46 protein-coding genes and 1 pseudogene (2 of these 47 cut by a window edge) are annotated in these 57671 nt (G+C 61.9%); 9 read left to right on the top strand and 38 right to left on the bottom strand.

The genetic code is table 11. The features are described 5' to 3' along the window. From C4Q26_RS24725 to C4Q26_RS24715, 3 genes are all read right to left on the bottom strand, one after another. A protein-coding gene (locus C4Q26_RS24725; RefSeq protein WP_023380867.1) for an MFS transporter crosses the window boundary here: on the bottom strand, positions 1-1228 show its 5' portion. 452 nt of this gene lie to the left of the window's left edge; only the first 1228 of its 1680 coding nucleotides appear in the window; the start codon lies at positions 1226-1228; the stop codon falls past the left edge of the window. Between the two features lie 218 nt (positions 1229-1446). Then, positions 1447-1860: a VOC family protein gene (locus C4Q26_RS24720; RefSeq protein ID WP_104881679.1), complete on the bottom strand. Its 414-nt coding sequence runs from the start codon at positions 1858-1860 to the stop codon at positions 1447-1449. A gap of 76 nt (positions 1861-1936) precedes the next feature. Then, complete coding sequence (locus C4Q26_RS24715) at positions 1937-2863, bottom strand: alpha/beta fold hydrolase (RefSeq protein WP_023380869.1); 927 nt, start codon at positions 2861-2863, stop codon at positions 1937-1939. A gap of 231 nt (positions 2864-3094) precedes the next feature. Between C4Q26_RS24715 and C4Q26_RS24710 the strand changes: the two genes are divergently transcribed. Further along, positions 3095-7972 carry an NEL-type E3 ubiquitin ligase domain-containing protein gene (locus C4Q26_RS24710; protein ID WP_371919560.1) on the top strand — a complete coding sequence of 1626 codons (4878 nt, stop codon included), beginning with the start codon at positions 3095-3097 and terminating at the stop codon, positions 7970-7972. Positions 7973-7979: 7 nt separating this feature from the next. On the opposite strand, the gene C4Q26_RS24705 is transcribed toward C4Q26_RS24710, so the two are convergent. Next, positions 7980-10484 carry a UvrD-helicase domain-containing protein gene (locus C4Q26_RS24705; RefSeq protein WP_104883820.1) on the bottom strand — a complete coding sequence of 835 codons (2505 nt, stop codon included), beginning with the start codon at positions 10482-10484 and terminating at the stop codon, positions 7980-7982. A 175-nt stretch (positions 10485-10659) separates the two neighbouring features. Between C4Q26_RS24705 and C4Q26_RS24700 the strand changes: the two genes are divergently transcribed. Next, entirely contained in the window at positions 10660-11358 is a 699-nt protein-coding gene (locus C4Q26_RS24700) for a pirin family protein (RefSeq protein ID WP_023380872.1), read from the top strand. Positions 11359-11464: 106 nt separating this feature from the next. Here the strand turns inward: C4Q26_RS24700 and pgm are convergent, their stop codons facing one another. From pgm to C4Q26_RS24670, 6 genes are all read right to left on the bottom strand, one after another. Continuing rightward, on the bottom strand, positions 11465-13102 hold the full coding sequence (pgm, locus tag C4Q26_RS24695; RefSeq protein ID WP_104883819.1) for a phosphoglucomutase (alpha-D-glucose-1,6-bisphosphate-dependent): 1638 nt from the start codon (positions 13100-13102) through the stop codon (positions 11465-11467). A gap of 86 nt (positions 13103-13188) precedes the next feature. Next, entirely contained in the window at positions 13189-15450 is a 2262-nt protein-coding gene (locus C4Q26_RS24690) for an ATP-dependent DNA helicase (RefSeq protein WP_104883818.1), read from the bottom strand. Next, positions 15447-17096 carry a VRR-NUC domain-containing protein gene (locus C4Q26_RS24685; RefSeq protein WP_104883817.1) on the bottom strand — a complete coding sequence of 550 codons (1650 nt, stop codon included), beginning with the start codon at positions 17094-17096 and terminating at the stop codon, positions 15447-15449. Before C4Q26_RS24685 ends, C4Q26_RS24690 begins: the two co-directional genes overlap by 4 nt. Before the next feature lie 79 nt (positions 17097-17175). Continuing rightward, a complete protein-coding gene (locus C4Q26_RS24680; RefSeq protein WP_104881675.1) occupies positions 17176-18531 on the bottom strand; it encodes an aminotransferase class I/II-fold pyridoxal phosphate-dependent enzyme in 1356 nt (451 codons plus the stop codon). After that, positions 18531-19913: a hypothetical protein gene (locus C4Q26_RS24675; RefSeq protein ID WP_104883816.1), complete on the bottom strand. Its 1383-nt coding sequence runs from the start codon at positions 19911-19913 to the stop codon at positions 18531-18533. The genes C4Q26_RS24680 and C4Q26_RS24675 overlap by 1 nt, the downstream gene beginning before the upstream one ends. Positions 19914-20381: 468 nt before the next feature. Then, the gene (locus tag C4Q26_RS24670) at positions 20382-21404 is read right to left on the bottom strand and encodes a zinc-dependent alcohol dehydrogenase family protein (RefSeq protein WP_027906701.1); all 1023 of its coding nucleotides are present in this window, start codon (positions 21402-21404) and stop codon (positions 20382-20384) included. Positions 21405-21609: 205 nt separating this feature from the next. On the opposite strand from C4Q26_RS24670, the gene C4Q26_RS24665 reads away from it, so the two are divergent. The 3 genes from C4Q26_RS24665 (at position 21610) to C4Q26_RS24655 (ending at position 25526) form a co-directional block, all read left to right on the top strand. Next, complete coding sequence (locus C4Q26_RS24665; protein WP_023380879.1) at positions 21610-22524, top strand: LysR family transcriptional regulator; 915 nt, start codon at positions 21610-21612, stop codon at positions 22522-22524. Positions 22525-22676: 152 nt separating this feature from the next. Continuing rightward, positions 22677-23945: an integrase arm-type DNA-binding domain-containing protein gene (locus C4Q26_RS24660; protein WP_104883815.1), complete on the top strand. Its 1269-nt coding sequence runs from the start codon at positions 22677-22679 to the stop codon at positions 23943-23945. A gap of 369 nt (positions 23946-24314) precedes the next feature. After that, entirely contained in the window at positions 24315-25526 is a 1212-nt protein-coding gene (locus C4Q26_RS24655; RefSeq protein ID WP_104883814.1) for an integrase arm-type DNA-binding domain-containing protein, read from the top strand. 204 nt (positions 25527-25730) lie between these two features. On the opposite strand, the pseudogene aroE reads toward C4Q26_RS24655, so the two are convergent. The 5 genes and pseudogenes from aroE to C4Q26_RS24630 form a co-directional block, all read right to left on the bottom strand. Further along, positions 25731-26547 (bottom strand): annotated as a pseudogene (gene aroE, locus C4Q26_RS24650) (shikimate dehydrogenase). Continuing rightward, positions 26544-27776, bottom strand: coding sequence for a CaiB/BaiF CoA-transferase family protein (locus tag C4Q26_RS24645; protein WP_104883813.1), 1233 nt, complete (start codon positions 27774-27776; stop codon positions 26544-26546). Before C4Q26_RS24645 ends, aroE begins: the two are co-directional and overlap by 4 nt. Next, a complete protein-coding gene (locus tag C4Q26_RS24640) occupies positions 27773-28228 on the bottom strand; it encodes a MaoC family dehydratase (RefSeq protein ID WP_104883812.1) in 456 nt (151 codons plus the stop codon). The genes C4Q26_RS24645 and C4Q26_RS24640 overlap by 4 nt, the downstream gene beginning before the upstream one ends. A gap of 10 nt (positions 28229-28238) precedes the next feature. Next, a complete protein-coding gene (locus C4Q26_RS24635) occupies positions 28239-28625 on the bottom strand; it encodes a VOC family protein (RefSeq protein WP_104883811.1) in 387 nt (128 codons plus the stop codon). Next, entirely contained in the window at positions 28622-29572 is a 951-nt protein-coding gene (locus tag C4Q26_RS24630; protein WP_104883810.1) for a ketopantoate reductase family protein, read from the bottom strand. Before C4Q26_RS24630 ends, C4Q26_RS24635 begins: the two co-directional genes overlap by 4 nt. 89 nt (positions 29573-29661) lie before the next feature. Between C4Q26_RS24630 and C4Q26_RS24625 the strand changes: the two genes are divergently transcribed. Next, complete coding sequence (locus C4Q26_RS24625; RefSeq protein WP_104883809.1) at positions 29662-30570, top strand: LysR family transcriptional regulator; 909 nt, start codon at positions 29662-29664, stop codon at positions 30568-30570. On the opposite strand, the gene C4Q26_RS24620 is transcribed toward C4Q26_RS24625, so the two are convergent. Both C4Q26_RS24620 and C4Q26_RS24615 read right to left on the bottom strand, forming a co-directional pair. Next, positions 30559-31425: a sugar phosphate isomerase/epimerase gene (locus tag C4Q26_RS24620; RefSeq protein WP_104883808.1), complete on the bottom strand. Its 867-nt coding sequence runs from the start codon at positions 31423-31425 to the stop codon at positions 30559-30561. The two genes, C4Q26_RS24625 and C4Q26_RS24620, sit on opposite strands and share 12 nt — an antisense overlap. Before the next feature lie 66 nt (positions 31426-31491). After that, complete coding sequence (locus C4Q26_RS24615; protein WP_104883807.1) at positions 31492-32856, bottom strand: aromatic acid/H+ symport family MFS transporter; 1365 nt, start codon at positions 32854-32856, stop codon at positions 31492-31494. A 216-nt stretch (positions 32857-33072) separates the two neighbouring features. On the opposite strand from C4Q26_RS24615, the gene C4Q26_RS24610 reads away from it, so the two are divergent. Next, complete coding sequence (locus tag C4Q26_RS24610; protein ID WP_104883806.1) at positions 33073-33858, top strand: IclR family transcriptional regulator; 786 nt, start codon at positions 33073-33075, stop codon at positions 33856-33858. Positions 33859-33932: 74 nt separating this feature from the next. Further along, positions 33933-35318 (top strand): MFS transporter, encoded by a 1386-nt coding sequence (locus tag C4Q26_RS24605; RefSeq protein WP_104884072.1) that lies wholly within the window; start codon positions 33933-33935, stop codon positions 35316-35318. Between the two features lie 23 nt (positions 35319-35341). Here C4Q26_RS24605 and C4Q26_RS24600 read toward each other — a convergent pair whose 3' ends face one another. The 10 genes from C4Q26_RS24600 to C4Q26_RS24555 form a co-directional block, all read right to left on the bottom strand. Further along, positions 35342-36286 carry an alpha/beta hydrolase gene (locus tag C4Q26_RS24600; protein WP_104883805.1) on the bottom strand — a complete coding sequence of 315 codons (945 nt, stop codon included), beginning with the start codon at positions 36284-36286 and terminating at the stop codon, positions 35342-35344. Positions 36287-36356: 70 nt separating this feature from the next. Further along, entirely contained in the window at positions 36357-37637 is a 1281-nt protein-coding gene (locus tag C4Q26_RS24595) for an OprD family porin (RefSeq protein WP_104883804.1), read from the bottom strand. A 48-nt stretch (positions 37638-37685) separates the two neighbouring features. Then, positions 37686-38555, bottom strand: a complete 870-nt coding sequence (locus C4Q26_RS24590) for a hypothetical protein (RefSeq protein ID WP_104883803.1) — start codon at positions 38553-38555, stop codon at positions 37686-37688. A 93-nt stretch (positions 38556-38648) separates the two neighbouring features. Beyond that, positions 38649-39740: a mandelate racemase/muconate lactonizing enzyme family protein gene (locus tag C4Q26_RS24585; protein ID WP_104883802.1), complete on the bottom strand. Its 1092-nt coding sequence runs from the start codon at positions 39738-39740 to the stop codon at positions 38649-38651. Next, on the bottom strand, positions 39737-40546 hold the full coding sequence (locus C4Q26_RS24580; RefSeq protein ID WP_104883801.1) for an NAD(P)-dependent oxidoreductase: 810 nt from the start codon (positions 40544-40546) through the stop codon (positions 39737-39739). Before C4Q26_RS24580 ends, C4Q26_RS24585 begins: the two co-directional genes overlap by 4 nt. A gap of 116 nt (positions 40547-40662) precedes the next feature. Beyond that, a complete protein-coding gene (locus C4Q26_RS24575) occupies positions 40663-41952 on the bottom strand; it encodes an MFS transporter (protein ID WP_104883800.1) in 1290 nt (429 codons plus the stop codon). Positions 41953-42035: 83 nt separating this feature from the next. Further along, positions 42036-42329 carry a Dabb family protein gene (locus tag C4Q26_RS24570; protein WP_104883799.1) on the bottom strand — a complete coding sequence of 98 codons (294 nt, stop codon included), beginning with the start codon at positions 42327-42329 and terminating at the stop codon, positions 42036-42038. A 15-nt stretch (positions 42330-42344) separates the two neighbouring features. Beyond that, positions 42345-43751 carry an aldehyde dehydrogenase (NADP(+)) gene (locus tag C4Q26_RS24565; protein ID WP_218274783.1) on the bottom strand — a complete coding sequence of 469 codons (1407 nt, stop codon included), beginning with the start codon at positions 43749-43751 and terminating at the stop codon, positions 42345-42347. Between the two features lie 11 nt (positions 43752-43762). Beyond that, positions 43763-44209 (bottom strand): nuclear transport factor 2 family protein, encoded by a 447-nt coding sequence (locus tag C4Q26_RS24560; protein WP_104883797.1) that lies wholly within the window; start codon positions 44207-44209, stop codon positions 43763-43765. A gap of 2 nt (positions 44210-44211) precedes the next feature. Continuing rightward, positions 44212-45021: a ribonuclease activity regulator RraA gene (locus tag C4Q26_RS24555; RefSeq protein WP_104883796.1), complete on the bottom strand. Its 810-nt coding sequence runs from the start codon at positions 45019-45021 to the stop codon at positions 44212-44214. Between the two features lie 176 nt (positions 45022-45197). On the opposite strand from C4Q26_RS24555, the gene C4Q26_RS24550 reads away from it, so the two are divergent. Next, a complete protein-coding gene (locus C4Q26_RS24550) occupies positions 45198-46796 on the top strand; it encodes an IclR family transcriptional regulator C-terminal domain-containing protein (RefSeq protein ID WP_104883795.1) in 1599 nt (532 codons plus the stop codon). A gap of 230 nt (positions 46797-47026) precedes the next feature. On the opposite strand, the gene C4Q26_RS24545 is transcribed toward C4Q26_RS24550, so the two are convergent. The 11 genes from C4Q26_RS24545 to C4Q26_RS24495 form a co-directional block, all read right to left on the bottom strand. Further along, complete coding sequence (locus C4Q26_RS24545) at positions 47027-47629, bottom strand: TetR/AcrR family transcriptional regulator (protein ID WP_158664917.1); 603 nt, start codon at positions 47627-47629, stop codon at positions 47027-47029. A gap of 111 nt (positions 47630-47740) precedes the next feature. Beyond that, positions 47741-48610, bottom strand: a complete 870-nt coding sequence (gene panC / locus C4Q26_RS24540) for a pantoate--beta-alanine ligase (RefSeq protein ID WP_371919558.1) — start codon at positions 48608-48610, stop codon at positions 47741-47743. Between the two features lie 4 nt (positions 48611-48614). After that, positions 48615-49166, bottom strand: a complete 552-nt coding sequence (locus C4Q26_RS24535) for a glutathione peroxidase (protein WP_104883792.1) — start codon at positions 49164-49166, stop codon at positions 48615-48617. A gap of 24 nt (positions 49167-49190) precedes the next feature. After that, positions 49191-50393 (bottom strand): MFS transporter, encoded by a 1203-nt coding sequence (locus C4Q26_RS24530; RefSeq protein WP_104883791.1) that lies wholly within the window; start codon positions 50391-50393, stop codon positions 49191-49193. After that, entirely contained in the window at positions 50359-51216 is an 858-nt protein-coding gene (locus C4Q26_RS24525) for a cache domain-containing protein (protein ID WP_104883790.1), read from the bottom strand. The genes C4Q26_RS24530 and C4Q26_RS24525 overlap by 35 nt, the downstream gene beginning before the upstream one ends. A gap of 58 nt (positions 51217-51274) precedes the next feature. Then, positions 51275-52399: an acyl-CoA dehydrogenase family protein gene (locus tag C4Q26_RS24520; protein WP_104883789.1), complete on the bottom strand. Its 1125-nt coding sequence runs from the start codon at positions 52397-52399 to the stop codon at positions 51275-51277. Positions 52400-52440: 41 nt separating this feature from the next. Continuing rightward, complete coding sequence (locus tag C4Q26_RS24515; protein WP_104883788.1) at positions 52441-53241, bottom strand: crotonase/enoyl-CoA hydratase family protein; 801 nt, start codon at positions 53239-53241, stop codon at positions 52441-52443. A gap of 2 nt (positions 53242-53243) precedes the next feature. Then, complete coding sequence (locus C4Q26_RS24510) at positions 53244-54311, bottom strand: acyl-CoA dehydrogenase family protein (protein WP_104883787.1); 1068 nt, start codon at positions 54309-54311, stop codon at positions 53244-53246. After that, entirely contained in the window at positions 54311-55459 is a 1149-nt protein-coding gene (locus tag C4Q26_RS24505) for an acyl-CoA dehydrogenase family protein (protein WP_104883786.1), read from the bottom strand. The genes C4Q26_RS24510 and C4Q26_RS24505 overlap by 1 nt, the downstream gene beginning before the upstream one ends. A 110-nt stretch (positions 55460-55569) precedes the next feature. Then, complete coding sequence (locus tag C4Q26_RS24500) at positions 55570-56877, bottom strand: amidohydrolase family protein (protein ID WP_104883785.1); 1308 nt, start codon at positions 56875-56877, stop codon at positions 55570-55572. A 133-nt stretch (positions 56878-57010) separates the two neighbouring features. Further along, positions 57011-57671 carry the 3' portion of a cytochrome P450 gene (locus tag C4Q26_RS24495; RefSeq protein WP_104883784.1) on the bottom strand. 617 nt of this gene lie beyond the right edge of the window, so only the last 661 of its 1278 coding nucleotides appear in the window; its start codon lies beyond the right edge, outside the window; the stop codon is at positions 57011-57013.

Genomic DNA, 57671 nt, shown 5'->3' with positions numbered 1-57671 from the left:
TACGGATCTGCGCGACGCTACCCGGCTCGGCCTTTTCGTTCCCATAGGGGATCGCACGCTTGGCCAGCAGGCTTTTGGCGATGTCGCAGGAACTGGTGAATTTGGCCTTGCCGACCGGGTCGAACTGGAAGGCGCATTGGTCAGGATCGGCCACCACCACAACAGGGTTCTGCTCCTGGGCGACGAACACGTCCGGGTTGCCGTACTCGGTAAGTGCCTTGAAGATCGGGAAGTAAGTCAACGCCGCGATGATGCACCCCGCCATGATGATCTTCTTGCGTCCGATGCGGTCGGAGAGGCTGCCGAAGACGATGAAAAACGGCGTGCCGATCAGCAACGAACCCGCAATCAACAGGTTGGCGGTCTGCGGGTCGATTTTGAGCGTCTGCAGCAGGAAGAACAGCGCATAGAACTGCCCGGTGTACCACACCACGGCCTGGCCGGCGGTCCCGCCAAGCAGCGACATGATCACCACCTTCAGGTTGTCCCAACGGGCGAAGGACTCGGTCAGTGGCGCCTTGGACGCTTTGCCTTCGGCCTTCATCTTCATGAACACCGGCGATTCGTTGAGCTGCATGCGGATGTACACCGATATCGCCAGCAGCAGGATCGACAGCAGGAACGGAATGCGCCAGCCCCAGGCTTCGAATGCCTCGGTCCCCATCGCGGTGCGGCATGCCAGTATCACCAGCAGCGACAGGAACAGCCCCAAGGTAGCGGTGGTCTGGATCCAGGCGGTGAAGAAACCTCGCCGCCCTTTGGGCGCATGTTCGGCCACGTAGGTCGCCGCGCCGCCGTACTCGCCTCCCAGAGCCAGGCCTTGCAACAGGCGCAGGCTAATCAGAATGATCGGCGCCGCAACCCCGATGGTCGCATAGCTGGGCAGGATACCCACCACCGCGGTGGACAAGCCCATGATGACAATGGTGATGAGGAAGGTGTACTTGCGCCCGATCATGTCGCCCAGGCGACCGAACACGATGGCGCCGAACGGCCGCACGGCAAAGCCTGCGGCGAAGGCCAGCAAGGCGAAGATGAACGCGGTGGTTTCATTGACGCCTGCGAAGAAGTGCTTGGCGATGATGGCCGCCAATGAGCCATAGAGGTAGAAGTCGTACCATTCGAACACCGTACCCAGGGATGACGCGAAAATGACTTTTCGCTCCTCTCGGGTGATGCCGCGTTGGGGTGCGCTATTGCCCGTGGTTGCGCTATCGAGTACCGCCATGGGTTGCCTCCGTCTTGTTGTTCTAAGGCCGGAGTACCTCACACCCATTTCAGCGTCGCACCCAGGCCCTGGGGCTTGCATTGGTTGCGCGAAGCACGACGAGGCAAGCCGCCTCGGATCGCAGCAAGGACAGTAGAAGCATAATCGGCTTTTCCAGGATATCCACTGGCCAGCATCGCCAGTGAGCGCCGAGGGCCCCGCGTTCCTCGCCCTGGGGTTCAGTCCTGCACTGGCCCCTTCAACTCGACCTGATTGCCGTCGGGGTCATAACAGTACAGCGACAACCCTTCCCCTTCGGCACCGTAGCGTCGTTCGGCAGGTTCGACACGGATTCCCTGCTCCAGCAGGTAGGCGGTCAGCGCCTGCTCATCGAAAGGCTCGATGCGCAGGCAGAAGTGATGCAGGTTGCGCCCTTGCGGCCCGGGACCCGCACCGCCCGGTTTACCCAGTGGACCATCGAGGGTGACCAGATCGATCATCGCCGAACCGGTCGCCAAGTGGACCATGCCCAGATCCTCCCGCTCGCGACTGACCCGACAGCCCAATACATCGCGGTAGAACGCAACGCTGCGCGCAAGGTCCGTGACCCTCAAGACCAGATGGTCGATATGGGCGATGGCGAAAGGTCGCATGCCGAGCCTCCCTATGGCATCCAGGCAATCATTGCCTGTCACCATAGCTCAGGACCTGACACCGTCGCCATAACCGTCACTCATTGACCCGTCGTTGCAGCAAGCTCCCCTCGTGGCGGGCCAGGATGCGCAGTATCTGGTCGACCAGCGCGCGATCAGGTGCTTCCAGGTGAAAATGGTGGCCACCCGGATGCCAGGAAACGCGGGCATGTTCAGGCAAGGCCGCCTTGCGTTGCTCGAACCCTTCACCGGTGAACGCCCCCTGGCGACCGAACATCAGATACAGCGGACAACGGATTTGCCGAAGCAGGTCGCAGGCTTCGCCCTCGGTCAGCGGCATGGGTTCGGGCAGCACCAGCCGTGGGTCGTGACGCCAGCAGTAGCCATCGCCCAGTTGCAGCAAGTCGCGCAGGGCCAACAGTCGCGTGGCCTCTTCGGACAATTCACCGTCCAGGCGCTTGCGCCGTTGCGCCAAGGCCATCTCGATGGTGTCGAAACGCTGTGTGTCAGGCTCGCCGAAGCCTTGCAACTGGCTGCGCTGGACCATGCGCTTGAGCCGATAGGCGCGCGCCAGGTGCTGCACGCGGTCATGCTCGGCAACCGTGAACGGGGCTCCCATGCCGTCGAGGAAGATCATGCTGGCGATGCCACTGGTCATAGCACCAAGCAGCGATGCGACCCCGGTGCCCATGCCATGGGCCAACACATGAAACTGCGACAGGCCCAGGCTGTCGGTCACCGCCAGCATGTCCTCGGCATGCTCCCAGAGGTAGTAGCCGCTGTCATGGCGTCGATGGTCGGAGCGCCCGTGGCCAACCATGTCCGGCGCCACCACGAAACAACCGTCGAGCAACGGCCCGAGCCGTTCGAACGAAGCCGCGTTGTCCAACCAGCCGTGCAGGGCCAATACCGGGATCCCATCTTCAGGCCCCCACGTGCGCACGGCAATTTCAATGCCTTCGAGGTCAAGCAGATGATCCTTCGGACCGCATAGCGAACGCATGCAACTACTCCCTGGCTAAACCTGGCGCCATGGCCAGACGGAATTCGCCACCGTCCTCATGCCTACCCGGTGACACCGTGTATAGCCACACCATCCTCCAGAAGCCCCGGCAACGCTGCCCTCGTACCGACCCATACATGCGCGAGACCGACCCTTGCGGGCAAGTATCTACCGCACCCTGACCGCGAAACGAAGGTCGACTATCGCCTCTGAAGACCAGAGGCTCTCGCCATGTACAGCACACCCCCGCTCCACCAGGCATCTATCAGCCGCGCCCTGCCCGAATGGGTCACGATGTTGCATCCAACGCATACCCAGCACATCGTCGAGCAATTGCGTGCCGACTACCTCGCCGATGACGGCGCCCCCTTCAGTTGGTACAGCACCGCCTCGGATGATGATCGCCAGCGACTGCGCGCACTCATCGAAGCGCGCAACACCCACCAACGAGCCCTGCAAAAGAGCCTGCGCGGGTTCCAAGGGATCACCGAATTCTGCAAACCGTTGCTGACCCGCCGACTGAACATCGCTGTGGCCGTGGACAAGGCCCACTATGTATTCCAACCCTTCGAACCCGCCAGCAGCAACTGGCCAGGCGTTCCCAACCCGGAGATACCGCTGGTACCGGAGCGGGAAGTGGACATCCTGGCCACCCGACCTGTCGGCGCACCGCAGTCGCGCAGCCTGTTCGAGGCGGCCCTGCACAACTTCGAAGGCCTGGATGAAGTCGGCGCCTACAGCACACTGATCAACGCGCCAGACGATGACAGCCCACTGCAAGGGCTATCGATGGCGAGCTTCGTCAGGCATTGCCGGGAGCTGGACCTGGGTCGACAGTACCAGGCCCATCTTCAGTCGTACTATGACGGCCCGCGCAAGGCTGAAATCGAGCGACTGACCCTCGACACCCTGCGCCATTCATTACGGGTGCGGGCGCAGGTCGCGGCCCTTCAGGGACTGCTTAGCCAACGCGGCCTCCGCGGCCTGAACCAGCTGGCCGAAAACGCAGCTCGGCCAACCTATGGACAACACAACCTGCACTGCTGGCGCCTGAGCCTGTTCGACATTCCCCTCCACGACCTCCTGCTGATCGGGCCAGACCAACCCGACCAGAACAATCCATGCATCGTCTACATGCCGAATGACAGCGAACACCCGGTCAGGGAGTTAAGCTCACGCCAGGAGGCTGGACGGCATCTCAGCCACAGGCTGCTGCAGAGCACGTTCCGCCGCCTGTTGATCAATTGCGCCTACCAGGACAGACAGGCGGAGCTGAACCGCTTGCTTGAGCAGGCACTGTTCGAACCGCGTGACGGCCTCGTCCACCCGCGCCGAGAGATCGATCTGCGGTTCACCCCTTCGCGAGTCAATGGCGGGCTCTGGTCGGCGCTCTACGCGGCCAATGTCTCGCGGATGAAAGCAGATGCCAGGGCCATCGCCGTCCCAACCGCCGATGTCGACGCCAAGGCCCGCCAGGAACGTCTGGCCCATTGGGCCGAGACGGGCGTGAGCCTTCTCAATGTCGCCGCCTTTTTCGTCCCCGGCCTGAATACGGTCATGGCGGGCGTGTTCGCCTATCAAATCATGGATTCGGTGTTCACTGGGTTCCACGCCTGGGAGGAAGGCGATACTGCCCAAGCGTTGGGGCAATTGACCGCACTGGCCATCAATGCGGCGGTAACGGCGGGTTTTGCGGTGGGTACGCGGCTGGTGCAGGCCTCTGGCTTCGTCGATGCCTTGCAACGCGTCTGGCATGACGGGCAAGCATTGCTGTGGCACCCGCAAATGGCCCGTTATGCCAGCTCCACAATCTTGCCGGAGGGTGCAGTGATGGACGCGTCAGGCTATTACCGGGTCGAGGGTAAGATCTACTGGATGCACGATGGCGCGATGTTCGAAATCTTCCAGGACGCCGAACAGCAGTGGCGTGTTCGCCATCCCCACGACCCCAATGCTTATGCCCCTCTTCTGCACCACCACGGTGACGGTCGTTGGCAACTGGCTTTCGAACGACCGGTGGAATGGGAGCCAGCCCAGTTGCTGCGCCGCCTGGGCCAGTTCAGCGCCGGGCTCGACGATGCCGAACTGGCCGCCGCCCTGCGTACTACCGGCATCGACAGCACGGTCCTGCGGCGCACCCAGGCTACCGGGCTGCAGCCTCCGGCACTGCTGCGCGAAACCTTGCTTCGCCTGCGCCTGGACAACCAGGTAGAGCACATCGTCGGCAGCGTACGCCATGGCCAACGCCTGGCCGCCTACAAGAACTACGCACTGCCAGAACTGCTGAACATGCCGCAATGGCCCCTAAATCATGTGCTGAAGGTGTACGACGGCCCGGAGCCTTGGGGCGATTCGGTGCGCTACGGCGCGCCACCGATGCTTGGCCAGGTGGAAATCGAGATCACTCGCTCGGACCTGGAAAGCGGCCATTTGAGCCAGACCGTGCTGGCCCAGATGGGTGAGCAACAGCGGCAATCCCTGCTGGGCGATACGCCTTCCGCGCAGCGTGCCAGCACCCTGGACCAACGACTGGCCGATCGCCTGGACAGCAAGCGCCAAGCCATTTTCGACAGCTTGCGGCACAGCCAGGGCAAATTGCGTAGCCCTGCCGAGCAAACACTGGCACGGCAGTTTCCTGGCCTACCGGACAGCGCGCTGGAGGAGATACTCAGACACATCGGTCACGGCGAGCGGCAACGACTTGCATCGGGGCGGGTGCCCTTGCGCATTGCCGAAGAAGCACGGTTGCTGCAAGCCCATGCACGGCTCGATCAGGCACTCCTGGGCTTGTATCGGCTCTCGCTGGCCAATGCCGACAGCCATTTGTTGAAACAGGCGTTGCTGGCCGAACACCCCGGCGCAACGGCCACCGAGCTGTTCGGCCACGCCACCGCCGACCGAGGGCATTGCGCTGCCCTGCTCGGCCAACAGCCCATCCGGCCGAGCGTGCGATCACCCTTGCGCCTGGCCAACGGCCGTCTGGGCTACCCGCTCAGTGGCCGAGGCGCCTCCACGAGCGTCGCCACCGGACGACTCCGGGCCCTCTACCCAACGCTCAATGCCGAGCAGCTCAGCGCGCTGCAAGCGCAACTGTCCCAAGCCGGTGACTTGGGCAGCGCAATCCAACGACTCGAAGAAGAACAGCGCACCTTGCTGAGCGCACTGAACCGCTGGCATCAGGCCGTCGAGCAGTCGCCCCTGCGTGACCAACGCCGGCAATGCAGCGAACGGCTCATGAGTGCATGGCGCCAAGAAGGCGAGCCCGACGCCTCGGTGCTGGTACTCGATGACCTGGAACTGACCGAACTGCCGGCAATCGGCGCACGCTTCCCACAGGTCCGCGCCCTTACCCTCGAGCGTCTGACGTTGACCCGACTGGAAGGCGCCTTTCTGGCGTGCTTCCCAAACCTCTCGCAGCTTGAAGTGATCGACAACCCGCGAATCGACGCTGAGTCACTGTTCGACGCCCTGAGGTCGACCCCTAAATTACAGGCGCTGTCGCTGGGCGAAAACCGCCTCACCACCCTGCCCCCCACGGCGCTGCGGGCCCTGGGCGCCATGCGTGACCTGCGTGTGCTCAATCTGCATGGCAACCTGCTGGAGCTCAACGATGCCAGCCTGGATTGCCTGGCAGGATTACCGCTGGAGGCCCTGGGCCTGTCGGACAACCACATCACGCTGAACCCGGCACTGGCGGCGCGCTTCCAGGACCTGGTGCATCTCAAGGTGCTTCGACTGAGTGGCAATCCACTGCAATTGGCCCCCGACCTGCGTTACATGGCGCGGCTGAGGCAACTCGACCTGGACCGCTGCGACCTCAGCCAATGGCCCAACGGGCTGTCCACCCTAATGCGCCAGCCGCAGTACCAACTGCGCATCCTGGACCTTTCCCACAATCGCATCGGTACAGTCCCCGATCTGTCCGACGTGTTACAGACACCCTTCGCCCGCGATGTTGCCGCCCGTGTCGAAGGACGCAGCTGGCTGTTCAATTTCAACCCGCTCGAAGGCCCAACGCGTACTCGCCTGGCGAACGGTGGTGTCAACGTGACCGAGCGTACGCCACGACAAGGGGATCGGGGGATATGGCGTGACCAGGCCAGCAGTCACCAGCAACGACTCTGGAGCGACCTGTTCGAACACGGCGGGAACCGCCATCTGCTCAACGCTTTGGAGCGTTTGGCGCAATCGGCAGAAGCTCGCCAGGACGCACAAGGCGTTGCGACGCGCGTGTGGGCCATGCTCGAGAAAGCCGGACAGGACACCGGGCTACGAGAGCGCCTTGAACAAGTCGCCCAGGACTACCCACCCACCTGTGGGGATGCCGGTGCCGATGCTTTCAGCGCTCTGGAGATCGAGGTGCTGGCCCACGAGACGGCGGGTCGGCTCGGTGATCGCTCGCAAACGCTGCTGCACCTTTACCACCGGTTGTTCCGGCGCAGCAAAGTCAATGAACTGGCCGACCGCATCAGTCTGCGAAGAACGCTACGCAAGCAGGCCCTGCAAGATGATGTCTTTGACGAAGACTTGCCGCCATACGATGAGCTGGACGAGCCTTTGGCCTATCCGGATCTGTACCTGCAAACCGGCCTGGTCGACGATATCGAGGTACGACTGGCCTTGCGTCAATCGCTGGCCGCGCGCCTGGACTTCCCCGAGCCGAGCCGGGGCATGCTGTACCGTGACACCGCCAGAATCACCCAAGGCATCATCGACAAAGTGGCTGCCGAGGTGGAACGGCTCGATCGTGACCACCAGGCTCGGGAGCGCTGGTTGATCGAGCAACCAGGTTGGGTCATGCACATTAAGACCCGCTATGCCGAGCAGTTCATCCTGCTCACCGATTTCTGGCGATCAGGCCATGACTACCTGTTCTACTGCCTGGATCGAAGCAATGAGCCTGTCACGCGCCTAGATACCTCGGTCACCACCGCTCTGGCGAAAGTCATGCCGGCCAGTCCCCTGGACGAACAGCACCATCTGCGCCGCGTGCAGCTCAACGACGGGCAGTTCAAGCAAGCCATGGATGCCCTGAACGCCGAGCAACAGCAGGTCGAACATGGCCTGTTGCTCAGCCTCACCCACCAGGTGGCAACCCTCGGCGGCTAGGTCGCGCTCACTGTCCGCGCAGGTCTTCGAAGAAGGCCTGCCGGCCATCCACCTGGCTGGACGCACGCGGCGCACTCGCCGCCTCGCCATTGGCAGCCTCGACATGCCAATAGCAGTGCCGGACCGCCCGCGTCACCGCTACGTAGGCCAAGCGCTGTACCTCTTCTTTCTGCGCGGTATCGAAAGGCTGGGCATCGCCTGAACGGCCCAATTCGGCCAGTCGATAGACCTGGTTCTTGTACGGCGAACTGGTCAGGTACTGGCAGTCGCCCAACATGAACACCGCATCGGCCTGCAGGCCCTTGGCGCTGTGATAGGTCAACTGACGCAGCCGACGCTGCTCGGCGGGCAGTGCCGCTTCGGCTTGCAGTACCGTTTGCAGGTGCTCACTCATCAAGGCCCGGTCACTGCCCTTGCGGTACAGCATCATCACCGACTCACCGCGCTGGTAGTGCTCGATCAAGGTTTGGCCCAGTGCCGCCTCGTCACGGTCGAACACCCGGACCGGCGAGCCCGGCAATTCCGCAGCCGGCCCCGCGGCACGCGCCTTCTTGCCCGCGATGGCCGGAGTCCCCTTGACCAGATGCTCGGCGGCGTCGATCACCTGCTGCTGGCAGCGGTAATTGTCGACCAGCATCACCCGGGTATTGGCCGGTGACGGGAAGGTCTTGGTGAACTCCATGAAGTACTTGGGCGAGCTGCCACGCCAGCCGTAGATCGACTGCCAGTCGTCCCCCACGCACAGCAACGACGAGTGCTGGGCATTCCGCCCAGTATGCATGGTTGTGCCACGCCGGCGAATTTCAGCGAGGCTGGCCCGGAGCCAACTGACGATCTGTGGTGAAACGTCCTGGAACTCGTCGATCATCAAATGGGCCAACGGGCGCAGCAATGGGTCGGGCAACAGCTGCAGGTTCTCGGGATTGTTTTCACCAAACAGGGCGAACATGCGGTTGTAGCTCATCACCGGCGGCGACTGGGCGAGCAAATGCGCCTCCAGCGCCTTCCAGTACAATGCCAGCGCTTCGAAGAACAACCCATCACTGTCGCCTGCGGGGAAGCTCATCGCTGCGACCGCTCTGCCGACCTCAAGGCCAAGGTTCTCGATGAAACTTGCCGCGCCGACGAAGGCATCGAGCAGCGGCGCCGCTGCCAGTTCGCCCTTGACCTTGTACTCGAAACCCGGTCCCGACACCGCATCCCCCGCCAACGACGCCGCCAGGCGCCGGGCCATCGCGTAGTTGTCGAGCCAGATCAGCGGCTTGTCACAGTAGGCCTGCAACAGCGTGCGCTTGACCGCCCATTCCGCACGCACCGCAAGCTTGGCGCCGGGGCGTTGGTACTGAGCACTTTCCGAGGGGTCGAAGCCCAGCACCACCCAGGTATCCAGCCCTTCTAGACGCCCGTGGACATGGAAGCGACTGCCGCGAATGTCTACCGTCTCGCGGCACGGCTCGATGCCCCTGATCGGCCAGGCGCCCGCCGCGAACCACAGGTCCTCGATCACATCGCACAGCTCTTCGTCACGCTGGGCGGCCAGCTGGGTCACCTGCACACGCTTTTGCACGTCCGGGTGGTCCGGGTCCAGGGGCTTGAGCTGCAGGGCCTCGCGACGCAAGGTCGCGATGATCTGGGCAAAGCGCGGGCTTTGATCGAGCAGCTGGCTGTAGCACAGGTTCAGCTGCTGACGCTGGGCGTCGTTCAGACGTAGATCGAACGGATTACTGTCAGCCTCAGCCTCTTGCCCGGCCGGCATCTCGCTGCCCAGTGTCTCGAATGCCCGTACCTGGCCAAAACCCGGCAGGCTGCGGACCAGCGGCAGAATGCGCGAATGGAAGGTTCGCACCATTTCCCGGGCACGGGCAGGCGACAGATCGATCTGCCAGCGTGCGAAGACCTGCACCAGGCGCTTGATGAAATCCTTGCGTGACTCGCGGGTGAAGGTGACCACGGTCATCGCGTCAAGCTCGTAGCCCAGGTAATGGCGTAGCAGCAATATCCGCAGCACCAGCGAGGTAGACTTACCCGCGCCGGCCCCCGCCACCACGCAGGTGGACGGTGTGTCGCTGAAAATCAGCTTCCACTGCGCGGCGCTGGGCTGGGCCTCGGCAGGCAGGCGCTGGGCGACATCGGCCTTGAAGCGCTTTTTCAACTCGGCGCTCAGCGGCAGACGCCAATCATCGAACAGTTTGTCGTCCTGGCCGGGAACCGCAGGCGCATCGGGGCGAATGTCGCGAATCACCAGTACCTGGCGCCCGGCTTCGTAACCTTCCAGCCGTCCACGCTCGAAACCTTCTCGCAGGCCGTCAGCGTGGCCGCTGCGTTGGCCAGTGGCGTGCCCCAGGAACCAGGAGTCGCGGTGTTGCGCTTGCAGACGGCTCAGGCCACGCCCAAGCAGGCGTGCGGCCAGGCGACGAAACCAAGGCAGCTGGGCTGGAGGGGTAAGGTCGGCGGGCGCCTGGGTTTGCTCGTGGGCCACGATCACTCCGTTGAAAATCGAATCAGCAGCCATGTTCGCTGCATCTAAGAAAAATCGCCAGCGAATCAGTGCATTAGGCGACAAAGCGGTCAAATGCCATCTGCAATTCAATCTATTTTATAGATTGTTTTAAGCCGATATTTACGCTTTTTTTCGATCTTTAACCCACGCATCATGGCGTCATTCCACCGAATCAAGGAGCACGACCATGCTGCAACTGCGACCGTTCGAAAGCCTTGGCCACGCCAATCATGGCTGGCTCGATGCCCACCACCATTTCTCCTTCGCCGAATACTACGACCCGGCGCGCATGCACTGGGGCAACCTGAGGGTCTGGAACGACGACTTGATCGCGGCCGGCAGCGGGTTTCCACCGCACCCGCACCGCGACATGGAAATCATCACCTACGTCCGTGAAGGCGCCATCACCCACCAGGACAGCCTTGGCAACAAGGGCCGTACCGAGGCGGGCGATGTCCAGGTGATGAGCGCCGGGACCGGCATCGTTCATAGCGAGTACAACCTGGAAGACGTCGACACGCGGATCTTCCAAATCTGGATAGTGCCTGAGCGGGTTGGCGATGCGCCGTCCTGGGGAACCCGTCCCTTCCCCAAAGGCGAACGCGGTGAGGGCTTCGTCACCTTGGCCAGTGGCCGTGCCGGCGACGAAGACAGCTTGCAGATTCGCACCGATGCAAGACTCGTGGCAGCCACCCTGCGTGCAGGGGAAAGTGCCGAGTACCGCCTCGATGCAGGGCGCCGCGGTTACCTGGTGCCAGCCAAAGGACTGGTGGAAATCAATGGACTGCGAGCCAAGGCCCGCGACGGGGTGGCGATCGAGCAGGAAGAACTGCTGCAGGTGACCGCGATCGAAGACAGCGAGATCGTGCTGGTCGATGTAGCTTGAGTGAAGGGAACAACCGCCAGCAAGCTGGCTCCTACATCGCAATTTCTGTAGGGGCCGGCTGGCTGGCGATTGGGCTGCACGACAGCCCCTGTTTTAACCGTTTCGATCAGGCAATCGCCGCATCCACCAACACCTGGGCTTCTTGCACCAGACGCTGCAAATGCGCTTCGTCGATGAAGCTCTCGGCGTAGATCTTGTAGATATCCTCGGTACCCGAGGGCCGCGCGGCGAACCAGCCGTTGGCGGTCATCACCTTCAGCCCGCCAATGGCCTGGCCGTTGCCCGGTGCATGGCTGAGGATCTGCACGATTGGCTCGCCGGCAAGTTCCGTCGATGTCACCTGCTCTGGCGCCAATTTGCTCAGCAAGGCTTTCTGCCGTGCATCGGCCTTCGCCTCGACACGCGTGGCATACGGTTTACCCAGTGCTTTGGTCAGGTCGGCATAGGCCTGGCTTGGGTTGCGTCCGGTACGGGCGGTCATTTCCGCCGCCAACAACGCCGGGATCAAACCATCCTTGTCAGTCGCCCAGACCGTGCCGTCCTTGCGCAGGAACGAGGCACCGGCACTTTCCTCACCGCCAAAGCCCAACGAGCCGTCGAACAGGCCCTGGGCAAAGAACTTGAAGCCGACCGGCACTTCGTACAATGCACGCCCCAGATGCTGGGTAACCCGGTCGATCAGGCCACTGGACACCACGGTCTTGCCCACGGCGGCATCGCTGCGCCATTGCGGGCGGTGGCGGTACAGATAGTCGATGGCCACTGCCAGGTAGTTGTTCGGTTGCAGCAGGCCGTCGGGCGTGACGATACCGTGACGGTCGTGGTCCGGGTCGCAGGCAAACGCCACATCGAACCGCTCGCGCAGACCAATCAGTCCCTGCATCGCGTATGGCGAAGAGGGGTCCATGCGAATCTGGCCGTCCCAGTCGACGGTCATGAAGCGGAACGTCGGGTCAACCTCGGTGTTCACTACTTCCAGGTTCAGTTGGTAACGCTCGGCGATCGCCGACCAGTAGCGCACCCCTGCTCCGCCCAGCGGATCGACGCCCAGGCGCAGGTTGGCGCCACGGATGACATCGAAGTCGATGACGTTCTCAAGGTCTGCGACATAGCTGGAGACATAATCGTGACGCTGGGTGGTCGCTGCCTGCAGCGCCTGGGCGTGGTCCACGCGCTTGACGCCGACAAGGCCCGCCGCCAGCAGTTCGTTGGCCTTGGCCTCGATCCACTTGGTCACATCACTGTCGGCAGGGCCGCCATTGGGCGGGTTGTACTTGAAACCGCCGCTCTGGGGTGGGTTGTGCGAAGGCGTGATGACGATGCCGTCGGCCAGGCCCTGGGTGCGGCCGCGGTTGTAGCAGAGGATGGCATGGGACACCGCGGGCGTCGGGGTGTACTCATCGTCCTTGGACAGCATCACCTGCACGCCGTTGGCGGCCAGTACCTCCAGAGCGCTGGCCGCTGCCGGGGCAGACAAGGCATGGGTATCGGCACCGATGAACAGGGGGCCGTCGATGCCCTGCTCCTGACGGTACAGGCAGATGGCCTGGGTAATGGCCAGGACATGATACTCGTTGAAGCTCAGTTCAAGCGAACTGCCCCGGTGCCCCGAGGTGCCGAAGGCCACGCGCTGGGCCGCCACGGCGGCGTCGGGACGGCCGGTGTAATAGGCGGTGAGCAGGCGGGGAATATCGACCAGCACGCTGGCCGGAGCCGGCTTGCCTGCCAAAGGACTGAGCGTCATGCAAAAACCTCGAGTTCAACGGATGTTGGTGTTGGAACACGCAGTGTACTGGGAGTTGCAATACTGCGCGATGGGCCCGCCGAGGATTATTCGCCAGCCATGTGCCACCATCCCGGAAACATCTGCTGGACCCGCGCCTGGGCAAAGCGCTCGTCGATCAGCACCAGCACGCCACGGTCCTGATCGCCTCGTATGACCCGACCAGCGGCCTGAATGACCTTGCGCACACCTGGGTACAGATAGGCGTAGTCGAATCCGGCGCCGAACTGGCGACCCAGTCGCAACTTGAACTGTTCGTTGACCGGGTTGACTTGCGGCAGACCGAGGGTCGCGACAAAGGCGCCGACCAGGCGCGTACCCGGCAAGTCGACCCCTTCACCGAAGGCGCCACCAAGGACCGCGAAGCCAACCCCCTGGCCGTCGGCGACAAAGCGGTCGAGAAACGCCTGACGCGCCTGTTCGTCCATGCCCGGCGACTGCAGCCACAATGGGATCGTCGGGTGGCGACGGGCGAGCACGTCGGCGACCTGTTGCAGGTATTCGAAGCTGCTGAAAAACGCCAGATAGTTGCCCGGCATCCGCTGATACTGCTCGGCGATCAGGGTGGCAATAGGCTCCAGCGAGGCGTGCCGTTGGTGGTAACGGGTGGACACTTCGCTGGCGATACGCACTTGCAGCTGTTCACCCCGAAATGGCGCCGCCACCTCAAGCCATGCGGTATCCGAGGGCATGCCCAGGAGGTCGGCATAGAAATGCCTGGGGCTGAGCGTGGCCGAGAACAGCGTCACGCTCCGGGCAGCCTGCATGCGCGGGTCCAGCAGCCGCGCCGGCGTGACATTGCGCAGGCACAGGGTGGCCAGACGCCGATTGCGCTGACCGCTGCGCAAGCTGATATCGAACAGGAAGTGCTCATCGAACAGCTCGGCCACCCGATTGAACTGCAAGGCCTGGAAGAAGAACTGCAGCACCTGCGGGTCCACTTCACCATTGGACTGGTCCAGGCGTTCCTGGATGACCCCGATGCATCCCTGCAGGGCTCGCAGAAAAGCCTCTGGTAGTTTGTCGCTGGCCTGATACGGCGCCTGTTGGGCCTTGAACACGGCATTCCACTGCCGGTTCAGACGGTCCAGCGCGCTGCCAAGGCCCACTGGTTTACTCTGGCGCAGCGCAAGCAACTGGCCCTGGTCGAGACTGGCGCTGTACATGCCGCGGCCGCGCTCGATCAGGTTGTGGGCTTCGTCCACCAGCACCGCGACCCGCCACTGGTTGGCCTGGGTCAGGCTGAACAGCAACGCATGGGCATCGAAGTAGTAGTTGTAGTCGGCCACCACCACATCCACCCAACGGGCCATTTCCTGGCCCAGGTAGTACGGACACACCTGGTGGGCCAAAGCCACCTCGCGAAGCAGTTGCCGATCGAGCATCGGCAGGCGTGCTGCTGCCTCACGCGCCGCCGGCAGGCGATCATAAAAGCCCTGGGCCAAGGGACAGGACTCGCCATGGCACGCTTTGTCGGGGTGCTCACAGGCTTTGTCGCGAGCGATCAACTCCAGGGTCCTCAACGCCGGCTGCGCCGAGGCATCGTCGATCTGTCGCAGGGCGTCGAGGGCCAGTGCCCGGCCTGGGGTCTTGGCCGTCAGGAAGAACAGTTTATCGAGCTGTTGCGGCGCCATGGCCTTGAGCAACGGGAACAGCGTACCCAGGGTCTTGCCGATCCCCGTGCTGGCCTGGGCCATCAGGCAACGGCCAGTGCTGACCGCCTTGTACAGGGTCTCGGCCAATTGGCGCTGGCCCTGGCGAAACTGCGGGTATGGAAAGCCCAATACCTGCAAACCCTGGTTGCGCTCGGCCAGGCGCTGCTCCTGATATTGGGCCCAGGCGAGAAATCGCTGGCACTGGGTTTCGTAGAAGGTTTGCAATTGTCCAGCCTGGTAGCGCTCGCTGATCAGCGTCTGGCCATCGTTGTCGACGTCCAGATACACCAGCGCGACGTCGATTGACGCCAGCTGCCGGGCCTGACACAGCAGCCAGGCATATACCTTCGCCTGCGCCCAGTGCAGTTGCCGATGGTTGGCCGGCTGGCGCGCCAGATCGCCACGGTAGGTCTTGATCTCCTCCAGCCGATTGCAACTGGGGTCGTAGCCATCGGCACGCCCGCGCACCTGCAAACCCCGATACTGGCCTTCAAGGGTGATTTCCGACTCATAGTCGGCCGCGCGCCGGGCCACCACTCGCCGATGCCCCTCGATGCCTTCCAGCGCCGTGGGCGATGGCGTGAAGCGCAGGTCCAGGTCACCGACCTTGGCACTGAACTCACAAAGCGCACGTACTGCTACCGAGTAGGTCACGGCGCCTCGCTCCAGCGAACATGACACACCGCCACCGGCAAGTCATGCTCGGCGCAAAATGCCAACCAGCGCAACTGGTTGTCCTGCAGGCGATCTCCCGGCCCTTTGACCTCGACCATCTGGTAACGGCCTTGCTCAGGCCAGAACTGAATCAAGTCGGGCATGCCCGCACGGTTGTTGCGAATGTCCTGCAACAGCCGCGTGAAGCAGTGTTTCAGGTGGGCGGCTGGCAAGCAGTCCAGTGCCTGGTCCAGCAACGCCTCGCTCAACTGCCCCCAGAACACGAACGGCGACTGCAGGCCGTGCTTGGCGATGTAGCATTCACGCATGGCCTGGCGATAGCTACCATCGTCGAGCCTTGCCAGGCAGGCGTCGAACAGGGCGGCACGACGCTGCTGAAAGTCGCTGTCGTGCAGGTCTTGAGGCCCGCTCTGGAACGGGTTGAAAAAAGCCCCCGGCACCGGAGCGAATATCGCATCCCAGCACAAGAGGCCGAACAGGCTGTTGAACAGGGTGTTTTCCACGTAGTGGACCACTGCGCCCTGCCCGGCCAGATGTTGCCGCACCGCTTGCTCGACGCCCAGCGCTGCCAGCTCGCGGGGCAGCTCCAGTTCGAGCAGGGTCAAGGGCGCCGTACGGCTGCGTTTTTGCGCTGGACCACCGAGTTTGCGCACCAGCCTGGGCAACATGCGCTCAAGGGCCTGGACCTCAAGGGCGTTGGCCGGTGCGGCGGCCAACTGCTGGGCCATTTCAAGGGCTTGCGGCCACCGTTCACTGCGCTCCAGCACCCGCACCTGGCGGATCCGTGCCTGCGCATGGTTGCTTTGGGCGTACACCGCCAGGGCCTGGTCCCAATCGCCGAGGCGCTCGCACTGCTGGCCAAGGGCAAACAGCAAACGCGAACGGCGTCGTGCCAGCCAGGGGTTGTCACAACTCAGGCCTTGCAAGGTAGTGAGGATGGCCACCGGTGACTCGCCCTGCTCCAGGCCCTCGGCGCACCGATGCAGCGTCATCGCCAGATCGACCTCGGCCCGTTCACACAAGGCGCGGGAGTCGTGGCTGAACGGCACCGTTTCGAAGCGCAGCAAGCCCAGGTCGGCGAGCACGAACTCTGACCAGTCCTGGTACAGGTTGCCGAAGAACAGCAGACGAATACGGTCGCACAGCACCTGCAGGCGCCACTGAACGATGCGCATGGGGGCATCGACGTACCATTCGGCCAACGGCCGGGGTTCGAGCGCCAATGGCTGCAGTTGCGCAAACATATCGCTTTTCGATGCTCTAGGCCGGGTCAACTGGCCCGCGAAACATGCCGCCAGCTCGTCCTTGCGCAGCAGGGCGAACAGGTGCTCCAGGCTCAGCGACGCAGGCTCAGCGACCCAACCGAGCGCTTGCAACGGCTGTAGCGCCAGCATGGGGTCACCGATTTCGGCGTAGTCCAGCCGGTCGCTGCGAAACAGCTCGCCCTTGCGCATGACCATGCGCACCATCAATGCCTGTGCTGGCACTTCCAGCTGGGCGAAGGCCTGGATGAACGCCAGCTCGTGCGTATCCAGCAAGTCGGCGTAACGTTGCTCGACCCACAGCAATACCTGACGAAAGTTATGCAGGTAGTAGAGCGGGTCGTCGACGGAATGGGCAATCACGAGTAGGGTCGGGCCACGGTCACAAAACACTGTTTATACATACAGATCATAGCGACTGGCAAGCGTGACGGATCAGCGGTCAGACCCGATCGGCCTCAGGCCAGCCAGCACAGGACTCCAGAACACGGGCCAAGCGCTGCAGTGCTTCTGCCAGCGCGTGTGGTTGATCAGCCAGCCAGGTCAGCGCGATGTGCTGGCGATACTGCCCCGAGGCGCTGTAGCGCTGCCCGGGCATGACCTGCAATACAGGCCCGGACAAGGCACCGAGCGGCTGCGACCGATGCAGGCGGACCCACAAGGTTCGCCCGCCTTCGGGCATCTTGAACGCCACCAACGCACCCAAGTGCCGCTCGACCAGTTCGCAGAGCAGTTCCATGCGCTGGCGCCATTGCCCTTGCAACAGCGCCAGATTGGCATCGACCTCGCCCTTGGCCAACAGTTGGGCGAGCGCCAACTGGCGCAGTGGCGCCAACAGGAAGCCCCGTTGCGCAATGGCCGGGCAGAGCAACGGGTTGCGGCATAGCACATAGGCATAGGGCGCCTCGGCCCCGACACTGGCCTCCAATGATCCGAGCACCATCAACCAGCACGGGTCGACCCAGTCGCGCAGGCGCGCAGCCGGCGGTGCATCGAAGCAGTGTTCGCTATCGAGATCGTTCTCCAGCAACCACACGGGATGCTGATCGAGCAACTGAGCGATGCGCCGTTGATCGTGCTGTGGCATCAGACGCCCCAGCGGCATCCCCAGGCAGGACGGCATCACCAACATGCGCACCGACTCGCGACCGAGCAAACACGACAAACGCTCCACATCCAGGCTGCCACAGTCGCGCAGAGGCACCTCCAGCACCTGCATGTCGCAACGTTGCAAAACCTGCAGCAGACGCCAGCAGCACGGTGAAGCGACCACTACCGTGGCACCTCGCAGCGACAATGCCTCCAGTACGGTCTCCAACAGCCCCTGCACATCGGAACCCAGGTGAACATCCTCACCGCACCAGTATTGCTGGGAGGACCGGGTGTAACGCTCGGCCAAGGCGTTACGCAGCCGTATGTCGCCGGTGTTCTCCCAGGTGGACGCCGCCCGCTCCCTTTGCCGGGCCAAGCGCCGCTCGTGAGCCAGCAGCACCCGCTCCAATGCCGGGTGTGCAGGCACGGCAGGCCGGCCAAGTGTCATTCCTTGTGACACCTGAACGCCCCGCTGCGGATCGGACTGTACGAAGTACCCCGACTTGGGCACGGACACCACACGCCCTTCATGTTCCAACAAGCTGTAGGCGCTTTGCACGGTAGCCAGCGACACACGTAGCCGCCTGGAGAGATCGCGTAACGAAGGCAAGCGCCGCTCTCCGCTTTGCTGGGCATCGGCGATCAGGGCTTGGAGATAGTGATACACCGTCTGGTAGGCGAACTCGCCCCGTGGCGATCGCACCATCAGGGGGATGCCTTGCACGGCGCTGGAGTCGAATGGGGCTGGCGGCGCAGCAACCGCAATTGCACGTCGCGCCGAGCCAGGGACGTCAGTATTTGCCTGGCTGAGGGCGGTATGCGCCCCTCGTAGATCGCCCTCATCTGCGCCAAGGTCAAGCCGCTGGTATTGACCAACCAGTCTTTGACCGGTTCAGGGCACGGCTTGCCCTGCAAGGCACGATGAAGGTACGGCAAGGCGACCAGCATGTCAGGCTGCCGGCATTGGAGGTAACGCTCCAGATCACGTCCGCGGTGGGCGAATGGGCTGAACAGCGCACAGGTAAGCTGCGCCTGGCTTATGCCATAGGTCTTCGCGAATCGGGCCTGCACCGCCTCATAAGGCCGTAACAGGGAAGACGCATTGGCCAGGCGCAATGACAATCTGGGGGTATCGGGATCGATGCACTGCGCACGCATTTCATGCAAATGCGTGATGGCCAGCGGATCGAGAAACGCTCCGAGCGGCTTGCCATCGAGGTTGGATTCAAAGCGGCACCCGAGCAGTTCATCCAGTGGGTCCGAACCAGGTTGTGACACGCACAGATCATCCACGGCGATGACCCTCAGCATTGCGGGCTCCGACGCCGGTAGCTCTGGATCGCGCGCCGGGTCCAAGGCTGTCCCGGCGACAGCATGCAAGGCACCCAGGCCATCAAGCACCTCAGCCAGGCACTGGGGCATGCCGCGCAGCCCTTGCTCACCTGCTTGGCGCAAGGTCCGCCGGGCCCAGGACAGGTAACGTCGCCGCTGACGCGCAGGCATGGCGGTAAGCACCACGTCCCCGCCTTGCTGCCCGGCCAGGGCCTGGCGCAAGGCATCGGCCAACTCCAGGTGCATACGACTGCCGAGCAGGGCTTCCGGGCGTGCATCGATCATGTGACCGAACAGCAAAAGGGCATTGCGGGCCAGTGTCCAACGTTCGGCCTTGGGCGTTGGGCGACGGCTGAATGGAACCACTTCACCGCCCTCGATCATCTGCAACTGCACCCGGACGTCATCATGCATGAACAGAGTGTTGAACAAGCGCTCGTGGCTTTCCAGCTTGTGGTTGCCAAGCGCCGGCAGGCATACAACCAGCACCCGCAACCGGAACGTTTCCGGCGCGCGCAGGGCGATGGTCAACTGGGCGGCACGCAACAGCGTCAGCAGGCGGGCACTACCGCGGTCATTGCCCTGCACCACCAACAAACGCAGAGCCCCCATGTATTCCACGCCCCCAGCGGCCACCAGAAGACGCTGAACCAGTAATTGCAAAGACGCACGCTGCGCCTGCGACATGTTGCCCAACACACGCTCGAGCACCTGTTTGTAGATATAGTGCATCGCTTGGTCGTGAATAGCACTCATGCTGTCACCTCATCAACTTTATCCGTTCGCCACGCATGCTGAGAAAATGCATCGACGATTAGAAATTGAAGAAATTTCCTACAACTTATGGAAACAAAGAAGTGACAGATCACTGTCGCCAAGCCATTGAAAAAAAGCCATATCCCTGATGAAGGAGCGCTACCGTGCACTGCTCACCGCCTGGCCAACCCTCGCTCATTCCACGCTCCTTGCGCCAAACTATCACTGCGCCATTATCGAGCGTTGTAAAGTGAATAAAAGATACAGAGAGGGGTAAAAAAACCATTCAGCCCGTGCGTGTACACACAATGCCCATGGCTGCCGGCCAGTTCAACGGCCAACACTTTCCAGAATATTTCCCAGACAATCGGCGCACCTAGAAAGTATGTAGGAAACTTCCTTCGACAACGCCATTAAATGCCCAAAAAAAACCCGGAACGTTGTCCGGGCTTTTCGTATCGCCATTTTTCAAGGCTGCAGCATGTCCAGCGCCACACGGCCGCCGCAAGGGCATTCATCCATCAGGCGATGGGCTTCTACCACTTCACTGAAGGGGTACACCTTGATGTTCAGCGGCTTTACCAACTGGTCCGCGGTGAACTGGTTGATGTCACGCAGCGCACGCTGCAGAGCCACCTGGTCCTGACTGATGCCCAGCTCAGGCTTGCCGGTGAAGTTGCCGATGCAGTGCACGTAGAACTGGATGTTCTTGCGGAACGCCGCGCAAGCCGGGAACGGCGTCTGGTTCCCCCCCTGCAGGCCGTACAGCACCAGGCTGCCACGTGGCGCCAGGACATCGCCCAGCAGCGACATCTGCGGCCCCCCCATGCCATCGAGCACCATGTCGACCCCGCGCCCATCGGTGTACTTGCCCACCTGCATGACCAAGTCCTGCTCCTCGGTGACGATCACCTTGTCGGCACCCAGGTCCAACAGGTATTCACGTTGATCAGGATCCTTGGTGGCGGCGAACACCTTCAGCCCCAGTGCCTTGCCCAATTGCACGAATGCAGGTCCGGCACAATGGCTGGCATCGGTGATCAAGGCGGTTTGCCCGGCCTTGGCCCGGGCCAGGTCGACATAGGCGAAGTAGGCGATCAACAACGGCGTGTAATGCACGCTGGCCTGGATAGGCGTAAGGATGTCCGGGTAACGGGTGATGGCCGTGCGCGGCAGGACAATCACATCGCCGTATACCGGATGCTCGTTGGCGCTGGTGGCAGGGAAGCTGGCAACACGATCGCCGACGGCGATGTCATCGACGCCCTCACCGACTGCAGTCACAACACCCGCCATCTCGTGGCCGATCCCGGCCGGCAAGCGCGCCTGGGACGGCGCAAGGTTCTGCCGCCAAAGCACGTCGTACCAGCTAACGCCGATTGCCTCGACGCGGATCTGCACCTCACCCACAGCAGGGGACGGTTCGGCCTGCTCTTCGCATCGGAGCACATCGGCCGCACCGAACTTGTGGAAACGGATCATGCGGGACATCGCATACCTCGCCTGTTTGAACCTCTATTACCACGGACTTTATCCGGGCTTTTGCCTTTAGACCATCAGTGGCTATTAATAGTCGACATGCCTGTCATTGATTGGGCACCCCACATTCCTGTGCATTGGCCCCCGGAAATCGGTGCAGGTTAACAGCCTTTGGCCTTAAGATTCACCCCTGCCCCACTTTAGGTGAAGCGCACCGATGAATCGAAACGACCTGCGTCGCGTAGACCTCAACCTGCTGATCGTGTTCGAAACGCTGATGCACGAGCGCAGCGTGACCCGTGCCGCCGAGAAACTGTTTCTCGGCCAGCCGGCGATCAGCGCCGCCCTTTCGCGCCTGCGCAACCTGTTCGACGACCCGCTGTTCGTCCGCACTGGCCGCAGCATGGAGCCTTCCGCACGCGCCCACGAAATCTTCGCGCTGCTGTCGCCGGCGCTGGACTCGATTTCCACCGCAGTCAGCCGCGCTGCCGAATTCGACCCGGCCACCAGCAATTCGGTTTTCCGCATCGGCCTGTCCGACGATGCCGAGTTCGCCTTGCTACCGCAATTGCTCAAGCGTATCCGCGCCGAAGCGCCGGGCATCGTCCTGGTAGTACGCCGGGTCAATTACCTGTTGATGCCGACGCTGCTGGCTTCGGGAGAGATCTCGGTGGGTGTGAGCTATACCAACGAGCTCCCCGCCAATGCCAAGCGCAAGGTCCTTCGCCGCAGCAAGCCCAAACTGCTGCGAGCCGACAGCGTGCCTGGCAGCATCACCCTGGACGATTTCTGCGCACGCCCCCACGCGCTGGTTTCCTTCGCGGGGGATCTGTCGGGCTTCATCGACGAAGCGCTGGAGGAAGTGGGCCGCAAACGCCATGTGGTCCTGGCCGTTCCGCAGTTCAACGGGCTGGGAAGCTTGTTGGCGGGGACCGATATCGTCGCCACCGTGCCGGACTACACCGCCGATGCACTGACCGCAGCCGGCGGGCTCCGGGCCGAAGACCTGCCGCTGGACGTGCGCAGCTTTGAATTGCACATGGCCTGGCGTGGGGCGCAGGACAACGATCCGGCCGAGCGCTGGCTGCGGTCGCGGATTCAGATGTTCTTCGGGGACCCCGATAGCCTCTGACCAAGTTCCACTGAGAACCAATAAGGCTTTAAAAACAAAGACTTATACTAAATCATCATCCGTTTCCGTCCATCGGAATCCACTCAATTCCAGCTTGACTGGGGGTATCTTTGGGGGACACCAAGCCCAAACTGAAAAAGATACCCCCACAAATGTCCCTCGAAAAACCGCCACCCTTCCGCCAGAAACTCAGCGATGCATTCATCCGTTCGCTGACCACATCAGGCAAGTACGCCGATGGCGACGTCCCGGGTCTCTATCTACAAGTGCGTGCCTCGCTCAAGCCTGGCAAATCACCCTCACGGCACTGGCGACTGAAGTACCGCCTTCGCGGGAAAGAAAATGTGTACGTGATCGGCAGGTATCCGGATGTGGGCTTGAAAGAAGCCCGTGAACTCGCTCGGGCAGCGCGTAATAGTGTGGCCAATCACATCGACCCACTCAAAGCCAAAAAAGCCAAGATCGAGGCGCAGTGGCTAAATGAGGCACGTACGTTCGCCTACGTCGCTGAAGAGTGGATGAAGTTCAAATCCGCCGACCTGGTCAGCAAGTCCGTTTCTGGATTTCGCGGCGCGCTGCAGAACCACGTCTTGCCCGCCATCGGCGAGCGGCCCGTCAGCGAAATCAAGCTCGAACACATCACCGCCATCATTACCGAGTTGCGATACAAGCGAATCATGGCGATGGCGAGGCGTGTGCGGACGATCATTCGCTCCATCCTCGGCTTTGCCGAAGGACGTGGCTGGGTCGAGCGAAACGTGGCCCTGAGCAACACTGAAGAACTCAAGATCCGCCACGTGGTGACCAGCAACCCCGCCATTGAGCGGCCTGCTGATCTGGGCAAGTTTCTGCTGCGCCTCGATGACCTGAACCTCGGCAGCGTGGCCTATGCGATGCGCCTACTGGTGCTATTACCGGTTCGGCCGGGTGAGCTTGTGAAGATGCGCTGGGAGGATGTCGATCTGATCGGTGCCGATTGGCGATATGTGGTCAGCAAGACCAAGCATCTGGACAAAAGTAAGCATATCGTGCCGCTGCCAGAACAAGCCCTAGTCCTGCTGCGCGAATTGCACAAAGATCGGGTGGTTGATGATGCTGGTAACGGCTGGGTGTTCGGATCGCCTGTTTATCCAGGCCGGTCAATTGATGCGACGTCCATCCTCAAGTCGCTGCAAAAAGTCTGGCCTGAGTACGCAATCACCGCTCACGGCTTTCGGGCTACCTACCGCACGATCGCTCATGAGCATTTGGGCATCGATCCAATTGTACTGGAGCTGTCGCTATCGCACCGGATGCCAGGTGCGCTGGGAGCAGTTTACGCACGCGCTCAGCTCTTGAGTCAGCGCCGGGAAGCCGCGCAACTGTGGGCGAATTACTTAGATCAGCTTCGGAACAATACAAAGCTAGCGCTTGCAGATTAATCGCCGCCCCCTGAATTGAAGCCCAACTGTAACGGCCCCAGTCGTCTTTCTACCCCTAACACGCCAAACGAATTTGGCGGAGCATCCGGGATTCGAACTCAACTGGACAGCTTTAAAAGTCGAAATTTTTATCGATAAAAATCAACATCTTATGAAAATCAGTTCGAATGCAGCGTAGTCATTATCAGCCCATTTCCACTTCCGACCACCGGCATCCACTAACGGACGCCCGGACGCTCTACCGCGGCTTTTCTGGAGTACTTTTAGGGTTCAAAGTGTCTGGCCTGTTCCGCCGTGTTCCATCCGTATCCGGGTTGTGAGTGGGGGACCAAATGGGGGACCAGATTCAAAGCTCCGGAGACTTCCGCCATGCCCAAACTCACTGCAAAACTGCTTGAAAACCTTACCGACTTTGGCAAATACGACGATGGCGACGGCCTTCGTTTAGTCATTCGCAAGTCCGGAAAAGCTTGGGTCCTGCGCTACCAACTCGCAGGCAAACGTAAGGAAATCGGCTTGGGTCCGTACCCTCGTTACGGCTTAAAAGAGGCCCGCTCACGCGCCGACACTCATAGGGCGCTGATCCGCGAAGGTATAGACCCGTTGCTACATAGAGCCGAAGCACAACAGCAGGCTGAAGCTGCGCGGATTGCCCAAGAGAAGAGCCTGGAAAATACCTTCCGCACCTGCGCCCTGGACTACATCGAAACCCATCGTCCAGGCTGGAAAAATGCCAAGCATGCACAGCAGTGGACCAACACCCTGACCACATATGCATTCCCAGTCATTGGCGACAGCCCCGTGAATAGCGTGGATGTCGAAGGTGTCCTGAATGTGCTCAAGCCAATCTGGACCAAAGTACCTGAAACCGCTCGCCGGGTGCGCAACCGACTCGAACTGGTCCTGGATTACGCCAAAGCGAAGGACATGCGCCGTGGCGAGAATCCTGCCCGTTGGCGCGGCCATCTAGAGAAACTGCTGCCCTCTGGAAAGAGCCTAAGCAAGCATCGCCATCACCCGGCGATGCCCTGGCAAGAAGTACCGACGTTCATGCAACAAGTACGCACATTACCCGGTATCGGCCCACGTGTACTGGAGTTCATCATCCTCACTGCCGTCCGCACCAGCGAAGCGTTGAATGCCCGCTGGGAGGAGTTTGACCTCGGCACTGGGGTGTGGACTATTCCAGAAGAACGCATGAAAGCCGGCCTCGTCCATCGGGTCCCACTTACCCAACAGGCCGTCGCATTACTTAAATCCATGCAACACCCAAGTCGAGCCTTTGTCTTCGAGCATCATAAGCGTGGGCAGCCGGCGTCAAACATGATTGGCCTGATGCAGATGCGACGAATGGGGCAAGGTCACTTCACCGTGCATGGTTTTCGCTCTAGCTTTCGCGACTGGTGCGCCGAGTGCACCAGCGTCCCTCGCGAAGTTGCCGAGATGGCCCTTGCTCATGCCATCGAGAATCGCGTCGAAGCCGCCTACCGCCGCGGAGACCTATTCAACAAGCGCAAGGAGTTAATGCAGAAATGGGCGGACTACCTTGATAGACCGACCGATAAGGTCGGCTCTCAGTGACCGTTGCCCAACCACTTTCGCAAGCCCCATCGAAATTGGTCTGGAAGCGCTCCAGGCTGACGCTCAGCTCTTCGCTGAGCGCCCGCAGGTTGATATCAATTTAGTCCAGGGTGATGGTGCCTACTGCTCAGGGTCACGCTTGCCAAACATTTGCGGTTGATGCCATGCAGGAGCACTCGCCTTGGTTGATTCACCGGCATGTACTTACTCCAGGGGTACGGTCAATCGATCGATGACTGGACGGGTTTGCGGTCGCACGCCGCGCCACCATTCAAAAGCCTCGGCCGCTTGCTCCACCCATGCCGACGCCGTCGGCCAGGTGTGCGGCGCCTGCTTCACGGGCCAGGCGCAAAAACGGCGTCAGGCCCTTGCCGTACGCCAGTTCATACGCCAGCAGCGCCTGGCTGAACACCGCACCAGTCAATGGCGGCAACTCGCCAGTAAGGCTGGCTGAGGTGGCGTTGATCACCACATCGAACACCTGCCCTGGCAATTGGTCATAGCCACAAACCTGCAGACAGGGGTCGCCTACTTCAGCAGCCAGGGCGCGGGCCTTGTCCAGGTCGCGGTTGGCCAGCACCAACCGCGCCGGGCCTGCGGACAAAAACGGCAGCAACGCACCCCGCACGGCACCACCGGCACCGAGCACCAATACCCGGCGCCCCCTCAGCGGCACCTGTAGGTTATGTTCGATGTCGCGCAGAAGGCCGATGCCATCGAAGTTTTCAGCAACTATTTGCCCGTCTTCGAATTTCAGCGCATTGGAGGCCTTGGCCAGGGTGGCGCGTTCACTGCGCACATCCGCCAGTTGATAGGCCTGCAGCTTGAAGGGTGCGGTGATGTTCATCCCGTGCCCACCGCTGTCGCGAAACCGTTGCACATCACCGACAAAATCCTCCAGCGCCCCTTCGATGGCGGCATAGGTCAGGTCCTGCTCCGTCACCTCGGCAAACAGTCCATGAATCAGCGGCGACTTGGTGTGGTTGATCGGCCGGCCGATCACTGCGTAGCGATCACTCATTGCACATCTCCTTGGGTAAACAGCACGCCATCGGCCTGCATTTCGGCAATTTCCGCAGCGCTGAAGCCCAGCGCCGTGGCCACCTGGGTGTTGTGCTCGCCCAAGCTCGGAGCCACCTGACCAACGGCTATATCACAATCGGAAAAACGGAACGGCAAGTTGGGCATACGGAGCGTGCCATAACGTGGATGCTCCTGTTCCAGCACCATGCCACGGGCCTTGATCTGCGGGTCAGCCAACACCTCGTCGATACGCTGCACCTTGGCGCTGGGCACGTCGATCTCATCAAGTAGCGAGAGAATCCTGGCCACAGGGTTGGCCGCCACCCAACGTTTGACCACCTCAAGGATCTCCAGGCGATGGGTGTTGCGGCCGTCCAGGCTGTGCAAGCGCGCGTCACTGCCAAAACCGACCGGTGCGCCATTGGCTTCCAGCATCAGCGCAAAGCGCCTCCAGGCATCGTCCACCTGGGCGGCGATCACCAGGTCGCCATCGGCGGCGCGAAACACCCCGTACAAAGTCGAAGTGGGCATGTCATGGCCAGTCTGCTCAGGCACCACGGTACCGCCAGACAGGGTGTAGCACTGCACCGCGTACTCGTGCATGGAGAACAAGGTGTCGTACAACGCCATGTCGATATGCTGGCCACGACCGCTGCTCACTCGGCCCAGTAGCGCGGCATTGATCGCCGCCACCGCGTGGATGCCGGTATACATGTCGCCCAAGGAGATACGCAGTAAGGGCGGCGCTTCACCCGGCGTGCCAACCATCTGCATGATCCCGCTCTTGGCCTCGGCGATCAGGCCAAAGCCGGCCCGGTGGGCGTCGGGCCCGGTGTGGCCGTAGGCGGAAATCGAGCAGTAGACCAGCTTGGGGTTGCGTGCCGACAGCTCGGCGTAACCCAGGCCGAGTTTATCCAGGGCGCCAGGGCGGTAATTTTCGATGAACACGTCGGCCGAGTCGCAGAGCTTGTGCATGAAGGCCTTGCCACGCGGGTCCTTCATGTTGACGCTGACGCCTTGCTTGCCCATGTTCAACTGCAGGAAGTAGCCACTCTGATACTCATCGAGGGTAAAGGCATGCTGACGACCAGCATCGCCGCTGCCAGGGCGCTCCACCTTGATCACTTCGGCGCCCAGGGCTGCCAGGCAGCGTCCCACATAGGGGCCCGCGAGAAAGTGGCTGTAGTCGATCACGCGCAGGCCGCTGAGCGGCAATGGCTGGCTCATGGCTGCACCCTGCGTGGGACCATCAGGCGGTGTTCGCCGCGTTGCACGACCTCGCCTTTCTGGTTGATCAGTTCCGAAGGCAGAACGACGATGCCCCAGCCCGGCTTGCTGTTGCTGGGGCGCATGCTGCCGACGCGAAACTTCACGTGCAGCACGTCATCGACCTTGATCGGCAACAGGAAATCCCAGGTCCAGCCCAGCGACATACCAGGCAGGAAGCGGTAGTCGCTCTGGGTCTTGAGGCCGTCGGCGATGCTCTGGCCAAACAACCCATGGGCCACCAGGCAGCCGAAATGGCTGGCGTTGGCGTAGGCTTCGTCCACATGCACGGGGGTGTGGTCGCCGGTCAGGTCGGCGTAGGCCAGGATGCGGGCCTTGGTGACGGTGTACTCGGGGCTGACGCATTCATCGCCCACCTGTGCATCGTCCCAGTATTTTTCAATGATGGTCATGGTCGGCAGCTCACGAACGCGGGTTGATGGCCAGGGCCTGGGCGACGCAGGCCACTGGCGAGGCTTGAATGAATTCCACGGCCAGACCGTCGGGCAGGCGCAGCCAGTTACGGCCTTGGGGCATTTCACTGACATCGAACGTCCAGGCGGCGGCCAATGCCGCCTCCATGTCCTCGCACATCACCCCCAGGTGCGCCAGGCGCCCTTCCGGCCCGTCGAACTCGGGCGTGCTGATGAACTGCATGCCGCCCAGGGTCCAGTACTGGAAGGGCGCTTCGACGCTACCTTGCACTTCGCGCAGGGTCATGCCGAACACGTCATGGAAAAAGCGAATGTGCCAGTGGATGTCCTTCACCCAGATTGCGACGTGTTCCAGGTAGGCTTTGGGAATGCTCACGCGTTGGCTTCCTCTTGTGGGTGGTCGGCCATGGCCCGCTCGATGCCCTTCATGCAGGCGACAAGCGTTGCATTGACCGGCGTGGGTACGCCGTGGCGCTGGCCCCAGCGCACGACCGCACCGTTGATGAACTCGATTTCAGTGACCGAGCCTTTTTCCAGGCTTTGCAACATGGAGGTCTTGAATGACGCCGGCAGGCCTTGGGATGCAAGGTTCCAGGTCGCGTCGGCGTGGGTCAGGCCCAAGCGCACGCCCGCCACCGTTGCCACCGCGATGGCCTCCTCCACAGCCGCCAGGGCCGTCGCCTTGAGCAGCGGTTCGCTGTAGAGCTGCCCATAGGTGAGCCGGGTGATGCCGGTGAGTGCGCCGGTGGCGACGTTGATCAGCAGCTTGTCCCACATGGTGCCCAGAATGCTGTCGCTGACCGTGGTCGCCAGCCCGGCAGCGTTGAAGGCGTTGGCGATGGCCTGCACGCGGGGGGTGAGCGTGCCGTCGAGTTCGCCGATGTACGTGTGCTTGCCGGTGACGCCGGAGCGGATACATCCCGGCGCCAGCAGCACGCCACCGACGTACGTCTTGCCGGCCAACACCTGCGAGCGCCCCACGGCATCGGCCAGGATGTCCTCGTGGCCCAGTCCATTCTGCAGCGACAGCACCAGCGTATGCGGGCCGACCAGGGCCATGGCGCCCGCCATCGCTTCGGCGGTGTGGAAGGACTTGACCAGCACCACCAGCAGATCGACCGGGCCGATTTCGGCGGGGTCGGTACTGGCCTGCACCTTCACCCTGCGCTCGCCGCGCTCGTCGTGAACGTTCAGCCCATCCCGGTTCATCGCCTCGACGTGGGCTGCCGAACGGTTCAACAACCAGGTGTCGTGGCCGGCGTCGCTGAGGGTTGCGCCAATGGTGCAGCCAAGTGCGCCAGCGCCAAGAATGCAGATTTTCAAGAAACGCCCTCCTGTTTTCCGACACCTTAAGCACCCGCCGGATGTTGCGCGATACAATGAAGCCAATAGGTCTATTGAAATTCACAATAATGCCAAACACTCCAGCCCTGCCCGAACCCAAGCTGCTGCAACTGTTCGATGTGCTCTACAACACCCGTAGCGTGACCCGCGCGGCCGAACAACTGGGCCAAAGCCAACCGACCATCAGCATCTGGCTGGGCCGCCTGCGCGAGCAGTTGCACGACCCATTGTTCGTGCGCACGCCAACCGGCATGGCCCCTACGCCCCAAGCCGATGCGCTGATCGGGCCTTGCCGGGAAGTGCTGGAGTCGCTGCGCCGCCTGACCGCCTGGGAAATCGACTTCGTGCCTGGCACCGCGCAACGGCGCTTTCGCCTGTGTGTCAGCGACGCCAGCCACATCACCCTGCTACCTCGTGTGCTTGAGCACCTGCGCAAACATGCGCCCGGCATTCGCCTGGAGGCGGCACGTATCGATGGCAATACCGAGCGCGCGCTGGAGTCGGGCGAGGCGGACCTGGCGGTGGGGTTCGTCCCTTGGTTGGGCGGCGGCATGTACCAGCAGGTGCTGTTCCCCCAGGACTGGGTCTGCTTGAGCAGCAGCACCCACCCTCGCCTTGAGCAAGGGCTGGACCTGGCCAGCTACTGCGCCGAAGGGCATGTACAGGTCAGCGCCGGCACCGGGCAAAAACTGCTGGAGGCGGGCCTGGCACGCCAGGCCATCGAACGCCGGATGGTGCTTGAGTTGCCCGGCTTCCTGGGGCTGGGCGCGATCATTGGCACCACCGACCTGATCGCCACCCTGCCCCGCCACATCGGCGAAACCCTGGCCGCCATGCACCACCTCACGGTACACGACTGCCCGGTGGCCCTCGAAGGATTTTCAGTGAAGCAGCACTGGCATTCACGCTATCACCTGGACAGCGGCAACCGCTGGTTGCGGGGGGTCATGCTGGCGTTGTTCAAGTCAGCTCATTGAGGGCGACGCCGCCAGCTCGGTGCGCATAAAGGCGAGGCTCTTGGCGATCGCCTCTTCTTCCGTGCCATGGCCGGGGTGCAGGTAGTCGATCTCCAGCGCCAGAAGGCCGTTGAAACCATGGCCACGCAGCAACTGCAAGGTTCTTGGAATATCGATCAACCCTTCGCCCAGCGGCACGCTTGGCCAGAAACCAAAGTCGCGGGGGCTGCCAAGGAAGGCACAGATGTCCTTTATATGGGTGGCCTTGGCGTGGGGCGCCAGCATCTCGATGGCGAGCATGGGGTCCTCGAACATCCGCAAGTTATTGGCGGTGTCCAGGCATACACCCAGTGCCGGGCTGTCGACCGCTTCCAGCAGCTCCAGGACCTCGGCGGCGAGCAAGTCGACATGGTTCTCCATGGCCAGGACGATGCCCTGGTCAGCCGCGTAGGCAGCGGCTTCACGCAACAAAGGCACCAACTTCGATTTGTGCTCGCTCCAGGACGCTGGCCGGGTGCGTCGTCCACCCGCGCAGATGCGCATGACCTGCGCCCCCAAGGTCTTGGCGATATCGACGTTGCGCATAAGGTCCGGCAACGCTTCTGGCCGCTCGCCCGACCCCAGCCCATGCGGATGCCCCCAGGCCCAGACCAGCTCTAGCTGCGCGGCGTCCAGCAGGCCTCGCAGGCGTTGCAGGTTAAGCGGCGAACTGTCATCGAGCATGAACGACTCGATCGACACACCCTGCACGCCGTGGGCATGGGCCCGGGCCACGAAGTCATCGAGGCTCATCCGATGGTCCGGCGCTTGCTCCAGGTTGGGGTACACCTCGCCGAAATAGCGGTGATAACAGTAGGAGTCGATGGCGATTTTCATGATGGGATTCCTCTATTGCCGGGCGACCGGGGCACACGCCGCCGGTCGCTGCTGAAAAGTGATTGCTCAGGACCGAGGCGCTTTGGCCAGGACCTGACTGGAGGGCGCCGATGATTTCTGCTCGTGCCAGCCTTTGACGTAGGCAGCGAGCATGGCGAGGCCGATTGGAAGGGTGAGGAACATGAACAGGTGGCTGAAATCCCACTTCAAGCCCAACAACACTGCGCCCACGGAAGCCCCCAGGATGGCGCCGAAGCGGCCGATGCCGGTCATCCAACTGGTGCCGGTCGCGCGCATTTCGGTCGGGTAGTACGTAGCGGCCATGGCCGTCCAGCCGGTATTGGTGGACTGGATGCAGAAACCCAGGGCGAAGACCATCGCCATCAGGCCATAGAGCCCGGGCGACAAGTTGGCCAGCGAGAGCGTCATCACCGCCGCACCAATTAGCGTGCCGATCATGACCCGGTGCGGGTTGAAGCGATCCATTTCCCAACCGATGATGATGTTCCCGAGCGTTCCGCCGACCTGCATCATCGCCCCCACCAGCGCGGCATCCGCCAGGCTGAAGCCATCGTCCTTGACGATGATGGGCAGCCAGCTACTGAGGAAGTAGACCGTCAGCAGATTCATGAAAAGGCCTACCCAGAGCGCAACGGTAACCAGCCGATGCGACGAAGAAAGAATGAGTTTGATCGCGCCCTTGCCGACGTGTTCCTTCTCGGGCGTGATAAACCGGGTTTCGCCCGTCGCGCTGCCCGGCGCGACGGCATTGACGATGTTCAGCAGTTCGCTACGGCGCTCAGGCTTCATCGCGATGTACTTGGCCGACTCGGGCAGCACGAAGTACAGCAGCAAGGCAAACAGTATCGGCACCACGCCGCCCACCACCAGGATCGACTCCCAACCGTGGCTGGCGATCAGCGCATTGGCGAGGAACCCACCGCCTGCGGCACCGAGGGTGAAGCCGCAGTAGACCACCGTCACCATCAACGAACGGTACTTCTTGGGCGCGTATTCCGCGGCCAGCGTGGCGGCATTGGGCTGCGAGGCGCCAAGCCCCAGGCCGGTGAGAAAACGCAAGAGCGAGAGCACTTCCACGTTGGGCGACCAGGCCGAGAGCAGGCTCATCAGGCCAAAGGAGAAAATCGCGACGATGATCACGTTGCGCCGCCCGAAACGGTCAGCCAGAGGTCCGCCCATCAAGGCACCGATTGCCAGGCCGAACAGCCCCATGCTCATGACGATGCCCAACGCTTCCCGGGGGATGTTCCAGTCAGCGACCAGGGATGGCGCGATAAAGCCCATCGCCACGACGTCGAAGCCATCGAGAATGAGGACGGTGAGGCAAAGCAAAAGGATCTTCCACTGGAAGGGGCCGAAGGGCCGCGAGTCCAGGAAGGCCTGGATGTCCAACTGGCTGGAGGGTTTCATGGAGTGACTCCTACTTATTGTTGTGCGGGGTGCGATGCCTTCCCCCGAGGTGCATCATCGACCTCGCGCTGGGCGAGGTGTGCCCATCTTACATATTTGGAATACTATTCCAAGTGGAATCATGAACCATTTTTTCATAAACGCGTGGACTGTGCATCCAATTGGATTGCAATTCCATACGGCCCTAGAATGACGTTTTACGCTTTGGAGCTACCCATGCCCTCTTCAGTCCGCGACCGCGCCCTGTCGATTCTTGAACTGTTGGTCAAGCACGTCGCTGGTCTGCCCATGTCGGAGGTCGCTGACAAGCTCGGTATCCCGCGCACCGCGACCCATCGCCTGCTGGGCGAGCTCAAGGAAATGGGCTACGTGAAGCAGAACCCCTCGACGACCCATTACCTGCTCACGGTGAAACTCGCCTCACTGGGACTCACCTACCTGGCCTCCAGCGGCATCATCGATGCCACCCAGCCGCTGCTGGACGAACTGGCCCAGGAAACCGGCGAGCTGATCCGGCTCGCGGTCATTGAAGAAAACCAGTTGATTTGGGTCGCCAAGTCCCAGGGAGCCCGGAGCGGGCTGCGCTACGACCCGGATGCCGGTGCCGATGTCTACCTTCCGGCAACCGCCAATGGCCTGGCCTGGCTGGCCGCCGAGCCTGAAGAGCGAGCCCTGGAGCTGATTGCCGAACAGGGCATGGAGCGGGCACAAGGTATGGGCCCCAACGCACCACGCACCCTTCGCGAACTGATGGAGCGGATAGAAGAAACCCGCACCAGAGGCTATGGCGTGGTCCGCGACGTGTATGAGCCCGGCACCAGCGCCATTGCCACGGTCATCCGCCATGTGGACGATGGACGACCGATCGGCACGGTCAGCATCGCGGGGCCGTCCGTACGCATGACGCCCGAGAAGGTCGAAGCGGTCGCCCCTCTGCTGCAGGAGTACGCCAAGCGGCTGGCGGGGCTGAGCCTGGTCTCGCCCGCATTCAACAACCGCTGACCCCAATAAGGATCGCATCGGTGACATTTCCAACCACGCAAGCCCCCAGTGTCACGACCGAGACCGGCCTCAGCATGCAAACGCGCCTGATCGCCTGGGTGGTCGCGGTGACCTTCTTCATGGAGAACCTTGACGCAACGGTGATCGCGACCGCCCTGCCCACCATGGCCGCTGCCTTTGGCGTCACGCCGGTCGACCTGAACGTGGGGATCACCGCCTACATTCTCGCCGTGGCGGTCTTCATCCCCCTTTCAAGCTGGATAGCCGACCGGTTGGGAACGTGGCGAGTGTTCGCCGGCGCGATTGTCGTCTTCACCCTCGCCTCCTTGCTATGCGGGCTGAGCCAGAGCCTAGAGATGTTTGTAGCGGCACGCGTGCTCCAGGGCATCGGCGGCGCGCTGATGGTGCCCGTGGGACGCCTGGCGGTACTGCGCAACACCGACAAGAAAGACCTCGTCAAAATGATTGCAGTGATCACCTGGCCCGGCCTGGTCGCCCCCATTCTCGGCCCCTGGGTGGGCGGCCTGATCGTGACCCACGCCGCATGGCCGTGGATCTTCTACATCAACGTACCGCTGGGAGCCCTGGCGTTGCTCGCCGCGCTCTGGCTCATACCGGAGGGCCACGGGGAAAACGTACGAAAGTTCGATGGCAAGGGGTTCGTGCTGCTGGCAGGCGCCTGCACTGGGCTGCTATGGGGGCTGGAATGGCTCGGCAGCCCGGACGGCAATGCGTTGCTCTCCGGCTCCGGCCTGGTGCTTGCGGGCGCGCTGCTCGCCGTGTGGGCGGTGCATCACTGCCGTCACCACACCAACCCACTGTTGCCGCTCGGCACCCTGTCCATCACCACGTTCAGGGCCAGCATCCTGGGCGGATCGTTCTTTCGCCTGGCGATCAGCGCGCTGCCATTTCTGCTGCCGCTGTTGTTCCAGGTCGGCTTTGGGTTGTCTCCGGTTGACGCGGGGTTGCTGGTATTGGCCGTCTTCGCCGGCAACCTGGCGATGAAACCGTTCACGACCTCCATCATGCAACGCTACGGTTTTCGTAACGTCCTGCTGGTCAATGGCGTCATCGGCGTCATTTCGATTGTGGCCTGCGCCTTCTTCACAGCGCAAACGCCCTTCGCGCTGGTGGCGGCCGTGCTGTTTGCAGGTGGCCTGTCCCGCTCCATGCAGTTCACTTGCTACAACTCCGTGGGTTTTGCCGATATCCCCAAGGAACGCATGAGCGAGGCATCGGCGCTGTTCAGCCTGTTTTTCCAACTGTCGATGGGCCTGGGGGTGACAGCGGCCGCGTTGCTGCTACGCACCTCGATGTTCGTGCAAGGCCACGAGGCACAGGCCCAGGTCGCTGATTTTCGAGTCGCCTTCCTCGGCGTCGCGCTGCTGGGCCTTGCCGGGTTGATTGACGTGCTGCGGTTGCCCACGGGTGCTGGGGAGAGTGTGTTGAAGCGTGGCTGAGGGAGATAACCATGTGCTCACAGTTAGACGAGCGTGTCCGATTCCAGCCATGCACTGATCTGCAGCCCAATTCGATCGTAGAACACCTCAACCACCTCTATGCCAAAGGCCCTCAATCCCGAGTGCACCATCCCCTGCGCCACATAGCACTCGACTGCCACTCCATCGGCAGCCAACGCATCCCGATATGCCAGGCCGTGATCTCGCAAGGGATCGATCTGCGCCACGCCAATGAAGGCTGGTGCCAACCCAGTGAAATCCGTGTCCTCCAGGGGCATCGCGCAAGGATCCCGACGGTCCTCCTCGTTCGTCAGGAAGCCCGCCAGTGATTTAGTCAGTCCGGCCACGGTCAGCAACGGCGCATGGGCATGCTCCGTCATGGACGGCAGGTGGGTTGACGTCGTCAACACCGGGTAGATCAAGATCTGGCCCAGCGGCTGCGCGTGCCTATCCCGACGCAAGGCGATGCATAGACCGGCGGCCAGGGTGCCGCCTGCACTGTCCCCCGCAACGATCAGGCGCCCCGTGCTCAGGTCAGGGTCGACCTGACCTTGGCGCAGGCCGTGCCAGGCCTTCAGGCAATCCTCCAACGGAGCGGGATAGGCATGCTCCGGCGCAAGACGATAGTCCACGGCGACGATAGCCACCTGTACTCTCCGGGCCATGGCATAAGCAAACCAATCGTGGGTATCGAGGCTACCCAAGTCCCAGCCGCCGCCATGGATATATAGCATCGTCGGCCAACCGCCCTGCGGCGCTTCGCCCTCGGGTTTGTAGCGCCGCAAACGCAAGCCGTCCAGCTCGATATCATCTATCCGCCACCCCTCAGGCGGCGTAGGTGTGCAAGCGCGGCAGGCCTGGAGGTAGGCTTCCCGTCGGGCGGCAACGCTGTCGTCAACGGCGGTGAAGCCTTGGCTGATTTCGACATAGGCCTGCATGGCCGAGTCGAGGGTGTAGGTCTGGGTCATGTTGAAGTGGGCTCCACAAAGGCAAAACCGCCGGTCTGTTTACGTACCGGCGGCATGTGTGATCCGCGGCTCAGAACAGCGGCAAGGTGTAGGCGAGGATCACCCGGTTTTCATCACGCCGCCCGGTGGCATCCCCTCGCAATTCGACATTGCGCCAACGCAGGGCAAGGTTCTTCAATGGGCCGCTCTGGACCACATAGGTGATGTCGAGGTTGCGCTCCCACTCGCTGGCATCTTCACCGGCGACCTTGAAGTTGTCGCCTTTGACGTAACGGGCAAAAGCCGTCAGCCCCGGCACACCCAGCGGGGCGAAATCGAGGTCGTAGCGGGCTTGCCAGGAACGCTCTTGGGCACGGTCGAAGCGCAGCACCTGAACGGCGTTGGCAACGCCAGGCAGGTCGGTGTCGTGGATGAAAGGCAAGGCGCTGTCACCTGCGTTGTACTGGTATCCGACACGGAAGGTCTGGGCCTTGAGGTTGGCGCTGAGCATCGTGGAGGTCATGCGGCTGTCGAGCTTGCCGGCCTTTTCGGCGCCAGACTCACCGCTGTCGAGGTAGTTGAGGGTACCGGAAAGGTTCCAGTCACCGAGCGTGCGGTTATGGGTCACGGTGTAGAGAGACTGCTGGTAGACATCTTCCAAGCGCCCACCCCAGACGCCCGCCGACCATTGCGGCGTGATCCGCCAGGTGCCGCCAAGGTAATTGAAGCGGTCGCTGAATACGCTGTAGTAGTTACCGACCTGGATGTCGCGGCTGCCGGCGAACTCGCGCTGGTTGACCTGGCGCATCTGGCCCAGGCTGATGTCGAGGTCGTCCAACTCGCGGATATCCAGCATGGCGCCTTCAAAGAATTGCGGCAGCAGACGAGCATCGCCCGAGCTGACCAAAGGGATCTTGGGGAACAAACCGCCAACCTTCAATTCGGACTTCGAGTACCTAAGCTTGATCGCGCCCGTGGCTTCGGAGAATTCGTCCACCGAGCGTGGGTTGGCATTGCGTGGGCCGCCAGCACGGTCGTATGCCCCTGGCAGCAGTGCCGAACCACTGCGCGAAGGTGACGAGTCCAATTTCAAGCCGAGGCCCGCATAGACATCCATGCCAACGCCAACAGTGGTGTCGGTATAGCCGGATTCACCCTTGAAGATGAACCCCTGGGCCCACTCCTCCACCTTGGACTGCGCGGGCTTGGTCGAGTCGCGCAAGTCTTGGTTGTAGTAGAAATTGCGCAAGGTCAGGTTAGCCTTGGCGTCGTCGAAAAACGCGGCGTTGGCGCACAGCGGACCGAAGCCCAGCAGCAGTGCCAGGGGTTTTGTAGAGCGAGCGAGGCCCGCCCCGGACGAGGATGGTTTCATTTTTTATTCTCGATGGTGGGTTGGAAATTCAGCGGTCGAGGCGGTGCATCAGGTGCCTTGCCAGGTCAAATCCAGGGTCGCGGCCAGGCAGGCGCCTGGTTTCAGTTCATGGGTACCGACCTCATCCCATTGCGTAGGGGGCCGATTGAAGGCGTCCGCCAAGTGCGAGACTGGCTCCAGGCACAGGTAGCCAGCCCCCACTGGTGCGAAGACGACGAAGTGGCTCAGCGGCGCCGAGGCGTGCAGGTCCAGAGATCCGCACGGATAGTCCACGTGCAAATGGCCATCCCAACGCGACAGGTAATGGGCCTGTGGACTCGGGTCGTCGCCGTCGAGGATGACAGTACGCGGGGCATCCCGGTAATCACCCGTCGCCAGGTACTCGTCATCGATCTGCCAGTCACGACCAATGCGATAGTGAGCGCGCATAGCGCAATGGCGCAGGAAGTACGGATGCAGGCCGATGCCAGCGGGCATCGGGGTATCGCCCTGATTGAGTAGGGTCAAGGTAATGCGCAGGCGGCTCCCGTCGAGGGCAAAGTGCTGCTCGGCACGGAAAGCCCAGGGCCAGTGTTCGCCCTGGTAGTCACAGGCAATGAGAACGTGCCCGGCATCGGCGCTGAGCACTTCCCAGGCCTGTGTGTGCGCCACGCCGTGCAAGGTATGAGGTTGTGCGGTCGGATGCGCGGGAAGCCGGTAATGGCGGCCATTGAAACCCAGTTGCGCATCACGCAGGCGGTTGGAATACGGCATCAGCGGATAGGCACCTGCCCGGGGCCAGTCCAGCGGATCGAACGACTCGCTGTCGATGGGCAGCAGCAGGTCGAGCCCGTCCGCACGCAGCGAGGCAATACGCCCCCCCCAGGCGGGCAGCAGGCTCAAGCTCCAGATCGAATTACTCAGAGCAACAGGTTGCATAGGACCTCCGGTGCCTTGAGCAGGCATGACAACCCCCTGCCGCTGCTGATGCAGCGGCTGCATTGATCAATCAGGACAGAAGCGAGCGGTTGTTCAGCTTCGTCGGAAGTGCTCGATCACCTGCAGGTCGATATCCACGCCAAGGCCTGGGCCTTGAGGGATGTGCATTTGCTTGCCGTTGCGCAACTGCTCGACAGGGTAGAGCCAGGCGGCCGGCTCAACGAACAGGTACTCCACCTGAGTCACCCAGGGTTGTACGGCCGCCAAATGCAAGGTGGCGATCAGACCGGGGCCGAAGTACGGGCAATGAGGTACCACCATGGTGTTGTGCTGGCGGGCCAACTCGGCGATGCGTAGGCATTCGGAAATGCCACCGACCTTGGTCACGCTGGGCTGGATCGAATCCACCGCACCGCTCAGCAGCGCCTGCTCGAATTGTACCGAGGTGCACCAGTTCTCCCCCGCCGACAACGGCACGCCTTGCCCACGCAGGCTGGCCAGGGCGGCGAAGTCTTCCGGCGGAAAGATCGGTTCTTCCAGCCAGGCCAGGTTCATCTCGCGCAAGGCGGGCAACCATTCACGAGTGTCCGCCAGGCTCCAGCCGCAATTGACGTCAGTGGCCAGCGGCACCTCGGCACCCACGGCGCGACGGCAGACGGCAATTTCGTCGAGGGTCACTTCGTGCAGCTTGATGTCGCTAAAGCCCATTTGCAGCGCTTTCTCACAGATAGCCGGGGCCACTTCATTATCGGCATAGCGCACCAGGCTGGCATACGCCGGGACCTGCTCGCGGGTCGCCTGGCCAAGCAATTGATGCAGAGGCACGCGCCGACGTTGCGCGGCCAGGTCCCATAGGGCGATGTCCACGCCTGAGATGGCGAACAAGGTCACGCCATAGCGGCCGAACAAGTGCAGACGAAGCTGCAGTTCGCGGTTCCAGGCAGCGATATCGCTGATCTCACGGTCCAGCAGCAGCGGTGCGATCAGGCGATCGATCAACGCCTTGGTAGCATCGGCGACGAAGTAGCCAAAGGCCTCGCCCCAGCCAACATTGCCTTGCTCGTCCTCAAGGCGGATCAACACATTTTCCAGTGTATTCCAGGTGGTGGGTGTGATGCCCAGCCCCTTGCCACCGTCGTGGAAGGGGATCTCGACGATTCGGGTATCAATACGGACGATCTTCATACACGCTCCAACACACTGGCCAATGGGGCGCCAGCATAGGCGCCGCCCAAGTAGTCACGGCCTGAACCTTCCGGCGCCATTGCCTCATAGGCCATGTAGTTATCGGCAAGATGATCGCCAGCATTATCCTGCGGTTGGTAACCGAGGGCACGGGCGCGTTGGTTGTGGAACAGTGGATCAGGGCTTTGCGAGACGCCATAGACGATGTCGTGACGCACCTCGGGATGCTCCAAGCCGATCAACAGCAGTTGCGCCAGGTCGCGGCCGCTGACCCACATGCGCAGGCGGCGGGCATCGGCGACCTCAGGGTCGGCATTGCCAATACGCACGATGTAGGTGGCCAGGTCGCCACGCTGGGAGAAAGTGGCGCAAGCGGCTTCGCCAAACACCTTGCTCATGGCGTAATAACTGTCCGGGGCGACGGGCATGTCATCGAAAAACTCGGCCGCATCGTTGCGGTACTGGCCAAGCACATGGTGGCTACTGGCGAAGATGAAGCGCTTGACATTAAAACGCTGAGCCGCCTCCAGCAGGTACAAGGTGGCATGGTAGTTGGGCTCGACCGTGTCCTGGAATTGGATGTCGGTCCCGTGGGCACAGGCCAGGTGCAGGATGCCATCAACGCCTTCGACGGCCTGCTGCACATAGAATGGGTCGGTCAGATCGCCAACCAAAGCGGTCTCGCCCTCCGCCAGGCCTTCGATGGGCTTGCGGTCGAGCAGGCGCAGATTATAGCGCTGGCGCAGGAAGGGCCGTACAGCGGTCCCGACGATACCGGCAGCGCCAGTGATGAGAAGCGTAGGCATAACAGGTTCCCAAAATCGAATCTGGTACCGGCGCAGGGCCGGCTATTCACAGGGGTAGGCGTCGGTCAACGCCACGTGCCCCTGCATCGGACTCCGGCCCGAGGCCGGGGCTCAGGTCAGGCCGCCGAGATCACCGTACCCTGCTTTGCCGGCTTGCCGCCGACAAACAGCGCCACGATCAGTGCGCCGACAATACCCAGGCCGCCAGCCAGGGCGAAGCCGCTGCCATAGGTACCCGTAGACTGGATGATGAAGCCGGTGACGGTCGGTGCGACGATACCGGACAGGTTGGCCAAGCCATGCATGAAACCACCGGCGGTACCCACCTGATGATCCGGCACGGCGTCCTGGATCAACGACCAGTAGGCCGGCGCGGTGAGCATCAGGAAACCGATGGCGACAGTCATGACCACCACGGTGCTGGTCACACTCTCCACCTGGCCGGTGAGGCCGATGCACGCAGCAGCGATAAGCAGGCAAGGCACCAGGACCAACTTGCGCGACAACAGTTGCTTGCCCGTGCACTTGAACACCCAGTCGATCAGCAGGCCACCGCAGATAAAGCCGAGCGTACCCACCAGCCAAGGCAATGAGGTGACGATGCTCATGGACTTGAGGTCGATGCCCTTGGCCTCGATCAGATAGGTAGGGAACCAGGTCATGAAGAAGAAAAGGATGTAGTTGTAGCAAAACAGCGAGATGCCAGTGACCAGGACCGAACGCTGCAAGATGATCTGCAGCACCGGAGTGCGAGGCGCGTTTTCCACCTTGGTCACCGGTGCTTCACGGCCTTCGTTGATTTCGGCCAGTTCCTCGGCCGACACCTTGGGGTGCTCGCTTGGGGTGGAGGTGGACAAGCGGTACCAGGCGATAGCCCAGAGTAGGCCGATCACCGCAATCACCACAAAGGCGACACGCCAGCCCAGCCACAGGGCCAAGAAACCGACGATAGGACCCGCCAAGGCGCCACCCAGTGGGCCACCGGCCTGGTTGATGCCGATGGCACGGGCGCGCTCCTTGATCGGGAACCAGCTATTGACCGCCTTGTTGGCGGTGGTCGACACCGGTCCCTCACCCACACCGAACAGAGCACGGACGATCAGCAGCGACCAGAAGTTGAAGGCCAGCGCGGTCGAACCACACAGCAACGACCAGAAGCTCATGGACCAGGTCAGCACACGCTTGGGGCCGAAACGGTCGGCCAGGTAACCGCCAATAAAACAAAACAACGCATAGCCGAAGAAGAAGCTGCTGAAGATCATGCCTTTCTCTGAAGGCGTGAGGTGATACTCCTGGGTGATGAACGGCATGGCGATCGACAAGGCAGCGCGATCGACATAGTTGATGATCATGGCGAGGAAGAGCATCGCCAGGATCGTCCAGCGGTAATTCTTTTTCTTGTTCATGTACGTCTCCGCCCGACACCTGCGATGCCGGATCTTGTTGTTATGGCGCCTGGAGCAGTCAGCCGGCCAAGCGCCGCTGAGGTCTAGACGCTGTAATCCACTGCCACCCACTCGAAGTACTGCTTGAGATCCGCCACCAGCGCCTGGTGGGCGGGATGTGGCAGATAACGCTCTACCGCTGCTGCATCGTCGAAGCTGGAGTCGAGGATGTAGTCCCAGCAAATTGGCCGGTCCAGCTCGTTGGCGGCGACCGTCCAGTCGCGGATGAAATCGATCTGCTCGGCAAGGTCGCGCATGCGGTCGACCAAGCGAGCTTCCAGTTCAGGTTGCGGCGCGACGCTTGCCAAGCGCCGGAACATCACAATATGTCGCATCATCGCCCTGCCCTCCGCTCAACCCAGGACCCAGGTCGGTGCGTCCTGCAGCGCCACTGGACGCAGGAAGCGTTCGAGGGCGGCATAGCCGACCGAGGTGGTCTGTGGCGCGGTGGACGACGGCCAAGGGCCGCCATGCTGCTGGGCGTGGCATACGGCAACACCTGTCGGCACGCCGGCGAACAGCACGCGCCCGGAGATCCGTTCGGCGGCACGTACCAATTGCCGGTTGGCCTCGCTGGCGTCATCCACGCCCCACAGAGTCGTGGTCAGGGTGCCACCGACAGCCTCCAGCAGCTCGACGAGTTGCTCATTCGACTGGGCAGTGACCACCAAGGCGGCCGGGCCGAACATCTCTTCACGCAGGTGTGGATTGGCGATGAACGAAGCGGCGTCGGTAGCGAACAGACGTGGGGCCGGACCGCTGGTATCGGCTGCTTTGTCGAAGACCGGCGTTGCATGATCGGCAACACCGGCAACCGCAGCCTCGAAGCCCTTGTGCATGCCGGGAGTGAGCATACGGTGTGTGGCGATCGGCGCAATGGCCTCGGCCAACTGGGTGACGAAACGCTCGCTGTAAGGCGACGCCAACAGGACGATCAGGCCCGGGCTGGTGCAGAATTGGCCGCACCCCAGGGTGATAGAGGCGGCCAGGGTCTTGGCCAGTCCTTCACTGTCCTTTTCCAGGGCAGCCGGCAACGCCACCAGCGGATTGATCGAGCCCAGCTCGCCGAAGAACGGCACCGGGCGAGGACGCTCGTTGGTCGCTTGCCACAATGCCTTGCCGCCCTGGTAAGAACCGGTGAAGGCCACTGTGGCGATGCGCGGATGTTGTACCAGATAGGTGCCGCCAGCACGCGAAACACTCTCAACCAGCGTCAGTAGCCCTTCCGGCAGACCTTGGGCACGAACCACAGCAGCGGCGAGTTCATACACCGCGCGAGACAGTTCAGGATGCCCGGAATGAGCTTTGACCACCACTGGACAGCCCGCTGCCAGCGCGGAGGCAGTATCACCACCCAGCACCGAGAAGGCGAACGGGAAGTTGCTGGCCGAGAACATGGCCACCGGGCCCAGCGGACGCTGTACCCGCATCAGGTGCGGCCGGCCTGCTGGCGGCGGACCCGCTACCGCCTCATCCTCGACGCGGCGGTACGGCACGCCAGCCTCGACTTCGCTGGCGAAGCCACGTAGCTGGAAAGCGGTACGTGCCACTTCTCCGTTCAGGCGCCCTACACCCAGACCGCTTTCACGGTCGGCGATGGCAACCAACTCGACTTGGTGCAGCTCCAGGGCATCAGCCAATCCACGCAGCAAGGTAGCGCGCACATTCGGGGTAGCGTCCGCCCAGAAGTCGGCGGCGGCAACAGCCTTGCTCACCGCCTGGTCGATAGCGCCCAGGCCCAGGTCTTGATGATCGGTCATGTGCATCCCCTTCAGCGTGTATTGGGGCCGAGGTTGTAGCCCCGACCGGCATAGTCGAAGTCGACCCATTCGTTGATGGGCACGTCCTTGTCGGCAGTTGAGGCGTAGTAGGCACGGATTTCCTTGATCAGGCCGCTTTGCTCATCGAACACATACCATTCGTCACCGCGCAGGGCGGTCCCCAGGTTGCTCTTCCAATGGGTCCACTCGATCACTGCTTCATGACTGTCGTGGCTGACCAGGATCTTCTCGATGGTCCACTGCGAGCCGAGGTTATCCACGCACCAGATCCACTTGCGCGCGATGGTGTCGGCAGTGCGCCAAGGGATATCCGGCAGCCCGGCCGGAAAGTAATGCACGGCGTCCGGAGTGAAGCAGGAGACCAACTTGTCGTAGTCGGCTTCGTTACAGCCTTCGAAGTAGCGGCGAATCAATTGGGCGTAGGTATGCTCGGCCATGCTCAATCCTCCTGGCGAGTGATGATCGATGAGATTTGTGGGCGGCCATCGGCAACCCAAGCGTGGTACTCGCTAGTCGTTTCAGGGCTAGGCGGGTAAACCCCCCACAGGGCTTCACCTGCGGCGATACGCATGGCCAGGTAGTGCTCGATGTCGTCCTGCACAGTGCAAATGTCAGCCAGTTCCGCAGCCAGATGCGCGGGCACCACGGTCAGGCCATCAGCGTCACCGACGATGATGTCACCGGGATACACGGCCACGCCGGCACAACCGATCGGCACCTGCAGGTCCGCCACGTGGTGATAGGAAATACGGGTAGTGGCCGTGACCTCACGGGCATAGGCCGGCAGGCTCATGGCTGCGATCTCGCTGCCATCGCGCAAGGCGCCGTCGGTAACGATGGCCTTGGCACCACGGACCAGCAGGCGAGTCACCAGGATGTTGCCAGCCGAGGCGGCAGACGGGTCGTTGCGGCTGTCGATAACCAGTACGTCACCCGGCTGGATGTGCTCGACGCCCTGCCATTGCAGGTTGTCGTCATTGGGCTTGGTAGTCATGGTGGCGTAGGTGTCGATGTCTTCACGGGCGGGGATGAAACGCATGGTGAAGGCCCGGCCGGCGAAGGGCTTGATGTCGCGGGTCATGGCGCGCAGGCCGACCAACGCAGGCTGGCGGAAGCCTCGCTTGAACAACTGGGTGGTCAGCGAGCCACTGCTGCAGGCGGCAAGCTTGGCCAGCACTTCGTCACTGACCTCGACCTGCTTGCCGGAGACGCTCTCATGGGCATCGGCGTAATTGTGGATGACGGACATTCTTGTAAGTTCTCCAAAACGGGGTTCATCCGATCAGTGACCCAGTGAAATTCCCACAGAATGGGACATAATTTCATTCCAAGTCCTGCCGAGGCTGATTCTATGGCGGAAAACCTCGTGGAAAACCGGCAAAATCTCGCCATGATCAACTCAGTACCAAATAGTGGGAATCAACAATGAAAACAGGAGAAGGTACTGCCGCGCTGGAGAAGGCCCTGGATGTCCTGCAGGCAATCGGCGCGACATCCATGGGGATCAGCCAGGCCCAGTTGGCTGAACAGGTGCAGCTCCCGCGAACCACGCTGTACCGCATCATCGCTACCCTGGTGGAGCGCGGCATGATCCGCCGTGATCCGACACGCAAGGTCTACCGCCTGGGCTTCAATTATTTGGAGATGGTGCGCAATGCTTATCTGGAGCCCGACCTGGTAGCGGCCAGCAGCATCGAGCTACGCGCCCTGCGCGACCTCACCGGCGAAACTGCCTACCTGGCAGTGCTCGATGGCAACCAGGTGTTGTCGCTGGAGCGCTGTGATGGCGCCCATACCCTGCGCTCATCTGCCAGCCTTGGACAAAGCAAGCCCGTGCACTGCACCGGCCAGGGCAAGGCGATTCTATCGGCCCTGTCACCGGCGGCCCGTGACGAGATCCTCAAAGGCCTGGTGCTGACGCCCCTGACACCGCTGACCATTACCGACCGTCGCCGTCTGATGACAGAACTGCAGATCACCCAGACCCGCGGCTACGCGCTGGATGACGAGGAGATCCGCCTGGGTGTGCGCTGCGTCGCTGCGCCCATCATTGACAAGCAAGGCTTCGTACGCGGCGCCTTGAGCGTAGCCGGGCCAGCCTATCGCCTGACCCTGGAGCGTCTGGCCCTGCTCGGCCCGGAGCTGGCGGACGCGGCGCGTCGGGTCGGCGAGCAGTTGCGACCCGATCCGACACCCCGTCCGACTAGCACCATGAATGTCGTACCGGGCCCCTGGGCTTTCCACGGCGCATTTCCCCGCTGGCATGCCGAGACTCGTGCACTGTATTGGGCCGACACCTTGGCTCCGGCCATCCATTGCTGGGATGGCCAACGCAGCCGGCTGCTGACCCGCCTGGACATGCCAGTGCGGGCCATGGAGCTGCACCGTGACGGCCTACTGGTGGCCCAGGCCGGGGGTTGGTCGTTGATCGACTGGCAGGGTAACGAGCGCCCGATGCAAGACCTGCTCGGTAGCCGCCTGCTCGCTTTGGCGGTGCATCCCACTGGAGCACTGTGGGCGTGCAGCAGAACCACCAGTGGCTGCCTGATTGGCGAGCTCAGTGCTGAAGGCGAGTTACGTCATGGCTGGAGCTTGAATGAACAGGTCAGCGGTTTTCGCTGGGACGCCACAGGCAACGCGGTGTATGCCATCGCTCCCGAGGCCGGCGATATCCTCCGCTTGCAGCCCGGCAGCTCGGCCATTCGCCGTCTGGCCTCGCTACCACGCGGCGGCGGCAGCCTCAGTGGTCTGGCCTTGGATGTCCAAGGCGGTGTCTGGACCACTCAGCGCGACGGCTGGAGCCTGGCCCGCTTCGATGCCGAAGGTAACCTGGACCGCATGATCGGCCTGCCCGTCCCTTGTCCCACCGACCTGTGCTTTGGTGGCGAGGATGGCCGCACCCTGTACATCACGAGTGCCAGGCAGGAACTGAAATTGGAGGTATTGGGCAGTGCGCCAGACTCAGGATGTTTGCTGCGGTTAGAGGCTGAAGTTGTGGGGCAACCTGGGATGGCGAGTGATTAGGGGACAGAAATTTCTGCGTACAATCTTTTCCCTCTATCGTACGCATCGGCTATACCTAGCCGGCAGCATCGCCTAGTACAACTCGCTAACCGCCATATTCTAACTTGCTAACAAAAAGCCCCGTGATGCATGCCGCGGGGTATCCCGCAAAAGTTACGACAGTTCGCCCCCCCGACAGGAAATGTCGGTTCGGGTATTCGATCTGCAAACGGCGTTGTACGAAGCCCCAGTCAGGCAACGGTCGCACTTATCGCACAATTGATAATACTGGTCAGCTGGTCAACCTCATCCCTAGGCGATGAAGCGGCCTCGCCGCGGTCCCAAAAGTGCAAGCCTTGCAGCATGCCAATGATTACCACAATTAAAAGATCGAAGCGGTGATTGAAAGTATGCCCCTTGGCAGGCTGACCGGCGATCACCGACTTCAGGCAGCGGGCATAATCCTCCACTAGGGATTTGATGTGTTCTTGCTGCTCGGTAGAGAGATTGATCATCTCGCGATTGATCAGGATCATGCGCTTGCCCTCACGCTTCTGGAAATCCAGCGACGCTTGGACGAACAGCCGTATACGCTCATTACGAGTCTTGCCCTGCTTGACACTGGTGCGTGTATTGGCCAACAGGTCGTCCAGCGCTTCTTCCATCAGCTCGTAGAGCAGCGACTGTTTGTTCTCTATATGATTGTACAGGGACCCCGCTTGCATCCCGAGGCAGGATGCCAGGTCGCGCAGGCTGGTTGATTGATATCCCTTCTGGGTGAATAGTTCAAGCGCGGCTTGACGCACGCGCTCGTGTGTTTCAGCGTTGACATGCGATGAAGAGACTCGAGACATTTGTTTTCTCCGCTCGCAGTTGGTTGTTGCAACTAGAGGCGTAGAGGGCCATACAAGCGACGGGCAAATCGCGCAGTAGATAGCGCCTGTCGTAGAGAATCCGACTCCCATTCAAGGGACAGCGACCGCTGGAACGTGAAGATCGACCACAAGGTTGTCGATAAGCCGCGTCTTACCTAGACGAGCCGCGCCCAGAATCACCCAGTGGTCGTCATCGTGTGCCGCCGGTTCCAAGCTCTGCGCGTTTCTGACCTCCAGGTACTCAAGCTCGAACCCTGCTGCCTCTAACCGCTGTCGGCAACCATTCAATAAGGGACCGACCTCCTGCCCTAGCTTTAGCAATGAGGCTAGGTCCACCAGGCACTTGTGCAGCAACGGCGCCATCGAACGTTGCTCCTCACTCAGATAGCCATTTCGGGAAGAGAGTGCCAAGCCGTCCTGGGCACGAACTGTCGGCGCCCCCACGATCTGTGTCCCTATGTTGAGGTCTCGCACCATTGCACGGATGACCGCTAACTGCTGGTAGTCCTTTTCACCAAAGATCGCCACGTCCGGCTGGACAACATTCAGCAGCTTGATGACCACCGTTGCCATGCCATCAAAATGGCCAGGGCGCGAGGCGCCACACAACCCTTGAGAAACTCGTGGCACCCTGACGAGAGTGACATCCTGCATTCCATCCGGGTACATCTGTTCGACGGTGGGTGCAAACAGCACATCGCATCCTACAGCCGCCAAGCGGTCCTTGTCGGCTTGCAGCGTTCTGGGGTAATTGGCCAGATCTTCGCCAAGCCCGAACTGAAGGGGGTTGACGAAGATACTGACCACCACGACGTCGGCCTTCTGCCTGGCCAGCTCAACCAACGCGATATGCCCGTCGTGCAAGTTGCCCATGGTGGCCACCAGCGCTATCGTGCTGTGCTCGGCACGCAGGTGCCCAAGGTGTGTGTGAAGCGCCTTGACCGTACCTATTGTCAGCACAGATTTATACCCCACTGGCCAACTGAGCGTCGATTGCTTCGAGCAAGCGTGGGTCGTCAGCCGCCACATCGGGAGCGAAACGGGCGACAACCTTTCCCATCCGGTTTACTAGGAATTTCTCGAAATTCCACAGCACGTCCGTGCGGTTATCAGCCACGATGCCATAGCCCTTGAGCCGCTCCCTGAATGGGCCTTCACCAATCGTCTCGGGTTGCGCAGCCGTGAGCTCGGCGTATAGCGGGTGCCGATCTTCGCCGTTGACCGACAGCTTCGAGAACAGCGGGAATTGTATGCCGTAGTTCAACGAGCAGAACTCGGCGATTTCGGTGTCGCTGCCGGGTTCCTGCTCCTTGAAATTGTTAGCTGGGAAACCCAACACCTGCAGCCCTTGGTCTTTCTTGCGCTGATAGAGTTTTTCCAAACCTTCATACTGTGGGGTTAGCCCGCACTTCGAAGCCACATTGACCAGCAATAGAACTTTGCCGCGATAACGGCCAAGGGTGCTGGCTGTGCCATCGATCTGCTGCAAGGGAATATCGTAAATGGAATTGCTCATGACTACTGCCCCTAAAGATTGAGTTCAACGGTGGAAAGAACTGGATTTCCAATACAGGTGAAGAACTAGCCCCCCAGCGCTCCCTGACAACAGTGCAGACCAAAGGAACACCCAAGCGTAGCCGTAGCCTGCAGCAACCAGGCCCAGCGCCGGCCCAGCCACCCCGACTGCGACGTCAAAAAACAATGAAAGTGCACTGAGCGCCAAGGTTCGGTTAGCCGCCGGGATCATCGCCAGAGTTTCCATGCCTAGCCCTGGATAGACCCACGACACGCCGATGCCAGTGAGGGCGCCCCCTGCGATCACCAGTGCCGGCGACGGTGCCAGCCCGACCAGCAGCAGGCCGCTCGTCTGTACCAGCAGGCAGCCAGCAACCACCGTATAGCCGCGCAACCGGTGCAGAATGCCCGGCGATGCCAGCCGCGCCACGATGAAACCCGCACCAAACCCACTCAGACAAAACGCCGCACCCTGCCAACCCAGGCTGTCGAAATACAGTGCTACGAATGCCATGAGCCCACCGTATCCAACCGAGCTGCACACGAGCACAATCCCATTGGGCAGCACCGCCAGCAGTACCCGATGAAAGGCCAGTCGTACCCCAGCCACTATCGGCGCTGGGCGCTTGACCAAGGCCATGAACACAAATACCAAGCCCAGCAGAGCACTGCACAACCCGACACTGGCAATGCCGAACGTATTGCCCAGTAACCTTCCCAACGGCGCGCCAACCGCCACACCGCCATAGGCCGCGATGCCGTTCCAAGACATCACCTTGGCGGTGCTGGGCACACCGTTCAGGCCAATCGCCCAGGTACAGCAGGGCGTGGAGATCATGGCGGTACACAGACCTAAGATGATCCTGCCCAGCACCAGAAGCACCAGGCACAGCGACACTGGAGCCAGCAGCGTAAGCGCAAGCCAGGTCAACAGGCCGCTAGCGATCAGGCCACCGAGCCCGCAGAGCACCGAGCACCTGGCCCCAAAGCGGTCTGCCACGCTGCCAGCCAGCGGCCGTGCGAGCAATGTCGCTACGTACTGCACACCGATCACAGCGCCGGCCAGCACCGCGCCCAAGCCGAGGTCATGCAGCACGAAGCCCGGCAGCACCGCCAGCGGCAAGCCGCTGCATATGTACCCGATGAAGTTGAAGCAGATGATCGAAAGGATCTGCGCATTGGGATGCGCCGGCCTACTGACCGCTGTAGTATCCCAGCGCAACCACATACCCGTTTACCCGCTGCAATAAGGTTTTCTTGAACTCGTTCTGCCCAGTGATGGGGTTGCGCCACAGGTAGTCGAGTTCACCGGTTTCATGCTGTTGCATTTGCCGCAACATAGCCTCGCCAATCGGCTGGCCATCGGTGGAACGCAGCGACTTGAAATCCGTGCCGATCAGGCGCGGCAGGAAGCCGTGGGCAACGAAGCGCTGGCTCTTGATGTCCACCACGAAGGCATACAGGTCATCCTGGGTGAGCTCTTTGTCGTGCTGATTGATGAGGGCAAAGGCCGCGTTTGGGTCCTTGTGCACCTGGTCCACGACCCGCTGCAGCAGTTCACGGGCCCGTTCAGGGCTGGAGCGCGGCATGTAATAGCCCACGGAGATCACCCGCTCGCCCACCCGTTGATAGAACACGCGCTTGCGCTCTACCTTGGCATGCTGCCAGTTCCACCAGCGATACTCGGCGCTGCGCACGGTGCCATCGGCGGGCTGCTCGATAGCTTGGCGAAACGCGGCCTTGAGGTCGTCGTCCAGCACGCTCACCACCGGTTTGCCGACCAGCGACACCGATGGCCCGCCGCTGGCCAGCATAACCCCAGAGGTATCGACCACGTAGATGTACAACTCGCCATCGACGAACTCACCCTGGCGGCTGAACGCGGCCAGGGCGTTATCGCCGCTGGCCTGGTAACGGGCCACCGCCTTCGCCAGCAGTGCACGAGCGCGCTGGCTTTCAGCATCGTAGACGTCACTCGACGGCGGCTGCGCCATGGCGAACAAGCAAGCAAGACACAAGCAAACACCTGTGAACGCTCGATAAAGGCTCATTGTTTTCATTTCTCCGGTGACCTTACGGGTAGCACTGCCACGCCCTGCCCGTCGGCGCCTAAAGCGTGCGACCGATAATCTCTTTCATGATTTCCGAGGTACCGCCGTAGATCCTCGCAACACGCGCATCGACCCAGGCCCGGCTGATCTTGTACTCGCTCATGAACCCATAGCCGCCGTGCAGTTGCAGGAACTCGTCAAGTAGCTTGCCCTGCATCTCCGAGCCCAGCAGTTTGGCCATGGCCGCCACATCCGCGGGCAACTCACCGCGCATGACCTTGGCCAGGCAATCATCGACAAATACTCTCAGCATGGTGAACTGCGCCTTTGCTTCGGCGAGCTTGAAGCGGGTGTTCTGGAAATCCAGCACCGGCTTGCCGAATACCTTCCGCTCGCGGGTGTATTCGATGGTCTCTTCCAGTAGCGTCTGGATCGACTGTGCGGCGCGAATCGCGATGATCAGGCGCTCCCACGCCAATTGATGAGTCAGGTACTTGAAGCCCTGCCCCTCCTCTCCGAGCCGATTGCTGGCAGGCACCCGCACATCGTCGAAGAACAATTCGGCGGTGTCCTGGCCCTTCAAGCCAATCTTTTCTAGCAACCGTCCCTTGGAGAACCCCTGGCGCTCCTCTTCGACGCAAATAAGGGTGAGCTCCTTGGCGCTGAGGTCGAGTTTGGTTGCGGTCACCATCAGGCCAGCATTACCCCCATTGGTGATGAAGGTCTTCTGCCCGGAAACGATATAATCATCGGCCTCCCGGCGCGCCAAGGTCCGCATCGAGCGCAGGTCGCTGCCGATACCAGGCTCGCTCATGGCGATCACGCCAATCAGCTCGCCGCTGACCATCCGGGGCAGCCAACGCTGTTTCTGCTCCTCGCTGCCGTAGGCGACAATGTAAGGGGCAACGATCTCGGAGTGGGTAGTAAACCCCACCGCGGTGGCATTGGCCCGCGCCAGTTCTTCGATCATCACCGCCGAGTGGCCGAAGTCCCCGCCAGGCCCGCCGTACTCCTCGGGCACCGTAGAACACAAAAGTCCGGTCTCCCCCGCCTTGAGCCAGACCTCCTTGGGCACGATGCCGTTCTTTTCCCACTCATGCAGGTAGGGCACAATCTCACGATCGACGAACCGGCGCGCTTGTTCGCGGAACATATTGTGGTCTTCACGGAAAACGCCACGCATCTTCAATACTCCAAAATTCCGTCGGTTGTGCCTTTATGCGGTCACCGGTCGAGGTAGTCGGGATTTCGCTTTTCGACAAACGCCGAAACGGCTTCTTGATGATCTTCAGTGTGGTGGGCCAGCGATTGGTAAGCCGCCGACAGCTCGAGCAATGAGTCCAGGCGCATGTGCTGCCCTTCGCGCAGCAAGCGCTTGCACAGTCGCAGCGAGTGCCCCGGGTTGCTAGCGATGCGCCCTGCCAACGAACGCGCTTCGGCCATCAACGTCTCGTGCGCGCACACCTGCTCCACCAGCCCCCATTCCAGGGCCTTGACCGCATTGATGGTATCGCCGGTAAAGGACATCAGACTCGCTTTGGGAACGCCGATGATTCGCGGCAGCAACCAGGCACCGCCATCGCCCGGCACGATACCCAGGCGTACGAAGCTCTCGGCGAATACCGCCGAGGTGGATGCCAAGCGGATATCGCACATGCAGGCAAGGTCCAGGCCCGCTCCAATCGCGGGCCCGTTGACGGCGGCGATAACCGGAATGTCCAGGTCGTACAGCGCCAGCGGAATGCGCTGGATGCCGTCACGGTAGGTGTTACGCAGCTCATAGGGCGAGCCTGCGAAGATACCAGCACGCTCGTGCATATCCTTGACATTGCCGCCGGCGCAAAAGGCGCTGCCATTGCCGGTCAGCACCATGACCCTGACGGACTTGTCGCGACGCAACGCGGCGCACAGATCGACAAACTCCTGGATCTGCTCCGGTGTGGTCAGGGCATTGCGGGTGTCCGGGTGGTTCATGCGCACAGTGACGATACCGCCCTCGCGCTCGATCTGAAGAAAAGGGTTCATAGTCAATTGCTCGCAAGGCCGGTCAATGGTTGCTTGCCGTGGTGGGTCAACAATGGCCAGAACCCGTCGCTGCCACCCTGGCAGACTTGTGCGCCCAGGCGTTGGCTCCAGAGGCTGGCCGAGCCAAATTCGCTGCGCCATGCCCACAGCCGTCGGCTGAGCAGGTGAAGCGGGTATTCCTCGGTGAAGCCAATGGCGCCGTGTACCGAATGGGCGATGCTGGCGCCGACACTCGCGGCGTCGGCGGTACTGATTTTCGCTACGGCGATGGTCAATGCCGCGAGCCCGTCGTCGGACTCGCAAAAGGCTGCTTCAGCGGCAATGCTGGCAGCGGCCGTCTGTTCGGCCAGTACCGCCAGCTGTTGCTGGATCGCCTGGAACGACCCGATGGCCTTGCCGAACTGCTTGCGCTCTCGTGCATAGTTGGCGGTCATGTCCAGCAACGCATGCAGCGCCCCGGCGGTCTGCGCCGAGCGGAGCATCGCGCCGCCAAGTTCCAGGACATCGACACCGAGGCCGTCTGGTAGGTGTGCGTGGGCAACTACCCGCGCACCACGGAAGACCAGGTCGTCGCGCGGCTCTCCCGCCACGTTGAGGCTGGGGGTGAGTTCGCAGGCCATGCTGCGTTGCAGCAACACCACCTGCGGTGTACCTGCATCGGTGGTGGCGACGGCCACCACGGCATCTACATTGCGCCCCCAGGGTACGGCGCGGGCGGTGCCGCTGACGTGCCCATCGATCAGGGCCAAATCGGCATGAGCGGCGATGCTCAAAGCGCCTTCGTGCCCTTCAAGGCCAGCCTTGCTCAGCAGCCAGTTGGCCAGCAAGGCCTCGCCCAGCGGGGCCGGCACCGAATAGCGCCCGGCGGCGCGGACCATCACATAGATATCCGCCCAGCTGGCGCCCGCGCCGCCCAGCGCTTCGGCGGCGCCCGCTAGGGTAAAGCCTGACTCATCGAGTGCGGACCAGAGCTCGGCTGGCCACTCGCCGCCCTCGCAACCAAGCACATAGGCCGGGGTGGACAGATCGGCAAACAGGCGTTCGATCATCGTCTCAAATAATTCGCGCATTATCGCAACTCCAGGCCACGGGCAATGATGCCGCGTAGAATCTCGCGCGTACCGCCACGCAGTGAAAAGGACGGCGCCATTTGCGTCAGGTAGGCCAGCACCCGTGCGTATTCGCTGCCACCGACCTGGCGCGGCTCGGTGTCCAGCAGCAACTGCGCGATTTCCGGCAGTTCCTGTTCGAACACGTTGCCCAGGTCTTTCACGCACGAGGCGGCCCAGGCCGGATGCTCCCCTGCAGCCAGTTGCGCGGTGACCGACAGCGACATGTTGCGCAACGTCAGTACCCTGGCCGATAGGCGCCCGATCTCCCGTGCCTGCAGGGCATCGGGCACCTTGCCCAACGCGTCGATCAGGCTGGTGAGCAGCGCCATGCAACTGAGAAAGCGCTCTGGGCCGCTGCGCTCGAACGCCAGTTCCGCAGTTACCTGCTCCCAGCCCTTGCCTTCGCTGCCGATCAGCGCGTCGGCGGGTAAGCGAACGTTGTCGAAGAATACTTCGTTGAAATGCTCACCCCCGGCCAGGTCGCGGATTGGCCGGATGGTAATCCCTGGCAGGCTCAGGTCGACGATGAACTGCGACATACCCTCGTGACGCGCGGCCTGTTTTTCGCCGGTGCGCACCAGCGCAATCATGTACTGCGAATGGTGCGCGTTGGTGGTCCAGACCTTCTGCCCATTGAGCAGCCAGCTGTCGCCCTCGCGTAGCGCATTGCTCTTGATCGAGGCCAGGTCCGAGCCGGAATTGGGCTCGCTCATGCCGATGCAGAAGTAACTTTCACCCCGGCAGATGGCAGGCAGATAGCGCTGCTTCTGCTGCTCGGTACCGAAGCGGTTGATCAGCGGCCCGCTCTGGCGGTCGGCAATCCAATGGGCCGAGACCGGCGCACCGGCAGCCAGCAGCTCCTCGATGACCACATAACGCGCAAATGGCCCCGCCGCCGCGCCACCGTAGGCTTTGGGCAATGCCATGCCGACCCAGCCACGGGCGCCCAGCTGCCTGCTGAATTCGGTATCGAAGCCCATCCAGGAATGGGCACGCAAGGTCGGTGGATAATCGGCCAGATGGGCCTGAATGAACGCCCGGACGTCGGCGCGAAGCGCCTCGGCCTCGGGAGGGATGGAGTTGTAGCTGAATTGACTGATGGCCATATGCGCTCTCTAACGCTGAACACAGGCGCAATCGCCCCGCTTGAGGCGACCACAGAACCGCCCCCTTGCTTCAGCCGCCGATGCGCGACACCTGAAGCAAGGTGGGCGACTTACAACGCGGTTTGTGCGTCAGCCTGGGCGAACATCGCATTGATGTCGCCGGAGGTGACAGGCTTGTTGTCATGGCGACCATGGTCGGCGCCGCCCAGGCCCAGGGCAGGCTCGATGCTGACGTGTGTGGCCTGGGCCCGCAGCGCACCCACCGTGCAGTTTTCACGACCGTGGATAGAGAATGGGTCGAAGGAAAACTCGCGCATCGCATTCAGATGGGTGACCTTGTCGATGACGTCCTTGGAGAGGTGTTGCAGCCCTTCCCAGGCGGTTTCCGGCGAGTTGGGCCATGTGCAGTCGGAGTGTGGGTAATCGCTCTCCCAGGTAACCATGTCAGCATTGAGGAAATCCAGGTTTTTGAGGCCGAAATTGTCCTCAATGAAACAGGTGATGAAGTGCTTGTTGAAGATATCGCTAGGCATCTTCCCGCCGAAGTTGGAGTTGGTCCAGGCGTTGTGATGGCGGTGAGTGAAGTCGGCACGCTCCAGCAGATAAGGCACCCAGCCGATGCCCCCTTCGGACAGGGCCATGCGCAGCTCGGGGAATTTCTTCCACATTGGCGCCCAGATCCAGTCGGCCGCCGAATTGGCGATGGAGATGGGCATGGACGTGATCCAGGCATCGATAGGCGACATGTCAGACGCATGGTTCGCTTTCACGCCAGTACCGATATGGCAGCAGATGACCACCTTGTTGTCGCTACATGCCTTCCACAGTGGGTCCCAATAGTCGCTGTGAATCGACGGGTAACCATGGATGGCCGGGTTATCCGACAGCGAAATGGCATGCACGCCTTGCCGTGCCAGGCGCTCGACTTCAGCGGCGGCGGCCTTCATGTCCCACCACGGTACGATCATCAGCGGGATGAAACGGCCCGGAGCGGCGTTGCACCAGTCGTGCAGGTGCCAGTCGTTATAGGCCTGGATTGCAGCCAGCGACACGGCGCGGTCGCCGTGCACCTGAAAGCGCTGCCCGGCAAAACCCGGGAAGGTGGGGAAGCACAAGGAGCCCAGTACGCCGTTAGCGTTCATGTCGTCGACACGGTCCTTGATGTTCCAGGTGCCACGACGCATCTGGTCGTAGCCCAGCGGCTCCATGCCGTATTCCTCTTTCGGCCGGCCGACTACCGAGTTCAAGCCCATGTAGCCGGTGGCCTGCTCTTCGAACACCCAGACGTCGCGCTCGCCTTTCTTGACCACATGCGGCTCGCGCCCCTTGAAGCGGGCCGGCATATGGCGGGCAAAGGCATTGGGCGGCTCAATCGCGTGGTCATCGACACTGACGAGAATCAGATCTTCAACTTTCATGGCTATCCCCTTCGCATTCGGGCTTGTTGTTGTGAATGAAGCATAGAGCAGATCCAACTAAAATTAAACACTTTTTTTATTTGTGTTCATGTTTAGTCGAATGCAAGGCTGTCAGCGACAACCAGGGGCTGCTTCAATCCCACAGCACATGCAGGTAATGCGGACCGCGCAGCTGCGCGCCTACTATCTGCGGCGCGGGTTTGCTCGGGTCTAGGCGGATGTTGGGCATCAGGTCGAGAATCGCGTTCAGCGCGCAGTTGATCTCGGTCTTGGCCACGAATTGGCCGATGCACATATGCGGACCGAAGCCGAAGCCGAACGAAGGCTTCGGTTTGCGATCGATGTCGAACACGTCGGGGTGTTCGAAGGCGTCTTCGTCGCGGTTGGCGGAGCTGACAATGCACTGCACCATCGCCCCTTGCGGGATAGGTACATCGCGGATCTGCAGGTCTTTGGCGGCCTGGCGCACCTTGAAGGTGGCCACGGGCTCGAAGCGCACCGCTTCATCGATGGCCTTGTTCACCAGGCTGCGGTCATTGCGCACCCGCTCCAACACCTCGGGGTGCTGCAGCAGTAGAGACATCAGGGTGCCGAAGGTGCGGGTGGTGGTTTCACTAGCCGCAGGCAGCAGCGACCGCACGAAGGTCGCGATCTCATGATCATCCAGTGATCGGCCCTGGTATTCAGCCTGGATCAGGCGGCTGATCAGGTCATCACCCGTACCACCCTGGGCACGGCGCTCCGCGACCACGTCCTTGACCACGTCATACAGCGCCTGGGCCGCCTGCATTGCC

Source organism: Pseudomonas sp. SWI44, from assembly GCF_002947915.1.
Taxonomy (GTDB): Bacteria; Pseudomonadota; Gammaproteobacteria; order Pseudomonadales; family Pseudomonadaceae; genus Aquipseudomonas; species Aquipseudomonas taiwanensis.
Note: the sequence above shows the minus strand (reverse complement) of the source record. Positions and strands in the feature narration are given on the sequence as shown.

Excerpts from the sequence above, each read along its gene's own strand:
- C4Q26_RS24585 (WP_104883802.1), bottom strand. The coding sequence starts at position 39,740 with ATGAAGATCGTCCGTATTGATACCCGAATCGTCGAGATCCCCTTCCAC.
- C4Q26_RS24605 (WP_104884072.1), top strand. The coding sequence starts at position 33,933 with ATGCAAACGCGCCTGATCGCCTGGGTGGTCGCGGTGACCTTCTTCATG.
- C4Q26_RS24620 (WP_104883808.1), bottom strand. The coding sequence starts at position 31,425 with ATGAAAATCGCCATCGACTCCTACTGTTATCACCGCTATTTCGGCGAG.
- C4Q26_RS24720 (WP_104881679.1), bottom strand. The coding sequence starts at position 1,860 with ATGCGACCTTTCGCCATCGCCCATATCGACCATCTGGTCTTGAGGGTC.
- C4Q26_RS24530 (WP_104883791.1), bottom strand. The coding sequence starts at position 50,393 with ATGTGGTTGCGCTGGGATACTACAGCGGTCAGTAGGCCGGCGCATCCC.
- C4Q26_RS24550 (WP_104883795.1), top strand. The coding sequence starts at position 45,198 with ATGAAAACAGGAGAAGGTACTGCCGCGCTGGAGAAGGCCCTGGATGTC.
- C4Q26_RS24590 (WP_104883803.1), bottom strand. The coding sequence starts at position 38,555 with ATGCAACCTGTTGCTCTGAGTAATTCGATCTGGAGCTTGAGCCTGCTG.
- pgm (WP_104883819.1), bottom strand. The coding sequence starts at position 13,102 with ATGACGCTCAGTCCTTTGGCAGGCAAGCCGGCTCCGGCCAGCGTGCTG.
- C4Q26_RS24660 (WP_104883815.1), top strand. The coding sequence starts at position 22,677 with ATGTCCCTCGAAAAACCGCCACCCTTCCGCCAGAAACTCAGCGATGCA.
- C4Q26_RS24710 (WP_371919560.1), top strand. The coding sequence starts at position 3,095 with ATGTACAGCACACCCCCGCTCCACCAGGCATCTATCAGCCGCGCCCTG.
- C4Q26_RS24595 (WP_104883804.1), bottom strand. The coding sequence starts at position 37,637 with ATGAAACCATCCTCGTCCGGGGCGGGCCTCGCTCGCTCTACAAAACCC.
- C4Q26_RS24555 (WP_104883796.1), bottom strand. The coding sequence starts at position 45,021 with ATGTCCGTCATCCACAATTACGCCGATGCCCATGAGAGCGTCTCCGGC.
- C4Q26_RS24640 (WP_104883812.1), bottom strand. The coding sequence starts at position 28,228 with ATGACCATCATTGAAAAATACTGGGACGATGCACAGGTGGGCGATGAA.
- C4Q26_RS24545 (WP_158664917.1), bottom strand. The coding sequence starts at position 47,629 with ATGTCTCGAGTCTCTTCATCGCATGTCAACGCTGAAACACACGAGCGC.
- C4Q26_RS24520 (WP_104883789.1), bottom strand. The coding sequence starts at position 52,399 with ATGCGTGGCGTTTTCCGTGAAGACCACAATATGTTCCGCGAACAAGCG.
- C4Q26_RS24560 (WP_104883797.1), bottom strand. The coding sequence starts at position 44,209 with ATGGCCGAGCATACCTACGCCCAATTGATTCGCCGCTACTTCGAAGGC.
- C4Q26_RS24535 (WP_104883792.1), bottom strand. The coding sequence starts at position 49,166 with ATGAGCAATTCCATTTACGATATTCCCTTGCAGCAGATCGATGGCACA.
- C4Q26_RS24600 (WP_104883805.1), bottom strand. The coding sequence starts at position 36,286 with ATGACCCAGACCTACACCCTCGACTCGGCCATGCAGGCCTATGTCGAA.
- C4Q26_RS24515 (WP_104883788.1), bottom strand. The coding sequence starts at position 53,241 with ATGAACCCTTTTCTTCAGATCGAGCGCGAGGGCGGTATCGTCACTGTG.
- C4Q26_RS24700 (WP_023380872.1), top strand. The coding sequence starts at position 10,660 with ATGCTGCAACTGCGACCGTTCGAAAGCCTTGGCCACGCCAATCATGGC.
- C4Q26_RS24625 (WP_104883809.1), top strand. The coding sequence starts at position 29,662 with ATGCCAAACACTCCAGCCCTGCCCGAACCCAAGCTGCTGCAACTGTTC.
- C4Q26_RS24670 (WP_027906701.1), bottom strand. The coding sequence starts at position 21,404 with ATGTCCCGCATGATCCGTTTCCACAAGTTCGGTGCGGCCGATGTGCTC.
- C4Q26_RS24715 (WP_023380869.1), bottom strand. The coding sequence starts at position 2,863 with ATGCGTTCGCTATGCGGTCCGAAGGATCATCTGCTTGACCTCGAAGGC.
- C4Q26_RS24510 (WP_104883787.1), bottom strand. The coding sequence starts at position 54,311 with ATGCGCGAATTATTTGAGACGATGATCGAACGCCTGTTTGCCGATCTG.
- C4Q26_RS24570 (WP_104883799.1), bottom strand. The coding sequence starts at position 42,329 with ATGATGCGACATATTGTGATGTTCCGGCGCTTGGCAAGCGTCGCGCCG.
- C4Q26_RS24645 (WP_104883813.1), bottom strand. The coding sequence starts at position 27,776 with ATGAGCCAGCCATTGCCGCTCAGCGGCCTGCGCGTGATCGACTACAGC.
- C4Q26_RS24680 (WP_104881675.1), bottom strand. The coding sequence starts at position 18,531 with ATGGTGCGATCGCCACGGGGCGAGTTCGCCTACCAGACGGTGTATCAC.
- C4Q26_RS24505 (WP_104883786.1), bottom strand. The coding sequence starts at position 55,459 with ATGGCCATCAGTCAATTCAGCTACAACTCCATCCCTCCCGAGGCCGAG.
- C4Q26_RS24580 (WP_104883801.1), bottom strand. The coding sequence starts at position 40,546 with ATGCCTACGCTTCTCATCACTGGCGCTGCCGGTATCGTCGGGACCGCT.
- C4Q26_RS24565 (WP_218274783.1), bottom strand. The coding sequence starts at position 43,751 with ATGACCGATCATCAAGACCTGGGCCTGGGCGCTATCGACCAGGCGGTG.
- C4Q26_RS24705 (WP_104883820.1), bottom strand. The coding sequence starts at position 10,484 with ATGGCTGCTGATTCGATTTTCAACGGAGTGATCGTGGCCCACGAGCAA.
- C4Q26_RS24575 (WP_104883800.1), bottom strand. The coding sequence starts at position 41,952 with ATGAACAAGAAAAAGAATTACCGCTGGACGATCCTGGCGATGCTCTTC.
- C4Q26_RS24525 (WP_104883790.1), bottom strand. The coding sequence starts at position 51,216 with ATGAGCCTTTATCGAGCGTTCACAGGTGTTTGCTTGTGTCTTGCTTGC.
- C4Q26_RS24610 (WP_104883806.1), top strand. The coding sequence starts at position 33,073 with ATGCCCTCTTCAGTCCGCGACCGCGCCCTGTCGATTCTTGAACTGTTG.
- C4Q26_RS24675 (WP_104883816.1), bottom strand. The coding sequence starts at position 19,913 with ATGAGTGCTATTCACGACCAAGCGATGCACTATATCTACAAACAGGTG.
- C4Q26_RS24665 (WP_023380879.1), top strand. The coding sequence starts at position 21,610 with ATGAATCGAAACGACCTGCGTCGCGTAGACCTCAACCTGCTGATCGTG.
- C4Q26_RS24655 (WP_104883814.1), top strand. The coding sequence starts at position 24,315 with ATGCCCAAACTCACTGCAAAACTGCTTGAAAACCTTACCGACTTTGGC.
- C4Q26_RS24615 (WP_104883807.1), bottom strand. The coding sequence starts at position 32,856 with ATGAAACCCTCCAGCCAGTTGGACATCCAGGCCTTCCTGGACTCGCGG.
- C4Q26_RS24500 (WP_104883785.1), bottom strand. The coding sequence starts at position 56,877 with ATGAAAGTTGAAGATCTGATTCTCGTCAGTGTCGATGACCACGCGATT.